The sequence below is a fragment of the Shewanella sp. BC20 genome (genome assembly GCF_003129585.1).
Classification (GTDB): Bacteria; Pseudomonadota; Gammaproteobacteria; order Enterobacterales; family Shewanellaceae; genus Shewanella; species Shewanella seohaensis.
In genome coordinates this window covers 57672-115342 of the sequence record NZ_NHRI01000017.1, presented here as the reverse complement: position 1 = coordinate 115342, position 57671 = coordinate 57672, and the positions used below count along the sequence as shown (strand labels likewise).

At 48.7% G+C, this 57671-nt stretch carries 48 protein-coding genes, 1 pseudogene and 1 other annotated feature (2 of these 50 cut by a window edge); of the genes and pseudogenes, 26 read left to right on the top strand and 23 right to left on the bottom strand.

The features are described 5' to 3' along the window. The 3 genes in view from CBX96_RS16855 to CBX96_RS16845 are tightly spaced (at most 41 nt apart) and all read left to right on the top strand, a layout consistent with a single transcriptional unit that may run on beyond the window. Positions 1–1489: the 3' portion of a flavocytochrome c gene (locus CBX96_RS16855; protein WP_109287468.1), read on the top strand. It extends 65 nt beyond the left edge of the window; the window shows 1489 of its 1554 coding nt (coding positions 66–1554); the start codon falls outside the window, past its left edge; the stop codon is at positions 1487–1489. A gap of 35 nt (positions 1490–1524) precedes the next feature. Next, complete coding sequence (gene hutH, locus CBX96_RS16850; protein ID WP_109287467.1) at positions 1525–3162, top strand: histidine ammonia-lyase; 1638 nt, start codon at positions 1525–1527, stop codon at positions 3160–3162. 41 nt (positions 3163–3203) lie between these two features. Further along, positions 3204–3587, top strand: coding sequence for a cytochrome c3 family protein (locus CBX96_RS16845; RefSeq protein ID WP_109287466.1), 384 nt, complete (start codon positions 3204–3206; stop codon positions 3585–3587). 221 nt (positions 3588–3808) lie between these two features. On the opposite strand, the gene CBX96_RS16840 is transcribed toward CBX96_RS16845, so the two are convergent. Then, positions 3809–5098 (bottom strand): alpha/beta fold hydrolase, encoded by a 1290-nt coding sequence (locus CBX96_RS16840; protein ID WP_109287465.1) that lies wholly within the window; start codon positions 5096–5098, stop codon positions 3809–3811. A 179-nt stretch (positions 5099–5277) separates the two neighbouring features. On the opposite strand from CBX96_RS16840, the gene CBX96_RS16835 reads away from it, so the two are divergent. From CBX96_RS16835 to CBX96_RS16785, 11 genes are all read left to right on the top strand, one after another. Beyond that, entirely contained in the window at positions 5278–5922 is a 645-nt protein-coding gene (locus tag CBX96_RS16835; RefSeq protein ID WP_109287464.1) for an MBL fold metallo-hydrolase, read from the top strand. A 350-nt stretch (positions 5923–6272) separates the two neighbouring features. Next, positions 6273–8012: a methyl-accepting chemotaxis protein gene (locus CBX96_RS16830; protein WP_109287463.1), complete on the top strand. Its 1740-nt coding sequence runs from the start codon at positions 6273–6275 to the stop codon at positions 8010–8012. Between the two features lie 229 nt (positions 8013–8241). Continuing rightward, complete coding sequence (locus CBX96_RS16825) at positions 8242–9255, top strand: XdhC family protein (protein WP_109287462.1); 1014 nt, start codon at positions 8242–8244, stop codon at positions 9253–9255. Continuing rightward, complete coding sequence (locus CBX96_RS16820; protein ID WP_109287461.1) at positions 9255–9941, top strand: NTP transferase domain-containing protein; 687 nt, start codon at positions 9255–9257, stop codon at positions 9939–9941. Before CBX96_RS16825 ends, CBX96_RS16820 begins: the two co-directional genes overlap by 1 nt. A gap of 3 nt (positions 9942–9944) precedes the next feature. After that, the gene (locus tag CBX96_RS16815) at positions 9945–10442 is read left to right on the top strand and encodes a (2Fe-2S)-binding protein (RefSeq protein ID WP_011625802.1); all 498 of its coding nucleotides are present in this window, start codon (positions 9945–9947) and stop codon (positions 10440–10442) included. 1 nt (position 10443) lies between these two features. Continuing rightward, on the top strand, positions 10444–12690 hold the full coding sequence (locus CBX96_RS16810) for a molybdopterin cofactor-binding domain-containing protein (protein WP_109287460.1): 2247 nt from the start codon (positions 10444–10446) through the stop codon (positions 12688–12690). 370 nt (positions 12691–13060) lie between these two features. Then, the gene (locus CBX96_RS16805; RefSeq protein ID WP_109287459.1) at positions 13061–13552 is read left to right on the top strand and encodes a DUF1097 domain-containing protein; all 492 of its coding nucleotides are present in this window, start codon (positions 13061–13063) and stop codon (positions 13550–13552) included. A gap of 113 nt (positions 13553–13665) precedes the next feature. Continuing rightward, positions 13666–15120: a methyl-accepting chemotaxis protein gene (locus CBX96_RS16800; protein ID WP_109287458.1), complete on the top strand. Its 1455-nt coding sequence runs from the start codon at positions 13666–13668 to the stop codon at positions 15118–15120. Positions 15121–15538: 418 nt separating this feature from the next. Further along, positions 15539–15946: a hypothetical protein gene (locus CBX96_RS16795; protein ID WP_109287457.1), complete on the top strand. Its 408-nt coding sequence runs from the start codon at positions 15539–15541 to the stop codon at positions 15944–15946. Positions 15947–16161: 215 nt separating this feature from the next. Continuing rightward, entirely contained in the window at positions 16162–16719 is a 558-nt protein-coding gene (locus tag CBX96_RS16790) for a GNAT family N-acetyltransferase (protein ID WP_109287456.1), read from the top strand. Between the two features lie 111 nt (positions 16720–16830). Next, positions 16831–17262, top strand: coding sequence for a nuclear transport factor 2 family protein (locus CBX96_RS16785; protein WP_109287455.1), 432 nt, complete (start codon positions 16831–16833; stop codon positions 17260–17262). Positions 17263–17498: 236 nt separating this feature from the next. Here the strand turns inward: CBX96_RS16785 and CBX96_RS16780 are convergent. After that, positions 17499–17645: pseudogene (locus tag CBX96_RS16780) on the bottom strand (exodeoxyribonuclease III); the annotation flags it as partial. A 247-nt stretch (positions 17646–17892) separates the two neighbouring features. Here CBX96_RS16780 and CBX96_RS16775 point away from each other — a divergent pair. Then, the gene (locus tag CBX96_RS16775) at positions 17893–18546 is read left to right on the top strand and encodes a hypothetical protein (RefSeq protein WP_109287454.1); all 654 of its coding nucleotides are present in this window, start codon (positions 17893–17895) and stop codon (positions 18544–18546) included. Between the two features lie 698 nt (positions 18547–19244). Here CBX96_RS16775 and xthA read toward each other — a convergent pair. The 16 genes from xthA to CBX96_RS16690 all read right to left on the bottom strand — a co-directional run bounded on the left by xthA (position 19245) and on the right by CBX96_RS16690 (position 37304). Further along, entirely contained in the window at positions 19245–20057 is an 813-nt protein-coding gene (gene xthA, locus CBX96_RS16765; protein WP_109287452.1) for an exodeoxyribonuclease III, read from the bottom strand. Beyond that, positions 20057–20356: a YciI family protein gene (locus tag CBX96_RS16760; protein ID WP_011072939.1), complete on the bottom strand. Its 300-nt coding sequence runs from the start codon at positions 20354–20356 to the stop codon at positions 20057–20059. The genes xthA and CBX96_RS16760 overlap by 1 nt, the downstream gene beginning before the upstream one ends. Beyond that, entirely contained in the window at positions 20356–20901 is a 546-nt protein-coding gene (locus tag CBX96_RS16755; protein ID WP_011716559.1) for a septation protein A, read from the bottom strand. The genes CBX96_RS16760 and CBX96_RS16755 overlap by 1 nt, the downstream gene beginning before the upstream one ends. Positions 20902–21062: 161 nt before the next feature. Next, positions 21063–22088, bottom strand: a complete 1026-nt coding sequence (gene fhuF, locus CBX96_RS16750) for a siderophore-iron reductase FhuF (RefSeq protein WP_109287451.1) — start codon at positions 22086–22088, stop codon at positions 21063–21065. A 91-nt stretch (positions 22089–22179) separates the two neighbouring features. Beyond that, positions 22180–24393: a TonB-dependent siderophore receptor gene (locus tag CBX96_RS16745; protein WP_181382227.1), complete on the bottom strand. Its 2214-nt coding sequence runs from the start codon at positions 24391–24393 to the stop codon at positions 22180–22182. Positions 24394–24478: 85 nt separating this feature from the next. Continuing rightward, positions 24479–26368, bottom strand: coding sequence for an IucA/IucC family siderophore biosynthesis protein (locus CBX96_RS16740; protein ID WP_109287450.1), 1890 nt, complete (start codon positions 26366–26368; stop codon positions 24479–24481). After that, entirely contained in the window at positions 26365–27048 is a 684-nt protein-coding gene (locus tag CBX96_RS16735) for a GNAT family N-acetyltransferase (RefSeq protein WP_109287449.1), read from the bottom strand. Before CBX96_RS16735 ends, CBX96_RS16740 begins: the two co-directional genes overlap by 4 nt. Next, positions 27048–28535, bottom strand: coding sequence for a lysine N(6)-hydroxylase/L-ornithine N(5)-oxygenase family protein (locus tag CBX96_RS16730; protein ID WP_109287448.1), 1488 nt, complete (start codon positions 28533–28535; stop codon positions 27048–27050). Before CBX96_RS16730 ends, CBX96_RS16735 begins: the two co-directional genes overlap by 1 nt. 580 nt (positions 28536–29115) lie before the next feature. Further along, positions 29116–29400, bottom strand: a complete 285-nt coding sequence (locus CBX96_RS16725; RefSeq protein ID WP_109287447.1) for a DUF2798 domain-containing protein — start codon at positions 29398–29400, stop codon at positions 29116–29118. 253 nt (positions 29401–29653) lie between these two features. Further along, on the bottom strand, positions 29654–30079 hold the full coding sequence (locus CBX96_RS16720) for a glycerate kinase (protein ID WP_109287446.1): 426 nt from the start codon (positions 30077–30079) through the stop codon (positions 29654–29656). 225 nt (positions 30080–30304) lie between these two features. After that, the gene (gene trpA, locus CBX96_RS16715; protein WP_109287445.1) at positions 30305–31141 is read right to left on the bottom strand and encodes a tryptophan synthase subunit alpha; all 837 of its coding nucleotides are present in this window, start codon (positions 31139–31141) and stop codon (positions 30305–30307) included. A 5-nt stretch (positions 31142–31146) separates the two neighbouring features. After that, positions 31147–32337, bottom strand: coding sequence for a tryptophan synthase subunit beta (gene trpB / locus CBX96_RS16710; protein ID WP_011622240.1), 1191 nt, complete (start codon positions 32335–32337; stop codon positions 31147–31149). 108 nt (positions 32338–32445) lie between these two features. Next, the gene (gene trpCF, locus CBX96_RS16705) at positions 32446–33855 is read right to left on the bottom strand and encodes a bifunctional indole-3-glycerol-phosphate synthase TrpC/phosphoribosylanthranilate isomerase TrpF (RefSeq protein WP_258294836.1); all 1410 of its coding nucleotides are present in this window, start codon (positions 33853–33855) and stop codon (positions 32446–32448) included. A 77-nt stretch (positions 33856–33932) separates the two neighbouring features. Next, a complete protein-coding gene (gene trpD / locus CBX96_RS16700; RefSeq protein WP_109287443.1) occupies positions 33933–34976 on the bottom strand; it encodes an anthranilate phosphoribosyltransferase in 1044 nt (347 codons plus the stop codon). Next, complete coding sequence (locus CBX96_RS16695) at positions 34976–35584, bottom strand: aminodeoxychorismate/anthranilate synthase component II (RefSeq protein WP_109287442.1); 609 nt, start codon at positions 35582–35584, stop codon at positions 34976–34978. Before CBX96_RS16695 ends, trpD begins: the two co-directional genes overlap by 1 nt. A 10-nt stretch (positions 35585–35594) precedes the next feature. Beyond that, entirely contained in the window at positions 35595–37304 is a 1710-nt protein-coding gene (locus tag CBX96_RS16690) for an anthranilate synthase component 1 (RefSeq protein ID WP_109287441.1), read from the bottom strand. A gap of 51 nt (positions 37305–37355) precedes the next feature. After that, positions 37356–37463: a sequence feature (Trp leader region), on the bottom strand. A 210-nt stretch (positions 37464–37673) separates the two neighbouring features. Here CBX96_RS16690 and CBX96_RS16685 point away from each other — a divergent pair. From CBX96_RS16685 to rluB, 5 genes are all read left to right on the top strand, one after another. Further along, on the top strand, positions 37674–38534 hold the full coding sequence (locus CBX96_RS16685) for a PHP domain-containing protein (RefSeq protein WP_086904496.1): 861 nt from the start codon (positions 37674–37676) through the stop codon (positions 38532–38534). Further along, positions 38531–39151 carry an L-threonylcarbamoyladenylate synthase gene (locus CBX96_RS16680; RefSeq protein ID WP_011622246.1) on the top strand — a complete coding sequence of 207 codons (621 nt, stop codon included), beginning with the start codon at positions 38531–38533 and terminating at the stop codon, positions 39149–39151. The genes CBX96_RS16685 and CBX96_RS16680 overlap by 4 nt, the downstream gene beginning before the upstream one ends. A 189-nt stretch (positions 39152–39340) precedes the next feature. Further along, entirely contained in the window at positions 39341–40129 is a 789-nt protein-coding gene (locus CBX96_RS16675; RefSeq protein ID WP_011622247.1) for a ScpA family protein, read from the top strand. A 3-nt stretch (positions 40130–40132) separates the two neighbouring features. Further along, the gene (gene scpB / locus CBX96_RS16670; RefSeq protein ID WP_011622248.1) at positions 40133–40729 is read left to right on the top strand and encodes an SMC-Scp complex subunit ScpB; all 597 of its coding nucleotides are present in this window, start codon (positions 40133–40135) and stop codon (positions 40727–40729) included. Then, a complete protein-coding gene (rluB, locus tag CBX96_RS16665; protein ID WP_109287440.1) occupies positions 40722–41597 on the top strand; it encodes a 23S rRNA pseudouridine(2605) synthase RluB in 876 nt (291 codons plus the stop codon). The genes scpB and rluB overlap by 8 nt, the downstream gene beginning before the upstream one ends. A gap of 134 nt (positions 41598–41731) precedes the next feature. On the opposite strand, the gene CBX96_RS16660 is transcribed toward rluB, so the two are convergent. Then, the gene (locus tag CBX96_RS16660; protein WP_109287439.1) at positions 41732–42469 is read right to left on the bottom strand and encodes a YciK family oxidoreductase; all 738 of its coding nucleotides are present in this window, start codon (positions 42467–42469) and stop codon (positions 41732–41734) included. A 261-nt stretch (positions 42470–42730) separates the two neighbouring features. Between CBX96_RS16660 and CBX96_RS16655 the strand changes: the two genes are divergently transcribed. The 3 genes from CBX96_RS16655 to CBX96_RS16645 all read left to right on the top strand — a co-directional run bounded on the left by CBX96_RS16655 (position 42731) and on the right by CBX96_RS16645 (position 47640). Next, complete coding sequence (locus CBX96_RS16655; protein ID WP_109287438.1) at positions 42731–45298, top strand: VolA/Pla-1 family phospholipase; 2568 nt, start codon at positions 42731–42733, stop codon at positions 45296–45298. A 112-nt stretch (positions 45299–45410) separates the two neighbouring features. After that, a complete protein-coding gene (gene sohB / locus CBX96_RS16650; RefSeq protein ID WP_109287437.1) occupies positions 45411–46427 on the top strand; it encodes a protease SohB in 1017 nt (338 codons plus the stop codon). 193 nt (positions 46428–46620) lie between these two features. Continuing rightward, on the top strand, positions 46621–47640 hold the full coding sequence (locus CBX96_RS16645; protein WP_109287436.1) for an AraC family transcriptional regulator: 1020 nt from the start codon (positions 46621–46623) through the stop codon (positions 47638–47640). A 153-nt stretch (positions 47641–47793) separates the two neighbouring features. Here the strand turns inward: CBX96_RS16645 and CBX96_RS16640 are convergent, their stop codons facing one another. Next, positions 47794–48978: an SO2930 family diheme c-type cytochrome gene (locus CBX96_RS16640; protein WP_109287435.1), complete on the bottom strand. Its 1185-nt coding sequence runs from the start codon at positions 48976–48978 to the stop codon at positions 47794–47796. A 138-nt stretch (positions 48979–49116) separates the two neighbouring features. Continuing rightward, complete coding sequence (locus CBX96_RS16635; protein ID WP_109287434.1) at positions 49117–51852, bottom strand: SO2930 family diheme c-type cytochrome; 2736 nt, start codon at positions 51850–51852, stop codon at positions 49117–49119. Between the two features lie 438 nt (positions 51853–52290). Between CBX96_RS16635 and mprF the strand changes: the two genes are divergently transcribed. Together mprF and CBX96_RS16625 are read left to right on the top strand one after the other, a co-directional pair. Continuing rightward, on the top strand, positions 52291–54843 hold the full coding sequence (gene mprF / locus CBX96_RS16630) for a bifunctional lysylphosphatidylglycerol flippase/synthetase MprF (RefSeq protein ID WP_109287433.1): 2553 nt from the start codon (positions 52291–52293) through the stop codon (positions 54841–54843). 7 nt (positions 54844–54850) lie between these two features. After that, a complete protein-coding gene (locus CBX96_RS16625) occupies positions 54851–55582 on the top strand; it encodes an AcvB/VirJ family lysyl-phosphatidylglycerol hydrolase (protein ID WP_109287432.1) in 732 nt (243 codons plus the stop codon). Between the two features lie 101 nt (positions 55583–55683). Here CBX96_RS16625 and CBX96_RS16620 read toward each other — a convergent pair whose 3' ends face one another. Together CBX96_RS16620 and CBX96_RS16615 are read right to left on the bottom strand one after the other, a co-directional pair. Then, positions 55684–56751, bottom strand: a complete 1068-nt coding sequence (locus CBX96_RS16620) for a DUF3083 family protein (RefSeq protein ID WP_109287431.1) — start codon at positions 56749–56751, stop codon at positions 55684–55686. 144 nt (positions 56752–56895) lie between these two features. Next, positions 56896–57495 (bottom strand): arylesterase, encoded by a 600-nt coding sequence (locus CBX96_RS16615; protein ID WP_109287430.1) that lies wholly within the window; start codon positions 57493–57495, stop codon positions 56896–56898. A 52-nt stretch (positions 57496–57547) separates the two neighbouring features. On the opposite strand from CBX96_RS16615, the gene CBX96_RS16610 reads away from it, so the two are divergent. Further along, positions 57548–57671: the 5' portion of an ABC transporter ATP-binding protein gene (locus tag CBX96_RS16610; RefSeq protein WP_109287429.1), read on the top strand. The gene runs 626 nt beyond the window's last position; the window shows 124 of its 750 coding nt (coding positions 1–124); it begins with the start codon at positions 57548–57550; the stop codon falls past the right edge of the window.

Genomic DNA, 57671 nt, shown 5'->3' with positions numbered 1-57671 from the left:
CGCGGGACTCGGGGCGAGTATTGCACTGCCTACTACTGCCAGCTGTGACTCTGCGCCTATCAACTTCGATGAAATCGTAGATGTGCTCGTGGTCGGCAGCGGTTTTGCTGGCATGTCTGCGGCGTTGCAGGCCAGAGAAGCCGGCGTGAGTGTGATGGTTATCGATAAGATGCCCGTGTTTGGTGGTAACTCTACCATCAACGGCGGCGCCATGGCGGTAGCCGGTTCTGCGCTACAGAAACAGGCCGGGATTAAAGACTCGGTCGATGCCATGGTGGCTGACATGCTGCGGGCTGGGCGCGGCATGAACGATGTGGAAATGCTTAAACTGGTGTGTAACGGCACCGCAGAATCCTGCCAATGGTTGATTGATTACGGCGTGAACTGGAAGCCTTTTGTGCAACACTTTGGCGGCCACTCGGTACAACGAGTGTTGCAAACGGTTGAAAGTTCAGGCGCTGGCATTATTCGTCCCCTAATTAAAGCCGCCCGAGACAAGGGCGTCATCATGAAAAATCAGACCAAGCTCGAAGGCTTTGTACAAGATGAGGCCGGACGGGTGATCGGTGTCGAAGTTCGCGAAGGTTTTTATTTTCCTAATGAGCGCACGGGTAAAATACGTCGTATCGGCGCGCGCCGTGGCGTGATTATGGCGACCGGTGGTTTTGGTCGCGATATTGAATATCGCATGATGCAATTGCCTGAGTTAAATAGTGATTTAGATTCAACCAACCATGCAGGTGCCACCTCAGAGGCGCTCAAACAGATGATGCTCATTGGGGCTAATCCTATTCATTTAGACCAAATTCAGCTCGGCCCATGGGCATCCCCCGACGAGAAGGGCTTTGGCACGGCTTCCCAGTTCAACACTATCGCTACCTATCCCCACGGCATTGTTGTGGATGTGCGTACTGGCGAGCGTTTCTTCAATGAATTAGCCGACCGTAAAGCGCGTGCCGACGCCATCATGACCAGACGGGATGAGCAGGGGCAGCCTGTCTATCCCATTGGTTTTACTAATGCCGCCGGTGCCAGCAAGGCACAGACTTTAGATTGGGGCCTGAAATACAAGGTCATCAGCAAGGCCGAGACCTTAGACGAACTGGCCGCTATTTACGGCATGCCCGCCAAGGCATTAAAGGCGCAGGTCGCGCGTTGGAACGAAGCGGTGAAGACGGGTGTAGATAAAGAGTTCGACCGTCCCATGCAGGAGGCAATAGTGCTCGACAAAGGGCCTTGGTATGCGGTGCGCATGTGGCCGAAGGTGCATTACTGCATGGGTGGCGTGAAGGTGAATACCCAATCCGAAGTGCTGCATTTGGTCAGCAATAAAGCCATCCCCGGGCTATATGCCGCAGGCGAAGCCACGGGCGGTATCCATGGCGCCAGCCGCTTAGGGGCCTGTGCCGTGGCCGAAGGGGTGGTCACTGGGCGTAATGCCGGCCGCAACTGCGCCGCAGCGAACGCTGTGACGTTCAAGCAAGCTTAGATTTTATTAAATATAACAAAATGTTGGAGATGATAATGAATAAATCCATGTTGATGGCCTCACTCACCTTGAGTCTACTTTCAGGCAGCGCATTCGCGATGGAGCAAGTGGTGCTCGACGGTAAACATTTAACCCAAGATCAAGCCTGGGCGATTGCCGATGGCGCTAAAGTAAAGATTGCGCCGCAAGCCAAGACGCAACTCGTGAAAGCAAACGCGCTACTGATGGAAGCGGCGCGTCTGGGCAAACCTGTGTATGGCTTAACCGTGGGGGTTGGGCTAAATAAAGACCACAAGCTGTTCGATGCCAACGGCAAGCTGAGTGATGCGGTGCTCGACGCCTCTCGAAGCTTTAACCTCAGCACCCTGCGTGCCCACAGTGCTGGTGTCGGTGAAGCTGCGCCGATACAACTCACTCGTCTAGCCTTAGCCGTGCGGTTAAATACCATGTTAGCCGGACAAACCGGTGTGCAACCTGTGGTTGCCGAGCTTTATGAAGCCTATCTTAACCAAGGGCTGACCCCTGTGATCCCAGCTAAAGGCACAGTCGGTGAGGCGGATATTCTGCTGTCATCCCATGTCGGTTTGGCCATGATTGGTGAGTGGGAAGTGTTCTACAAAGGTCAACGTGTGAGCAGTAAAGAGGCGATGGCCGATGCGGGGATCACACCATTGGCGCCTATGGGGAAAGATGCGCTATCGATTCTGTCTAACAATGCCTTTGCCGTGGCGTATGCCATGCAAGGTTACCGTGAAGCGAAGCAATTGTTGTCTGTATCACCCACCGTCTTTGGCTTAAGCCTTGAGGGATTAAACGGTAACGTGGCGCCATTCTTGCCGCAAACCAACGACATCCGTCCGTTCCCTTACATTAAATCGGCCACCAGTGACATTCTCAAGCAGCTCGATGGTAGCTATTTATGGCAGCTAAACGATGAGCGTCCATTACAGGATCCGTTAAGCTTTAGAACCACGGCTTACACCTTTGCAGGCGCCGAGCAGGCCCTAGCTTCATTAGATGAAGTGATCAATATCCAAATCAACCATTCGGACGATAACCCAGCTGTGATTGTGGGCGCGTCGAACCAATATGCCGAGTTCCCACAAGTGGCTAAATATTTGGTCGAAGGGCAGGGCGGTGTGTTCCCTACCACTAACTTTGAGCCGCTGCCTGTGGCACTCGCAGTGCAAAACCTGAGTGTGGCCCTGACCCATGTGTCCCATAACAGTGTGATGCGTACTATTCATCTGTCCGATGATCACTTTACTAAGCTGACGCGCTTCCTGAGTGCGCCAGAAAACCAAGGCCATGCCTTCGGTGCGATTCAAAAGGCCTTTGTGGATATGCAAGTGCGTAACAAGCAGTTAGCCACGCCAGTATCCTTCGATGGGATCTCTATCGCCGGTGGGATTGAAGATACCTTCACCAACCTTAAGTTGGCGTCGGATAACCTGATCCAAATCGTGGATAACACCCGAGTCATCTACGGTTTAGAACTGCTGCACTCAACTCAAGCGATTGATTTACGTAAGCAAGCTAATCCTGATCTACAACTGGGTAAGGCAACACAAGCCATGTACAAGGCCTACCGTGAAAAAGTGCCTTTTGTCGCCAAGGACCGTCCGTTTACACCCGATATCCAAGCGTCAACTGACTTTATTGCAAACTATTAATCTACGATGCGGGGCATTATGCCCCGCCTAGGAAGACTCTGATGTTAAAACCCGTATTTATTCTATTACTCGGTGTCATGCTGGCAATGCCTATGGCCGCTAATGCATTGAATATCAAGGACTACCATAAAGAGGTGATGACAGGAGCCGATGGTAAAGTCGATTGCGCGGCATGCCACGGTGATGCAAAACGTAAAACGGTTCCGGATGCAGCGACTTGCAGTAGCTGCCACGGTTCACCCGAGGAGGTGGCTAAGCTGACTGAGCGCCCAGCGGATGCGGGCCATTCGGTTGAGCCAAATCCCCATGACAGTCTGCACTATGGTACTGATCTGCCTTGTACTTACTGCCATCAGGAACACAAAGAAAGTAAAGTTTATTGCAATCAATGCCATGAATTTACTTATCCTCAGATGAAACGTTAATTTCATCTCGGTTAGAAACTCGCTCCCCTGCTTTTTTTGACTATGTTTGTCATGCACTCAACCCGGTTGAGTGCATTTTTTTAGGTAAAAAAAAGAGTAAGCCAATACGGATTACTCTTACGGAAAATTGGTCGTTGAATGTTGTAGCCAAAATCACTCATATGGATGAGGAGCCAGCACACAATGACAGCTTTTACTTAATTAACCCTTAAAATTAACATTTATCTTAAGCTGTCACCGCGGTTGAGACTGATGAGCTTATCTAAGATCCGCTCGCCATCCATTCGAATGCCATTGTGCTCATATTCCGAGGTTAACCAATACGTTAGGTGTGCTACCTGTTTGGCAGTTTCGAGGCTGTAGTCCATCTCGACATACATATCTTCGCTGTAAATCGCGGCCGCAACTGGGACGCGGTTTTGGCTGAGCTGCTCAAGATTGTATAACGCCGGCCAGTCCGTTTTATGGGCAAGGAGATTGGCCGCGGCTTGGAGTGGGGCTAAATGGCTAAATTGCTCAAACATCCAAGGGTAAATCATCTCGCCAGTAAACAGGAAAGGCTTACCGACGTGATAGTTAAAGGCCGGATACTGCTCACGCACCCTATGGGCAGACCACTGTGACGCACTGTGTTGGCAGTAGATGGCTTCGTGTAACAGGGCGAAAATCGGGTTGGTGTTATAGTCGAGCAATTGACAGAAATGATTTAAAAACAGCGGGTTGACATAATCACCTTGGGGCGAGTGCACCAGCGCCTGTTCAAGTAAATAGTAAACCGACTCTGGGCCTTGCTCCATGCCTAAGTTAATGCCGAGCAGTTGCAGCATTTCAACCGTGAGGCGCTCGCCGGTGGCTAAATGCACTGGGTGCTCGAGTAAATGTTTGGCGAGGCGTGTCACTAGATGCTGCGCATCGTGGAAGCGCTGGAAGAAGTCCTTATTCTTAGCGAGTACGCGCTGATAGGTGGCCTGATAGACTTCATCACTGCTGCGTGTGAGGGAAGGAATGCCGCCAGTGATATAGGCTTCACTCACGCCCTGCGGGGCGGCGCTTAAATAATGCAGCACGCAGAAACCACCAAAGCTTTGACCTAGAATTGCCCACTTGTCGGCGGGGCAGAGCTTGGCGCGAATTGATTCGGCATCGCGGACGATATTGTCGGCCCTAAAATGGCTTAAATATTCGGCCTGTTGTTCAGGCGTTAAGTGACCAAGGCTTTGGTAATTTATCGGGCTAGAAAGCCCAGTGCCCCGTTGGTCGAGCAATAATACTCTAAACTCTTTGAGTGCGCGGCGGATCCAACCGCTATTATTCGCGGGGCGCATGGCAGCAAAGCCGGGGCCTCCCTGAAAAAAAACGATATATGGCAGTTTTTTATCTTTATTTTCAATGGCGCAGAGTTCCCGCGCGAACACACTGATCTGTTCACCAATTGGCTGTTGGTAATTGAGTGGCAGGTTGAATGTGTGTTTTTTGGCGAGGACACCGGCGAGCATCATATCGGGTTTCATCAATTAACCTTAAGAGTAGGGCTTGTTGTTTAGGGCAGATTGTATACAAAAGCCCTGTTGTCGCAAGTTGGGATTATTTGGTTAGCCTTTGGTTAAGATCAATTTTTATTGTAAAAATTTGAGCCATGATAAGCCTCTTAGCGTAATCTATCGGCTATGGATAACACGAGATTGAAGCTATGAAGTATCAAATTATTCCTGTGACACCTTTCCAGCAGAATTGCAGCTTGATCTGGTGTGAAAAAACGAAGCGTGCCGCGGTTGTCGATCCGGGAGGGAATGTCGACCGTATTTTAGGCGAAGTGGACAAGTTGAGACTGACCCTTGAAAAAGTCCTGCTGACCCACGGCCATATCGACCATGTGGGCGGTGCTAAGCTGTTGGCGCAGCAAACGAATGTACCTATTATTGGCCCCCATGTAGCGGATAAATTTTGGATTGATAACCTGCCAAAACAGAGCCAAAACTTTGGTTTTCCCCACTGCGAAGCCTTCGAGCCCGAGCAATATTTGCAGGATGGTGATGTAGTTACCGTGGGGGAACAAAGTTTAAGCGTGTTGCATTGCCCCGGGCATACTCCGGGCCACGTGGCATTTTATTCCGCTGACGCTCATCTGGCTTGGGTGGGCGATATTCTGTTTCGAAGCTCGATTGGTCGTACGGATTTTCCGCAATCGAATCATCAGGATTTAATCCACTCCATCACCACTAAACTTTGGCCTTTAGGGGCGGATGTAGAATTTATTCCCGGCCACGGACCTATGTCGACCTTCGGTGAAGAGCGCGAACATAACCCCTTTGTGGCCGATCAGTTACTGTTGTAAGCCTTAAGGTTTTCTCTGACCGATAACTCACTGCAATTCCCTCGAGAATTTGGCACACAAGCGAGCTTGTGTGCCCCGAGGCTTGTTCGTCATTTCGCATACACTGGATGTGAGCCATGTGACCTTGGTGGATAAAAATCATCCAGTAAGTGTTCCGTTTTCCTATCTTGTTTATTTATATCAATATCAACTGAGTATAAGCAAAGTCGCAGCTGCTTTATGCTTTGCCTGCAACTGATAATCGTTCGTAACTCACTATATTATTTAATTTTAATCCTGTCTTTTACCTTTGAGTGACCCATTCCCAACTAGACTTTAAGTTGCAGTGATATCTGTCTATCGGGGTTACTATGAACACAAAAACAATGATGAGTGTTGTCTTTTCCACCATAGTCGCCAGTGCGGTGATTACGGCGGTGTTGAGTTTTAATGTTAAATCTAAGATTGAACTCTTTAACGAGGCGGCAAACGTGCGTTATCAGTCCTATCAAATTGCCGATGAGCTGCGGCAAAGCTCCGATGATTTGACTAGGCTCGCCCGAACCTATGCGGTCACTGGCGATGAAAAATACGAAAAAATGTATATGGATATTCTGGCTATACGTAACGGCGAAAAGCCGAGACCAGAGAAATATCACCAGATTTATTGGGACTTGGTGCTGAGTTACGGCGATAAACCTAAGCCAGATGGTGCTAGAGTCGCCATCAAAAGCCAAATGAAGGCCTTGGGATTTTCCGATGAGGAATTCCATTATCTCGAGCAGGCGCAGCAAAATTCTGATGCCTTAGTCGCCCTTGAGGTCAAGGCGATGAATGCGGTCAAAGGGATTTTTATGGATCCCAATACCCAAACCTACAGCATTAAAGGTGAACCAAACCTCGCGATGGCGCGAGAACTGCTGCACAGCGATCAATACCACAGGGAAAAAGCCAAGATTATGGAGCCCATTGATGAGTTTTTTACCGCCTTGGATAAGCGTACCGAGGGCGAGGTGAACAACCGATTGGACTCCTTGAGTATGGCGCTCAATGCCTCGCAATTTGTATTGTTTCTGGTGATTTTAGTCGCCGTTGGTGGTTTTGTGATTGTGAAGAGCCGCATTGTGACACCGATTGTGCAAACTTGCCGCGAATTACTCGACATTCAACGCTCTAAAAACTTAGCGCGGCGGATCTCTGTCTCGGCACAGGGCGAGATTGGTGAAATCGTTAATCAAATTAATTTGTTTATTTCTTCCCTCGCCAGCTCTCTTGCGACTACAGACGGGATTGCCAAAGAGGTCGCCGATTTAGCGAAGCAGACCAAGGCCTCGATTCAAGTGTCGAGGGAAAGTTCGAATCGCGTTGCCAAAGAGCTTGATGCCAGTGCGAGTGCAATGGAAGAGATGACCACAACCTTAGTGCATGTGAGTGAGAGTACCTCGAACGCTGAAATTCGTGCGGCTGAAAATGAAACCCATGTGGGTGTCGGTCAAGACACGGTTTCTGAGGCGCTCAATGCTATGGCTGTACTGGAAAGTGAGTTCTCCACCACTCAAGATTCGATGCAGCATTTAGTGAATGAAAGTACTCAAGTGAGTAATGTGCTGAGCGTCATTAAGGCGATTGCCGAGCAAACCAACCTGTTGGCACTCAATGCGGCGATTGAAGCTGCGAGGGCAGGCGAACAGGGCCGAGGCTTTGCTGTGGTGGCTGATGAAGTGCGTTCACTCGCTCAGCGGACACAGGATTCGACTAAAGAAATCGATGATATTGTCGCCAGTTTGCAGAATCGGACCAATCAGGTGGGCAGTTCAGTCACTCAAGCGGCGAGTTTGATGCAAAAAGCCTCGAATGAATTGCAACGGATAGTGACTGTTTTTGATGATATTCGCCATAGCACGGCGGCCATCCATGGGATCAATACGCAGGTTGCGGCCTCAACCGAGGAGCAATCTTTGGTTTCTAAGGACATTGCCACTAGTCTTGTGGTGATCCGCGATAACTCCCGCGAGGTGTCGCAAATTATCGAGCAAATTGAGTCCACCTCCATCAGTTTGGATAATCAATCCCAAGCGCTACGCACCAAAGCGGGGGAATATCAGTTTTAAGTGTTAACTCTCACCTTCCTGCTATGGAACTGGCACAGATGACAGGGATGTCAATATTTTCGGTTTATCCCATCAGTATTTCCGCTTATTTCCCCTTTTAAATTCGAGCTGCCTTTGTTAGCTTGATCTACATTCGGTAAAAATAATGCTTATAAATAAGCCGCTAATCGATGATTGCGCCCACCAAGTGTATGCATCGATGCGTGAATGAGAGACGGAGCTTAGGTCGATGGAGCAGCAAATCGAAGGCTTGTTAGAGCATTGGTTGCCTTTAGCCGATGATGCGTGGGTGCTGGCGGTGATTACCCATATCCAAGGCTCGTCCTACCGAAAGCCCGGCGCCATGATGTTATTCCACGAGTTTGGCCAAGGCGCGGGGATCTTAAGTGGCGGCTGTTTAGAGGCGGATCTTCGCCGTCATGCGCAGCAAGCCATGCAATCGCAGCAGATTGCTTGTGTCACCTACGATGCGACCGATGAATCCGATGCCAGCTACCGCCTCGGTTGCGGCGGTAAAGTTGATATCATGTTGATCCCTCTGCTTAAAGAAAATCATGATCTTGGCCTAGTGGACATAGTGCAAGCGTTTCGTAAGGGGCAGTCGGGATACTATCAATTACCTCTCGCACCCGCGGGCAGTGATGCTCGCAGTTACGCCGCGCAGTTTTATCCAGCCAAGAGAGCCCCATTTCCGACGGCGGATTTTCCAAAGGCGGGCATACTCAGTCAGCCTGAAGGAGAGGCGCTTATCATCCCGCTCAGACCGCGATTTCATTTAGGGATTTTTGGTGGGGGCATCGATGCTAAACCCGTGGCGGCGATTGCCCATAGTTTAGGTTGGCAGGTGAGCGTGTTTGATACGCGCACCGCCTACGCGAGAAGTGCCGATTTTCCCCATGCCCATATCGTCAAGCAAAGTGCTAATGAGGCGAGCGCCCTTGTTGCATCCTTAGATTGTGCAGTGGTCATGCACCATAACCTGAACTTAGATGCGGCGGCGCTCAAAGCCATTCAACCCTTTGAGCTTAAATATGTTGCGCTCTTAGGGCCTGCCCATCGGCGGGATAAAGTGCTGGAAATGGCCGAACTCAGTACCGATTCGTTTAGTGGCTTTTTCTCGGCGCCCGCAGGGCTTGCGCTCGGTGGTGAGTTACCGAGCGCCATTGCCTTGAGTATTTTGGCCCAATGCCATGGGGTGCTACACGGCGCGCCATGTTCGATTCTCGATGGGATCATGCCCTAATGCAGAGTCGCCAACGCTTGTTAATTGCCGTGCTGGCCGCGGGTGAGAGCCGGCGATTTCAGGGGATTAAACTGGCGCAGCCATTATCAACGCCCTCAAGTGTAAATAGCGGGCAAAGCATCTTACAACGCCATATCGACTGTTTGGCTCGTTTCACCTCGGCACCATTGGCAATGGAGTCATCCAATCAAGTCAGCGCTTCGCTGCTGGTGGTGCTCGGTGCCCATGCCCACGAACTTCGCCCCCAACTAGAGGCTTTTGGGGCGAATCAATTCACGCTACTGCATAATGCCGACTGGCAGACAGGGTTGTCATCGTCGCTGCGAGTTGCGGTGGACTTTGCAAAAGCGCAGCAGTTTGATGGCATGTTACTCACCTTAGCGGATCAGGTCGCGCTGACATTTGAAGACTATCGGCAGTTGATTGAGACCTGGCAAACGAGTCAGCAATCTGTGGCCGCACTTTATCATCACGCAGCAGGGAAGTTGGATGAATTAGGTGCCCCTGCTATTTTTAATGCCTCAATACTCGATTTATTAACGGATTTGACTGGCGATCACGGCGCAAAATCCATCTTAAAACAACTGGCAAATGTGGGTGAGTTAGTGGCTGTATCCTTACCCAATGCCGCGATTGATATTGATACTAAAGCCGATCTTGCGTCGTGGTTGGCACTTAAGGAGTGAGTTATGGCAATACCATCCTCGGAGGCGGCAAAGGACCAGAGTCTTGCGATGCCTTCCCAAAACCTGACCATTAATGGCAGATCTTTTACCTTAAATGCGGATCCTAATATGCCCATCCTCTGGGCGTTACGGGATATTTTAGGCTTAACGGGCACTAAATATGGCTGCGGCGCCGGACTCTGCGGCGCTTGTACCGTGCATTTAGATGGTCAGCCTGTGCGCGCCTGTTTAACTAGCGTATCCCAGGCGCAGGGCAAACAACTGACCACGATTGAAGGGCTGGATAATCAAAAGCTTAAAAATGCTTGGGCCGAACACAATGTACCTCAGTGTGGTTATTGTCAGGCGGGGCAATTAATGTCCGCAGCGGCTTTAGTCACTCAGCATCCAAAACCGTCGGCGGAGCAAATTGATGCTGCCATGTCGGGTAATTTGTGTCGCTGCGGTACCTATCCTCGGATAAAAGCGGCGCTGCAAAGCTATGCCAAACAGGAGGGCTAAGATGAGTACATTCACCGCAGTTGAAAATATCAGTCGCCGCGATGTGTTAAAACTCTTCGGCGCCGTCGGGGGCGGTCTCGCACTCGGGGCAAGTGGCCTCAGTTGGAGTCCAATGGCATTGGCGCAGGACCAACAGGCGCGGCTCAATCTGTTTATCGCCATCGGTGAGGATGACAAGGTTTATTTGACCTGCCACCGCTCCGAAATGGGTCAGGGGATCCGCACGGGGATTTTACAAATCTTGGCCGAAGAACTGGAGGCCGATTGGGATAAAATTGTGCCTATTCAAGGGCTCGCCGATAAACGTTACGCCAGCCAAAATACTGATGGTAGCCGCAGTATCCGCGAAAACTATGACCGCATGCGTGAGATGGGCGCGATGGCTCGAACCATGCTTGAGCAAGCCGCAGCAGCTCGCTGGAAAGTCCCCGTGAGTGAAGTGCAGGCTAAAGATCATCAAGTGCTGCATGCCAAATCTGGCCGTGCTGCGCGCTTTGGTGAATTAGCCCTCGATGCGGCGGGATTACCATTACCTGCAGCCGATTCACTGCGATTAAAGGCGGTTAAGGATTTCAAGCAAATTGGTGCTTCGCGTCAGATAGTCGATATGCAGGCCATGCTCACGGGCAAGGCCATCTATGGCTATGATATCCAAGTGGATAACATGCTTTATGCCAGCATTATGCGCCCACCCGTATTGGGGAGCGATGTGGCAAGTCTTGACGATAGTGCGGCGCGCAAAGTAGCGGGCGTGGTCGATGTCTACCGTTTGCCAACGTCCAAGGGCGCTCCCGCTTTTCAAGCCTTAGGCGGCGTAGCTGTGGTGGCGACAAACACTTGGAGTGCGCTGCAGGGACGTAAAGCTTTACAAGTAAGTTGGACTCCGTCTGCCAACAGTAGCCACGATTCTAAAACCTACCTTAAAGAGCTGGTGGATAAGGTACAAGCCCCTAGCAAGGTGGTGCGTCAAGTTGGCGATGAGGTCAAAACCTGGCCGAAGGATGATACCCTTAAGGCGATTTATACCGTGCCTTATCTTATCCATTCCTCCATCGAGCCGCCCGTGGCCACCGCCAATGTGACCGATAAGGGCTGTGAAATTTGGGCATCGACACAAACACCGCAGAGTACCCAGCAAAATGTGGCAGCGGCCTTAGGTATTGCCGAAGATGCGGTGAAAGTGAATGTGACGCTATTGGGCGGCGGCTTTGGGCGCAAGTCCAAACCGGATTTCAGTGTGGAGGCGGCGCTACTCTCCAAGCAATTTAAACGGCCGGTGAAGGTGAGTTGGAGCCGTGAGGATGAGATCCAAAACGGTTATTACCATGCCATCAGCGCCCAGTGTTATCAGGCCTTGTTCGATGCCAATAACCAGCCAACGGCGCTGCTGGCGCGTACGGGCTTCCCGTCGATCAGCTCCACCTTTGCCGAGGGCGTTGAGTATCCATCCGGCGGTGAGTTGGACTTAGGTTTTGTCGATGTGCCCTTTGCCCTGGCAAATTTACGCTACGAGGCCGTTAAGGCCACAGCCCATAGCCGTATCGGTTGGATGCGCTCGGTATGTAACATTCAACATGGGTTTGGCGTGGGCAGTTTTGTCGATGAAATGGCCCATAAAGCCAAGTTATCTTGTCCCGATATGTGGCGCAGCTTACTAGGTCAAGCAAGGCGAGAGACCTTTGAGAACCAAGGCTTTAAATATGGCAACTATGGCGAAGACTTAACTCGTCACCCCGTTGATGTCGGCCGTTACCTCAAGGTGATTGAGGCGGTTGAACAAGCTCAGGCCAAGGCGCCTAAAGCGGGTAAGAATCAAGGTTGGGGCTTTGCGGTGCACCGCAGTTTTGTGAGTGTGGTGGCGGTGGCAATGCGGGTAGAAGTCGGCGAGGACAAACAGCTTAAAGTGCTGAATGCCATTGCTGCGATTGATGCCGGTACTGTAGTTAACCCCGACAGGGTGAAAGCGCAGACCGAAGGCTCGATAGTCTTTGGCTTAAGCTTGGCGCTTATGGGGGAGATCAGTTACCAACAGGGTAAGGTGATGCAGTCTAACTTCCATGATTATCCGCTTCTACGTTTACCCCAAGTGCCAGAGATGGAGATCATCATTATCGACTCGGATGCACCGCCTGCGGGAGTGGGGGAGCCAGGCGTACCGCCTGTGGCACCTAGCCTGACCAATGCGATATTTGCCGCAACAGGCCTTAGGATCCGAGATCTGCCAGTTAATAAACAGTTAAAGGTGTGATGCTGTAAACCACACCTGAGTGAGCAAAAAAGCGCCTAATAAGCGCTTTTTTCGTTTTTTTACCACAAATAAATTGCTTGTTTGTAAATTTACGGGCATTAATGCCGAAAATTAGCAATAGATCAGGTTTTTGTTACCAGAATAGAGGTAATTTAACCAATATGTTTACTCAAGTGACCTAAGGTATGCGGACTCGCGTACACATTCATTTGAATCGGTTCCTAGTCGGCCTGTGAGTCAATTTTCGATTGCAGATCCCTACTAAAAATTGATCGACACGGAAGTGAAGGGCGCTATAACACCATAATACAGCCGCACCTTAAGCGCATTTGAGTATTAACTTCCGTGAAAACAATACAAAGGGGTCATCATGGAAAATCGTTGGCAAGTCGCTATTTCGGCGGGGCTATTAGCCTCTGTCTGGTGTGGTATCGCAGATGCCTTTCATCTCGTTACTTGGATTGGCTTTTTAGGTTGTAGCACGTTTTTTGCTCAGCCTAAGGCGGGTTTTCAAGGCATGATGATGGCGTGGTGCACCAATCTCTCCGGTGTGTTTTGGGCTTGGCTCATTATCAGCTGTAGCAGTTTCTTTGTATCGCCTGTGGCGGGTTATCTGTTTACGGGTATCGCGACCTCGGCAATGTGCCTACAAGCCAGTTATCAAAAACTCAGTTTTATTCCCGGTGCCTTTATTGGCTGTTGTATTACCTTTGCCATGGCAGGGGATGTCGCCAATATTGTGCCGCCTTTAGTATTGGGCGCCCTGTTAGGTTTTTGTATGAGCTTATTGACGGCGCAGTTAATCACCCTTCGTCAAAAATGGTCAGCATCTACAGGTTCTGAAATCGCCAGTGCCGATTAATTTTCTTTCACTGTCATGTGCGGATGTGTCTGTGTGGTAATAAAGTGATGGAATAGATGAGCTATAATGCTGATTTAGTACCCGATAGCCTTTAGATCTTAGGAAATATCAAGATGAAACAAATCCAGTTTCGTACCATTGATGCCATATTGATCAAATTCAGTCTCAACGGAAAATTTTGGATTGTCTGTTCTATGGTGGCGTTAATCACGGCTACCATTGCACTTATCAATTACCAACATGCTCACCGCAACCTCGAAACCGCCTCTTTGGCTCGAGTTCAGGCGACTGTTGATGCCTTTGCCCAAGTCGCGAATGCTCAAAAATTGCAGGGTGATGCCCTGTCACAGTTTGCCCGTGACAATGGTTTAAGTGTTGTCACTCGCCAAGCAGAGGCGCAGCGCCAAAGGGATAATGTGACCGCCAGTGCCAGCGTGGGTTCAAGCGGCGCACTTGAGCTGTCGCAAAATGTTGCCCAATGGGAAAGCGAAGGGCGCAGCGATGCTAACTTAATGTTTTGGCTCGCGTTAATCGGTTTATTGCCCTTATTCCAACTCAGCTATTGGATTTCAACTTCCCTCGGCGGTGGTCTGTGGGATATGTACATGGCCATCAAACGCTTAGCCGATGGCGACTTAAGTTTCAGATTAAACTTTTTCGGCACCGATGACTTCAGTTTAATCGCCCGCGAAATTGACCGCTGCGCCGATAACATGAGTGAAATGGTAAGTGCTATTCGCAGTAATGCGCAGACGCTCTCCCTTGCCGCCGATGAGTTTAATCAACAGGCCAAAAGCAGTGGCGAGTTAATTGGTGCCCAGCATCAATTTTTAGACTCTGTGGCCGTGGCCATGGCGCAAATGACCTCGGCGATTGAAGAAGTGTCGGTCAATGCCAGTAATACCTCGCTCCAGACCAAAGATAACGCCAGCCAAATGAGTGCCAGCCAAGGACGTATTAGCCATACGGTGGACAGTATTGGGCAACTCTCAACCAAGATTGGCGCGGCATTTTCATCGGTAGAACAGTTATCTAAGGATGCGGCTGGTATTGATGCCGTGGTGACGACCATCAACAGTATTTCCGAGCAGACCAATTTGCTGGCGCTGAATGCGGCCATCGAAGCTGCCCGTGCGGGTGAGCAAGGCCGCGGTTTTGCGGTGGTTGCCGATGAAGTGCGTACCTTAGCGGGACGTACTCAACAAGCGACAGTTGAGATCCAAGCGATGATCGAAGGATTGCAATCGGGCACTCGTCAGCTCTCCAATATCACCACCGAGATTGTGGATCGCGCCGATGAAGGCCGCAGTGCCATTATTGCCGTGGGCGAAGATGTCGAAGGGATGGCGCAATCGGTTAATGCCGTATTTGATATGAGCAGCCAGATTGCTGCATCGGCGGAAGAGCAGAGCGTGGCCGCTCGCGATATTGCTGGCCAGCTCAATGAGATCCGCCATCAATCCGATACCATTAAACAAACGGCGCAGCGCAGTGTCACCCTAGCACATGATTTGCAACATGCCTCGGTTGAACTCGAAGGGATCCTTAAACAGTACCGCACTAGCTAAGCCGCAGCTTTTAGTGAGTGAGGTCGATTGGCTCTCATTAGTACAAAAGCGAAAGAGTGGTTCACTGGCGAGGCTTATCGCTAAATTCAAATAGCTAAATCCAAATAGCCAAATCCAAATGGCGGTTGCATCTAATGCAGCCGCCATTTTTTATGCCATTTATATCTGTCATCGTTATTGCTTTGGCTGAGACACGCCAAAGTGAACCAAAACCTTACAGACTTTATTTACCCTTACTGCACTGAAATTATAGTTTAGTTCTAATTCAAGTCATTGTTAATAAAAGGTAAAAATTTAATCAGTCTAAAGCGTGACTTTGGTTTTATCATCAAAATACCGTTGGAGAGGTGCTGAAACTGGGGTAGGTTATCAGCCCTATATGCCCCTGTTATTAGGGACGAAGGGATGAGAGTGACATATGCAAAGGGTTGAGAAAGCAGCCTACGTGGTTAAAAACACACTTGATGGCTACCGAGAGGAATTTGATGGCTTGGTGAGAGAATATGCGAATTTCTCCTATACCCAAGGGGAGGCTTACTGCGATTTTTTTGTTGATATAGCATCTATGATGAATGGTTCATGGTTATTAACGGCCGAGCTTGAGTCTGACATGATTGCTAATTTTAAATCGTTCGACTGGTACCGTATCTTGGCCATTGATGAAGCGCATACGCCAGAAGATGAATTGATCACATTATTACAGACGGCCTATAAAATCGGCTATCTCTGGTTAATAGAACGGTTGTCATTACTAAAACAGCAAATAGAGATAATTGAAATTCGGCTGTATCACAATGGCAGTCTTGATTATCAAGTTTTGAATTAGCGGAATGAGGTTGATTTGCCAAGCTCAATATCTGCCTTATAAAAGTGATTTAGTTATGTCCCCTACAATCGAATATTGCCTGCTGCCGCAAGAGTCCGATAGCGTAATTGCATAATCTGGTTTTTGTTTATCTCATTGATAAAAAATGGAAATAAATCGGTCCATATGTAGTGGCTCATAGTGCACTCAAAATAAACAGTGAATGGATAGTTTTAATGTTAGGAATAAAAATTGAAACAGAACGTTTAGTTCTTAAAGCATTTCATGAAGATGACTCGCAAGCATTATTTGACATTTTTTCCGATCCAGAGGTGATGAGATATTGGAATACTCCTCCTTGGCGATCATTAGATGATGCCGCTGCATTTATAAATAATAGTTCCGACTCCATGTGTGATTCCCGCGGAATGACATTAGGAGTTTATAAAAAACATAGTGGCGAACTGCTAGGTAAAGTGATGCTCTTTAATTATGACAAAGAGTCAAAGCGAGCTGAAATTGGATTTGGAATAAGCCAAAGATATTGGGGAAAAGGTATCGTTTCCGAGGCTGGGACTGCATTAATTAAATTTGCATTTAATACATTGGGTTTGCGTCGCATTGAAGCGGAGATTGACCCTGAGAATGTTTCTTCTGCCAACGTGTTGGAGCGTATGGGGTTTATCAAAGAAGGTCTTTTAAGGCAACGCTGGGAGGTGAGTAGCGTTATCTCTGACTCTGCTCTTTATGGGTTACTTGTAGAAGATTTAAAAGCCAGAGAGCAACAGATTTAAGTAAGTGGTTAATGTCTGGGATACCCGTGCTTTGGTTCTAGTTAGTTATGGACTCTTTAGTGCCTCTCTAGATGACATTCTGTTTAAAAATCAGTATAGATAGGAAAAATGATGAAAAAAGATGCATTAGTTAAGCTTGCCATTGAATACTTTAAGAAAGTCGATGCGGGTGATGTGAGTTACTTAGATTTATTTAGCGAAGAGGTAGACTTTTTCTTCCCCAAATTTGGATGCACTACGGGCAAGGACAGTTTAGTTGAGTTTGGCAATCGCATCGGTAGTTCACTTAGTCGTATTTGGCATGATATCGACGGTTTTAACATCACAGTTTCTGGCAATACCGTTATCGTTGAAGGGCAAGAAGGTGGGACCATGAGTGATGGCACCGTTTGGCCTGACAACAAGATTTCAACTGGCCGTTTTTGCAGTGTATTTGAGTTTACTGACCATTTTATTAGCCGCATGTATGTGTACGTCGACCCTGACTTTCCAAGCCTAGATGTAGAGAGGATCTCTGTATTATCAGATCAACATCAGGCCTAATGAGTTGTATTGTGTAAGTGATAAGTAGGTTAAACCTCTATTGAAAACAAGTCTTAGTAATGGATATCTCGGTGACAACGAAAACGGAATTAATCAATACATTAAACGTGTTATCGGCGGCAGATCCAGATCATTATCCGGCAGTGACATTAGATGGGTACTTTACTGAACTCTATAACAAAAACATCGGCCTAGGCCGATGTTTTTCTATCTATTAAAGTAGTCACTCAATCGAGTTAGGCTTCTTTAAGGGGGCTCCAAATTGGCGCGTGATCTGAGGATTTATCGATACCGCGCAGATCGTAATCGACGTCGGATTCGACTAAACGTGTGGCTAGTGACGGCTTGGCTAAGATCACATCGATGGGTAGGCCGCAGTTATCGAACCCAGAAAAGGATTTTAATGGGTAGTAAGTTTATAAACCCGATGGGACGATATAGCTCGTCTGAAATCCTCCATTTCTTAAGGAATTAGCGTAATTTATTGCCTCAGATGCTGTCCCTGCGACTTTGATGGTTCTTTTTTAAACAAAGTTAACTTTTACAAGTTGTAGGTAAACGGGAAGTGCATTATGTTGTTGCTCTAAATTGGGTGGCTGAATTTATTCTTTTATGAGGATATAGAAAGTAATGGATGAAAAATATTTTTGGCCATTATTTGGCGTTTTTTTGGGATGGGTGCTTACCGCTGCTAGTGCGAAAATCAAAGAAAATTCCGATAAAAAAAGGAAAATTGGCAATCTACTTACCAAGCTTATTAAAGTTAATCGTCAAATGGACCTCTTAATATCTTCAGCTGAAGGGTTGAAAGACGTCGCTGATAGTTGGGAGGGTTACGAGCCGATTCGGAAAGGGGTTGTAGACAGACATTTTTTGGAGCCTCCTCATGTTATAGATGATTTGAAAAATGCAATTGATGAGGTTTCCCCTATATATCCTATTTTGGCCATCGAGTTGGAGGATTTGCTTGGCTTAGTCCTAAAAAACAAAGCTGCCTCTCTTGCATCTTCATCATCCAATTCTGAAGCTTATGTCTGGATGCTATCAACGTATGAAGTGGGTTTAGATTTCTGTAATAGGGAAATAAAAAGAGTTTCATATAAGCTGGCGTTTAAGCACGGATATCTGACATTTATTAGGCTGTTTTTTGAAAATAAACGGCGTAGTAACAACAAAAATAAAACTTCAGAGTTTTCGCATAATTTGATGGCAGAAATAAGGGATCATCTTAAAAATCCTCATAACAAATCAAAGCCGCAAGGGCCTTCGGCTGGGACGCGCTAACGCGCGCCCCTGTTTGAAGCGTTATCTCCATATAAATTTTTATCCGAAATTCACCTGATGCAGCCGATGTCCTGACACGCTTTTGTCCCTTAGCTTTTTACGTACATATCGCAAATGGGTAGTTAAAATTGGCATTGGGGCACCAGTGACCGTTGGCGACATGGATGTCGCCGTCGAGCCTATAGGGATATATTCACGGCGAGTCACTGGGGAAACAATGACAATAAACTCCATAAATAGATAAAAAGATTAATCGCTTTGCTCCCAAAGCATGCTACGTATTTCTTTAAAACAAACAGGCTTCGCTGATGCTAAACAGGTGAGCCATGGCAATTAGCGAGACGACCGTCCGCCCCATGGCCGCTCTTTGGCATCCACGCTATCGCGGCATTCGTGAATCCATTCTCATCAGACGGGGCGACCCTGCATCCATGGATGGACTTGAACAACATCCGTGTTTAACGGCCATTTCGCCATCTGATAGGCAGGACGCCTGAATGTCGTGCAATGCAGGGACGCATGAGAAAGACCATGGCTCTCGTTCATAAGCTTAGAAACCCTAGGTGTCTATTCACCGTGTCGTCGAATGAATATCATGGCTCGCCTATGAAGCCTGCGCTTAAAGTACTCACTCTCAAACAAAAACATCGGCCTAGGCCGATGTTTTTTATATCGATTAAAGTAGTCACTCAATCGAGTTAGGCTTCTTTAAAGGTGCTCCAAATTGGCGCGTGATCTGAGGGTTTATCGATGCCGCGTAGATCGTAATCGACGTCGGATTCGATTAAACGTGCGGCCAGTGACGGCGTGGCTAAGATCACATCGATGCGTAGGCCGCGGTTATCATCGAAGCCTTTGCTGCGGTAATCGAACCATGAATAACGCTCGCTGCGCTCGGGGTGGAGTTGACGGAAGGTGTCCACCAATCCCCAATCTTGCAGGGTTTTCAGCCATTCACGCTCTTCGGGTTGGAAACTGCATTTACCGGTTTTTAGCCAACGTTTGCGGTTGACTTCACCGATGCCAATATCCAAATCGATGGGCGAAATATTGATGTCCCCAATGATGGCGATATCTTCATCGTTGCTATGATTAGCGTGCAAATGTGTCATTAAGTCCTGATAAAACTTACGCTTAGCAGGATACTTTGTCGGATGGTCAATGCTTTCGCCCTGAGGGAAATAACCATTCAACACAGTTAACGGGCGGCCATTTGCCTGAGCAAAGGTGCCGATAATCATGCGGCGCTGCGCATCTTCTTCATCGGTTGCAAAACCCTTTTGCACCTTAAGTGGTGCGGCTTTGGAGAGCATGGCTACGCCATAGTGTGCCTTGCCACCGTGGTAATGCACGTGATAGCCCATGGCCTCAACTTCGGCGAGCGGGAAGGCTTCATCGTGCACTTTGGTTTCTTGCAGGCCGATAATATCGGGCTGATGGCTGTCGATTAACGCTTGCAATTGATGCAGACGAGAACGCAATCCATTGATATTGAAAGAAACGATTTTCATTAAGGGAGAACTCGTTTGAAGGGTTTTACCACAACGCTTTGATATACGCCCGCCGCGAAGTAAGGATCGGCATCTGCCCAGGCTTGAGCCGTGGCTAACGAATCGAAATCCGCCACCACTAACGAGCCGCTAAAACCCGCATCGCCAGGGTTTTCGCTATCGATAGCAGGGTGTGGACCCGCAACCAGCAAACGACCTTCATCGGCCAGTTCCTGTAAGCGAGCTAAATGCGCAGGACGCGCCGCTAAACGTTTTTCTAAGCTGTTCTCAACATCTTGAGCTGAAATCATATACCACATTATTTGAGTTCCTTGCGTTGATCTTCGGGAAGATGTTTATAAAGGTAAAAGACGGTGATAACGGTATTAATCAGGGTTAAGGCGGTGAGGCCAAACACTTTAAAGTTCACCCAAGTTTCTAACGGCAGTCTAAAGGCGACATAGATATTGACTAGGCCACAGATGGCAAAAAAGCTTACCCAGTACCAAGTTACGTGTGCCCAAATCTTATCGGCCACCTTCATCTCTTTACCCAACATGGACTTTAAAATCGACTTGTTGAGTAGCTGGCTCACACCAAGCGCTAGGGCAAATAAAGCATAAATAATAGTGACTTTCCACTTGATAAAGGCATCGTCATGGAACACTAAGGTGAGGGTGCCAAACACTGTCACCATAGCGAAGGTAATTAGGTGCATCTTCTCCAATTTTTTGTACAGCGCATAGGTCACGACTAATTGCAGTGCGGTGGCTGCGATTAAGGCGCCACTGGCGATATAAATATCGAAAAATTTATAGACGGCAAAAAAGATAATGAGGGGCAGAAAATCAAGCAGTTGTTTCATAAATAATCGTGTTAAGAAGACGTGGGCTTGAGTGTAGCACGGGGGGCTAGAGGGAAAAAGCCGTGAAAGGTGACCGATTGCTAACTGTTGCATGAAAGCGGCGGCAAGGTCTGTTGCAATCCATGTTGTCCTTACCACTAAGTGGGCTGTGACCGATAAGGCTAAGCTTGCGCGGCACGTTTGGCTTGGGCGCGCGTGGCTAACGGGCAATCGTCGCAGCGATGACTATTGGCAAGTTGATACCTTAAGCAACAGACGCGGCGAATATTGTCTGAGTGAGCTGCTGAGGTGGGCAGCAGATTAATGCTGTTGTAGAGTGGATTATCCTCGCCATCTTCAAAGGATTTAGTATTAAACAGCAGCGTCTTAAGCTGTTCAAACTCAATTTCTGGCAATACCATTTCGCCCAAATACCAGTGAATAAGGTAGCCCAAATGGCTCCAATACAGTTTTGCGGGGGTTGGGCTTAGACCGGTTAATCGCTCAACGCTAGGGATTAGATGGCTTTGAATCCACTTTATAAGTCGTCGCTCGCGTGGTGGCGTTAAGACAGTGGATTTAACTATGCCGGTTTTTACTATGGCGACTTTATCCCGAGGAGTGGGAGTTAATTGAAACTCAAAACCTGCGACTCTGCCCGAATCGTGGGGCCGAAGATAAAAATGCTCAGGTGCTATATCAAGCTGCTCAATTTGCTCAATCGTGCTCGCGAGCGAGTGCGGCGCGTTAATAATCCATTCCAACATAGGCGGCACTAACAGACCGAAATACCACTGTCCCCAGAGCGAGTGCAGGGCTTTGGAATTATGGCTATGGCTGAGCAAAATCTGCTCGGGTATATTTTCTAACGGGATAGATGAAGTGGTTTTTGCCAAAGGTGGATAGGCCTTGGCAAAGTCCAGTAATAGCTGCCGATAAACGGCTGGCTGACTCCAAGTATCAAAACTGAGTCCTTGGGGTTTAGTGGTTGCCACAAAATGCTGGGCATAAAAAGGGGCGCGCAGCGCCAGTCGTTGATTAAACGCTTTGGCGACTTTAGTTAAATCCGCAGGGCTTAGCGCTGTTAGGTCGGTTGTTTGCGCGTCGACCGTAGGCGAGCATTTGCTATGGCTGTGCTCGGTATGATCAGGTTGAGTTCCTCTGGAAAGCTTGGCTAAGGTCGGTACCGTTTCCCTTTGGCGCGCCATAATCACTCCTTAGGCTTGAATTGATTAAACTGCGGTGAACGCTAAACTCACCGCAGTTTTTATTGATTAACAGCTGGTTATCATCAGTCTGTTAGAAGCGATAATCTACATTCACGCTCACGCTGCGCGGGGTACCATATTGGTACTGACTAAATTGCCCCACTTGGCTGTAGTAGGTTTTATCCAAGGCGTTGTGCACATTGGCGCTTAGCTTTAGCTGCTCGGTAAAGGCATAACTTGCCATTAGGCTGGCCAATGCATAGGAGCCTTGCTCTACCTCGACTCTGCCTAAGGGTGAGTTCACGGTTTGATAGACTCTGCTTTGCCAATTAACCCCAGCGCCTAGCTGCAACTTGTTCCAATCACCGCTAAAGGTATAAGTGGTAAAGAGTTTTAGCTGCTGGCGAGGTGACGTGGTGTTGATGCGATTGCCCTTAGGATCATCGGTACTGAATTGGGTGTAGCCGAAGTAGATATTCCAGTCATCGGTGATTTTGCCTGTGGATTCAAACTCAAAACCTTGGGTCTTAGTGCCATTAACCTCTCGATACACTGGGATAGTGGTGCCTGGCAGCACATCGCCGGTGCGTTCACCAACATTGTCTTGGCGAATTTCAAATACCGACAACGACATATCTAAGCTTTCATCCATTAAGCTGGCCTTAATGCCCGCCTCGTAGTTTTTGCCTTTGACGGGGTCTATGTAGCTGGCATCGATGCGCTGCAAGGTTTGCGGCGCGAAAATATCCGTATAACTGGCGTAAAGCGAGTATTGCTCGCTCAGTGCGTAGGTCAGGCCAAAATAGGTGGTGAGCTCATTGTCGACCTTAAAATCATACATACTGCCAAAGTTATCTTGGTCGGTTTGCCACTGGTTAAGGCGCAGGCCCGCGAGCAATGCCAGGGCATCGGTCAGATTAAGCTGCGTGGCAACATAGGCGGCGCTTTGCTCGGTTTCGCCGAAGGAGCCCGTGGTGTGAGTCTCTTTCCACTGAGGTTTTGGATACTGGAAGTTGGGATCGCGAAAATCTCCCAAGGGCGGCACGGCGGCCGTAGGATAATAGTAAGGGTTGGCAAACTCTTGGCGCTGACCCGTCCAGCCAAAGGTCAGCTGATGCTCTTGGCCAAACAGGGCAAAAATCCCTTGCGCCCGTAAGTCGAGGTTATGTTGGGTACGACTCCCATCGACATAGGCTATTGAGCCTGCGGTGGCACCTAGATTAGTCACGGGGTTCGGGTAACCTGTAGCCCACAGCACATCGTATTTCAGCGAGTTATCGCCATAGCTGTAGGTGCCTTTTAGTTCCCAACCGTTATCAAAACGATGTTCAAGGCTGGCGAAGGTATTGAGTCCTTGGGTATGCGCCGAGGCCCAATCGGGGGCGGTGGAAGTGGCGCGATCGTAATCTGTACGGCTGCCATCACTGTGGAACAGAGGCAGACCGCCGGACATAGTGGCTTCGGGTGTGGTGTCTTGATAATCCACGCCTAAGGTCAGCAGTGTGCTGTCGGTAATATCGGTTTCAACAATGCCATAGAGGGTGGTGCGTTGCTGCTCGTATCTGTCTTGGAAGGATTCTTTATCCTGATAGGCGGCGACAACCCGGCCACGAATACTGCCACTGTCATTTAAGCCGCTGGATAAATCGACCATGCCGCGCAGATTGTTCCATGAGCCGACACTCACTGAGGTGCTGCCCATAAATTCTTGTGTCGGGCGTTTACGAATAAGGTTAATCGCGGCCGAGGGATTACCCGCACCCGTCATTAATCCTGTGGCGCCACGGACAATTTCCACCCGCTCGTAGATGGCGGTATCGATTAGGTTATCGCCGTAGTTAAAACGGGTGTCATAGGTGGTGGGCACGCCATCGTAAAGAATACTAGTGACCGCAATCCCTCGCGAGCTGATGCTGTATCTGTCGTTGTCCATCGGCCGAGCATTGATGCCGGCCACGCTGGTCATGGCTTCAATGACGCTGTTGAGTTGTTGGTCATGCATCATTTGGCTTGTAACAGAGGTGACGGATTGCGGCGTCTCTAAATAGGACAAATCTAAGCCCGTTGCCGTGTTCATCGCCTGAGTTTTGTAACGATTATCGTGGAGATCCTTAGCACCAACGACATTAATGATTTCAATGTCTTTGGTGGATTTTTTCTGGGTATCGCTGGCATCGGCATAAGCATAGGGCATGCTGAGTATGGCAGAGCAGAGGATAAGCTCAGGGCGTGTGATGGCGAGTTGGCAGTGCGCCGCGAGACGGTTGAGGGGAAAGGTTTTCATAATAATGATCTTAAATTCCATTTAGGCTGTTTGATTGACTAGGTTGTTTTTGGGCACAGACGGGTGCCCAGAGTGGGCGTAAGGCCCACTCAAGGTTAAAAGTGATTTAGGGTTTGGGTTTAAGCTTCTGATTTTCAAAGGCATGGCTTTGCCTAAAGGCCGCCAGCGGATTATCTATTCCGCCCGCAAAGCGCAGATTTTTTTCCCTGTCGGCAAGGTCAATCATCTGCTGGTTGTTATTGAGCTGAATGCGATTCAGGCAAGTGCGGACGAAGCTGTCTTTAAAGAGATCGTATTGTGCAAATTTGTCCGCCAACTGCGGATGCTGCGCTTGATAGTCGCGCACATTGTCAGCCACAAGTGCCCAAAATTGCGCTTCGCTGACCTCGGTGTGCTTATCCAGAATTGGCGCTAAATAACGGAAAATACAGTCAAAAATATCGAGCAAGATATAGTTGAGCTTCATCTCTTCCTCAAGCTCGACCGCAAGGCGCTGCACTTCTTGCGGCAGTGGCTCGCTGCCGTTGAGGACTGCGACTTCTTCGCCGATATCCTTCATCAATATTTTGACCGGGATGCCAGCATCGAGCACTAAAATCAGGTTCTCGCCATGGGGCATAAACACCAGATCGTAGGCAAAGAAGGCGTGCAGTAATGGCGATAAGTAGAGGTTGAGATAGCGCTTGACCCACTCCTTGGCGCTTAAGCCCGAGTACGTGATTAAGGCGGCAAGCAGGGCTTGCTCCTGATGATCGACGTGTAATAGTGCCGCCATGGTCATCAGGGTTTGCTGCGGCTCAATGTGCGGCAGCGGACTCTCGCGCCACAGCGCCGACAGCATTTTCTTATAGGCGCTATCTTGGGTGAGTGCCTCTTCGTAATATCTGTGGTGATAACCAATTGCAGCGATTTCCTTGAGGATCACAAAACCTTGCTCGGCAAAATAGCTGTCGCTTTCGATAAGCTTGGTCACCCAAGCGTTGATCTGCGGGGTACAGCTCATATACAGCGGCGAAAGCCCGCGCATAAAGCCCATGTTTAAGATAGAAAGCGCGGTTTTTACGTAGCATTTTTGCGGCGCACTCAAGTTAAAGAAGGTGCGGATCGATTGCTGAACTTGATAGCAATCTTGGCTTTCGCCGAGATAAATGATGTCGCCACGGGCGATTTCGCCGGCAAAGGTGCGGGCAATCTTTTCGCGCCACTGCCAAGGATGAACGGGCATAAAATAAAAGCTATCGGTCGCTTGCCCCAGTGCGCTTAAGTGTTGTTGAAACTCGGTGAACTGTTCGCCAAGCTCCTGTTTTAACAAGCTATCATGGTCTAATCCTTCGAGAGAGGAGAAGGTGGTTTTGTCCTTACGCACCGCAATCCACACTAGCCGAAGCGCGCAGGCACTCTCGGGGGCAAATTGGTAATAGTCCTGCATATCAAAACCAATGCGGCCATTGTTGGCGATAAACACCGGATGCCCCTCGGTCATGCCAGCCTCAATCGTTTGATAATCGGCCTTAGCGAGTGTAGCGGCGGGGATGGCTTGATGGGCCAACTTGTAGGCCTTGCTGTAGAGGGTGCTAGTGATTTCCTCAAGGTAAGTGGGCAGCAGGGTTTCACTCATGCCCAAGGCATCTTTCAGTTGGATAATCAAACTCATGGCATCGAGTGGCTTGTCTTGGCCCGCGCTGCTGACTCGAATCGACCCAGCTTCTATTTCAAGGTGGTCGAGCTGATAATGGCGCGCACTGAAGTAATAGGTGCAGTCTTTGAGCCTCAGTTCATAGTGATTGATGCCTGCCGCTTGGCGATAAATTTGTGGGGTGATTATCTTCTCATGGGTAAATTCGCAGAGGATTTTTTTCACTAAATGGCGATTGGCCGCCTGCCAATATTCCGGCATTAAGTGGGCGGGGACGTGCGGGTGGGCAGCGGCCTCCAGCGTGGGGAATTCGGCTTGAGTGAATGGCTTGAGTAATGCGCGGTTAGTGGCTAAGTTCATCGGTTTACCTGCAAAATGATAGGGTTAACAGCGGTTGCGTGGGTCGCATGAGTTGCTTGAGTTGCTTTAGTCGCTAGGGGTGCAGTGTGCTGCATAAAAAGTGTGCTGGTCTTTTGCGCTAATTGGCGACTCTCGGCGCTACAAAAACCGAGGAATGCGGCTTTGCTACGCAGTTGAATGGCTTTTTGGTAGCGGATCCCAATTTGGCTATTTAAGCGGTGGATTTTGTGGTTTTGCTGATCCGGCTCGACCACCATTCGTTTAAAGGCGAGCTTGTCGAGAATAAGCTCGGCAATAGCCTGCATCACTTGGCCGGACAAGCCAGGAACAGGCTTGCCCTCAAGCGGCGCGAGGATGAGGTGCATACCGCAATCGAGCCGCTCCACAGCATAATGCTCATCCACTTCATCGTGGGCGGGATCGTATAACTCCACCATAAACAGCGGTTTGGCTTGCCATTCACCGATCAGCGCGAGCTTGTGCTCGCTTGGCGCCATCGCCTGAGCAAGTGCATCGAGACTCATCCCCTGCATCCCCCAAAAGCGGGCATAGTCTTGATTAAACCAGCGCTGCAACATAGACAGGTGTTGCGGGAGATTGAGTGGTTTAAACACAAACTCATCAATCACAATGGGTTTTGAGAGCGAGGCCGCACAGTGGCGACTCCATTGGCTGGCCATTACTGCGCCTCCTTGTTCGGCGCCATCAATACCGACACACTGCCGCCTGAAGGACTTATCCGCAGTGCGGGCTGTGGCTCAGAATTACTATTTTTTGTAGGTTGCGCCGCCGAAGATACAGGCTTGCTTGGTATGGCTTTTGTTGCCGAATAGGTGCTCGTGGGCTGGTTTTGCCGTGCGCGGATCTTGGTTGGATCGAAGGTTTGGAAGGCGATACTGTCTTCAATCGAATAGGGCGCGTAACCTAAAACTGCTTGCAGAATCGTCGCATTGCGATAGCAGCCCATGCCCAGATCCGGTGAGCTGATACCATGGGTATGCAGACCCGCATTTTGGATAAAAATATCGCCCCTGACATCGATGCCATAATCCCGTTGAATGGCGAGTTGGCCGCGATCATCAAATTCAATTTGTGATTTAATGCCTTGAATAAATTCGGGTAAACGATATTGATAGCCAGTGCCTAACACGACGGCGCCCGTCTGTTGCTCTAGAGCATATTCCTGTTCGAGGTGGTTGAACTTGAGTGTCAGCGTGTCGCCCGAGGTCTCAATCTTATCGAGCGCCACGTTGGTCAGCAGTTGGCATTGGATATCGCTGACTAAACGTTTTTGGTAAAGCAGGTCATAAATATCGTTGATTAACTCGGCATTGATCCCCTTGTAGAGGGATTTTTGATTCGCAATCAGGCGACTGCGTTTTTCTGGCGACAGTTCGTGGAAGTAATCCACATAATCTGGCGAAGTCATTTCTAGGGTGAGTTTGGTGTATTCCAGCGGATAAAAGCGTGGCGAGCGGGTCATCCAATTTAATTGATAACCATAGGTATCAATATCTTGCAGAAGATCGTAAAAGATTTCCGCGGCGCTTTGACCACTGCCGATCACGGTAATGGCGCTTTGGCTCTGCAGGTAGGTTTTTTGCTGCATATAGCTGGCGCTATGCATCACACGGGGGTCGTGTAGCGGGCAATTGTCTGGCACATAGGGCGTGGTGCCCGTGCCGAGCACCAGTTTGCGGCACAAATAGGTTTTGGGCTGGCCGCTGCGTCTATCTACACCCGTAACATGGTAGATACCTTCACCGGCGTTGTAATCGAGTTGGGTGACTTTAAAACCAAATTTCAGGTTGGAGAGTTGTTTGCTAACCCATTGACAATACTGGTTATACTCATTCCGTGGTAGGAAAAAGTTTTCGCGGATATAAAAGGGATACAGTCTGCCAGTTTGCTTGGCAAAATTGAGGTAACTATAGCGACTGGTGGGATCGGCCATGGTCACTAAGTCGGACATAAACGGTGTTTGCAGCCGAGAAGCGCTGAGCAGCATGCCTGGATGCCAATCAAACTCGGTTTTGGCATCAAGAAACAAACAGCTAAAGCCATCGATAGGTTCACTCAGGGCGGCCAATCCGAGATTGAATGGACCTATGCCGATACCGAGTAGATCGAAAATCCTGCGATCGTTTTCCTTTTTTGGGGTAGTCACTTACGCCTCCTTAAGTTTCAGCTGCCAACCGAAACTGTGATTGTCATCATCGGCTGATGGGCAAGTTGGAGTGGTTCGCTCTATCTTCGCCGAGTGAGTCATTCCCTTATCTTGCGGATCAGGATCGGTTCCATGTGTTGCGCATAAACTGAGGATGAGTGCATCAGTTTATGCGCAACGGCGAATAAATTAGCATTCGAAAAATTACAAATGCAAACCATTCTCATTTGCGAGTTGTCGGAGGTGTCGTACTTTTGACTGGGAAATAAAGGGCTGAAATACGGTTTGTCAGCGAGGGAGCTGCTATAGCATAAAATGATTAAAACACTTCTTTAATAATATCTTTTAAGAAATATTCAAAACAAAAACAGTGGATTACATTTAAGTTAACGTCGGATTTATTTCGGAGTGCCAGCATTGTGGAACGCAGGCTTAAGCAACGAAAGTGTGAGTCAATCTTGAGTGTAAATCGACTGTAAATCCGAGTCTTTGACTGAGTTATTAGGCGGAATTTAGGGCAACGCGGGGAAGGAAGGCATAAAAGCCATTTGGGAAAATGGCTTTAAACGCGAAGATGAACCTAAGGTAATTGCACAAACGCGGCGGTTAACTTTCGCACTAAGGGTAATACCATCAGTAGGGTTGGGAAGGCCACTGCCCATGAGATCCCCCACGCACTCAGCCAAAGCTCAACAAATTGCGCCGATGCACCGACACCGTTAAAAGTACTGATCCCTGACACGATGCAGCTCATTAAAATCGAAAGAAAAAATGGCATCACAACCGTAGCATATTTAGCGGGTAGCTTAGGCGTACCAAAAATCGTGCGGTGCTTGGGAGTCGGGACTGAGTTTATGCTAGACATTAAAACCTCAATAGGTGTCGCTTTTGTAAAAGCTGCTTAGGTCAGCAGATTAGGTGAAAGCATTTTTTGGCGAAAGACGTTAGGGATTGCGCCGTAGGCATTGAGCTTATCAACCTTAAGCGCAATCGGTTCGCCATTTTAGGGGCAAAATCGCCTAAAAGCTATTTGCTCTTAGCCTCGATTGAGTGTCTGGCCATTGCTTTGGAAAGCCTGCGCTGAAAACGCGAGCACTGCGTTAATATTGAATCCAGCCTTAATCTTGCCAGTTAGTCACCCATAATTCCCCAGTAACATTGACCCAATGACCACGGGAAATCGGTGAGGTGCCCAGTTCGTTATCGAAGGGAAGGGGGAGGCTCGATTGCAGTAAATACACAGTATCATCGGGCGTTTGGGTGATCTCAACGATTTGCCCTGATGCCTCAAAGTGACAATTATGTTTAGGGAATTGCAGACTCTGGCGGTGTTCAATGATGTCGGTCTGTAGGTTTGCCTTGGCTAAGCGGCCGAAGAGTTCAACCTTAACCCACTGATCCACCGGAAAACGTTGTTTAGCCTGTTGATCGCTACCCTGATAATAAAACCATACTGGGGCGCCATTATCACATTGGGCGGCGACTTCACCTTGAAAACCACAGCCCCAAGGCGTGACGTCGAGAATATAGATTTGATACTGCATAAAAAGTCCATTTACCATAACAAAACTGCCGATGTTACCGGCGTTATATTAACATCTCTTTCGCTAAGACATGAGACTCAGCGCCCAATATAAGCCTTGGGTTTGACAGTTTTAAGATGCAGTTGGTTCTTAGCTCGACATGGTTTTTGCCGTGGTACTTAATACAATAAAAAAGGCCAAATCCGCAGATTTAGCCCTGAATACTGTGTCACTCCGATGAGGCGATTAGGTTGCCGCTTTCATTGCGCGGGTAAATTCGCCTAAAGTGGACAGCAGTTTTGCTTCATCCTGTTGATGAGCTTCGATAATTTTAACCACGGCCGAGCCAGAAATTGCGCCCACGGCGCCCGCTTGAATGGCGGCGCTCACTTGAGCTGGCTCGGCAATCCCAAAGCCTAATAGCGGTGGCGGCGCATTAAATGCTTGCAGCTTAGCTAAAATTTCTTCAACGGGCGTTCCTGCCTTAGTGTCTGTGCCTGTTACACCGGCGCGGGACAATAGATAGGTATAGCCTTCACCACTTTTGCTCACGTTTTCAAGGGTGTCGCTATCGGCATTGGGCGGTGCGATAAAAATCGGCGCGATACCGTGGGCCTTAGCGGCTTGGATAAAAGGCGCAGCTTCTTCCACTGGCACATCGGCGATAAGTACTGAGTCCACGCCCGCTTGCTGCGCTTTAGCATAAAAAGCATCGATGCCATTGGCGAATACGAGGTTCGCGTACAGTAATAACCCAATTGGCAGCTCTGGATATTTAGCGCGAATTTGCGCTAATAAGTTGAAACACTGCGTTGGCGTCGTACCCGCAGCGAGGGCTCTGAGGTTCGCGCCTTGGATAACAGGGCCGTCTGCCAGCGGATCGGAGAAGGGAAAGCCTAATTCCAGTGCATCGGCACCATTTTGCACTAAGGTGTCGATAATTTTCAGTGACAGCTCAGGGCTTGGATCGCCCAAAGTAACAAAGGGTACAAAGGCGCCGCGGCCTTCGGCTTTTAAACGGCTAAAAGCGGCGTGATAACGGCCAGCTTGATGAGGGATAGTTTGATTTGAAATGCTGCTCATCTTAGTTATTCCTCTTTACCATTTAAAATGTCTGACACAGTGAAAATATCCTTATCGCCTCGGCCCGAGAGGTTAACGACCAAAATGGTCTCTTTGGTGCACTCTTTCGCTAGGCGCAGGGCGTAAGCGAGGGCGTGGGCCGATTCGAGCGCGGGGATAATCCCTTCGCTGCGAGCCAATAATTGGAAGGCTTCTAGGGCTTCATCATCGGTGGCCGATTCGTAGCGCGCACGGCCTATCGCGTTCAAATGGGCGTGTTGTGGGCCGACGGATGGGAAGTCAAGGCCCGCCGAAATCGAATAGGACTCTTCGATTTGGCCTTCACTGTCCTGCATCAAGGGCGCCTTCATACCAAAGAAAATCCCGGTTTTGCCATGTTTGAGTGGCGCGCCGTGCATATGGGTATCGATGCCTTTACCTGCGGGTTCGACCCCAATCAGCTCGACACTGGTTTCATCAATAAAGTCGGCAAACATACCAATGGCATTAGAGCCTCCGCCGACACAGGCGATCACCGCATCGGGCAGACGACCTTCGCGCTCCAGCATTTGCTTCTTGGTTTCTTCGCCGATCATACGTTGGAACTCACGCACTATGGTCGGGAAGGGATGTGGCCCTGCGGCTGTGCCTAAGAGATAGTGGGCTTTTTCGTAGCTGCCAGACCAGTCGCGCATCGCCTCGTTACAGGCATCTTTTAAGGTGGCAGAGCCTGAGGTGACAGGAATGACTTCTGCGCCCATCAAACGCATTCTAAATACGTTAGGTGATTGGCGGGCAACGTCTTTCGCGCCCATATACACTTTGCATTTTAATCCCAGTAGCGCACAGGCAAGGGCGGTGGCAACACCGTGCTGGCCAGCGCCGGTTTCTGCAATAATCTCTTTTTTTCCCATGCGTTTAGCCAGTAATGCTTGGCCTAATACTTGGTTGGTTTTATGGGCGCCGCCGTGGAGTAAATCTTCCCGCTTGAGGTAGATTTTCACCATAGGGTTAGGGCTTAAATTGCGGGTTAGTGTCAGTGCCGTTGGGCGACCCGCGTAGTTTTTCAGCAGGTCGGTAAACTCGGCTTGAAAGGATTCATCGGCCTGCGCTTCGACAAAAGCGTTTTCGAGTTGCTTGAGGGCGGGGACTAAAATCTGCGGCACATACATACCGCCGTATTCGCCGAAATAAGGGTTAAGCTTTAACTGTGACATACCTTGTTCCTTATCCTATTCATTTGTTTCGATGGCTATATCGGTTAACGCCATCGAGTTTCAATTCTTGCTAGCCTGTACTTTGCACAGGTTTTTATAAAAGTGGGTCTAGAGTCGTAATTGACTAAATGCCGCTTGGATTTTTTCTGCCGACTTAATACCAGGAGCCGTTTCGAGGCCAGAGTTAAAATCTAAACCGTAAAATCCTTGGGCATTGGCACGGGCCGCATTGTCAGCATTGAGGCCGCCCGCGAGCATGGCCTCGGCTTTATGGGCAATAGGTAATTGCCAATCAAAGGCTTGCCCAGTACCACCAAAACCTGCGTCATTTTTGCTATCGAAGAGATAACGCTGCACCCCTCTTGGCATAGCAGCAAGTTCGCTGCTTTGAGCATCGACACTGACCGCCTTCCAAATTTGGGTCTTCAGTCCGGCCTGTTGCAGTAATTGGCTTAGCTCGGCAATTTCCAGCTCAGTTTCGCTGCCGTGCAGTTGCAGCGCGGCTAAGCCACATTCTTGGGCGATACTCACCATGAACTCAGGCGTGCTATTCACACATACGCCAACAAACTCAATGGCGGGCAAATTAGCGGCGCGGTATTGCTGCACTAACTGTTTGGCGGCATCTTTGCTGAGTGCGCGTGGCGATTTTTCAGCAAAAATGAGCCCAGCATAAACAGCGCCCGCATTGGCCGCCGCTTCAATATCCTCAAGGCGGGTGAGGCCGCAGACTTTATTGTGACCGAAGATCAATTTACGACAGGCTAAATCAATATCTTCTTCGGCCATAATCGAGCTGCCGACCAAGAAGCCATCGACCAGTGGACTTAAGCGGCGCACTTGCTCGTTAGTGTAAATGCCTGATTCGCTGATCACCACGCGATCGCTACCGATGTGTGGCGCAAGGGCTTCGGTGGTGGCCAAATCGGTACTTAAATCCCGTAAGTTGCGGTTATTAATGCCAATAATCGGTGCATTTAAGACGATGGCGCGTTTCAGTTCCTCTTCATTGCTGACTTCGGTCAGCACATCGAGTTGATACTTGGCCGCCTCACTGGCAAGTTGCTGATATCGCTCATCATCGAGCACAGAAAGCATCAACAGAATCGCATCGGCGCCCTGATGAGCGGCCAACTTGATTTGATATTCGTCAACAAAAAAATCTTTACAAAGAATCGGTTGGCTCACTTTTGCCCGTACTTTCGGGATGTAGTCCATGTCCCCTTGGAAAAATTGCTCGTCGGTTAATACCGAAATCCCCGCAGCATACTTGGTATAAATCGAGGCGATGGCTTCGACATCAAAGTCTTTACGGATTAAGCCTTTGGATGGACTGGCTTTTTTGCACTCTAGAATATAACCCGCCTTCGGGGCTTTTAAGGCGGCAAATAGACTACGGTCCGAAATCTTGGGGGTTAAGCTGTCTTCAGGAAAACGCAACTTAAGGGCGGCAATATGGGCGGCCTTTGTATCGACGATACGGGTTAAAACGTTGGCTTTTGCGGTGCTGGTTTGCATGCTACCCCTTACATCCTGCGATGCTTGATTATCTTCCGAGCGATGCGCGTCGGGTTGTTGAACCTGTGCCATGGTCATTATTCCTGTGCTTCGCTGCTGACTTTAGCGAGTTGATTCAGTAATTCAAAGGCTTTGCCACTTTTTATGGTATTGAGCGCAAGGGCGGTGCCGGCTTTCACTGAGTCCGATAGGCCACACAGATATAAGGCACAACCCGCATTGATGGCAACCGCATGGGTGTGGGCATCGCTGCCTTGTCCTTGCAAAATAGATTGAGTGATTTGGGCGTTTTGCGCAGGCTCGCCCCCTTCAAGCTCACTAATTTGGGCCTGCGGCACACCAAAATCCGCAGGCGTTAATTGATATTCAATAATCTCACCATCTTTGAGTTCGGCGACTTGGGTGCTGCCATGAAGCGCCACTTCATCTAAACCACTGCCGTGCACCACCATGGCTCTTTGCGTGCCAAGGGCTTGCAGTACGCGGGCGATGGGCGTCACCAGCTCTGGGCTATAGACCCCAAGCAACATAAATTCTGGGCGCGCTGGGTTAATTAATGGCCCTAACACATTGAATAAGGTGCGAGTTTTCAGCGCTTGGCGCACAGGCACCGCATGTTTGACACCACCATGGTAGTGGGGCGCAAACAGGAAACACAGATTGAGTGATTCGAGACAGCGGCTCGCCAGCTCGGGGGACATGGTTAAATCGATGCCAAATTGGGCGAGTAAATCTGAAGAGCCCGATTTGCTCGAGACGGAGCGATTACCGTGTTTTGCAACCTTGGCGCCAGCGGCTGCGGCGACAAAGGCAGCAGTGGTGGAAATATTGATGGTATTAAAACCATCGCCACCCGTGCCGACGATATCGATAATCCCTTCAGTCCGCTTAGATGAGGGATAAGGGAAAGGCTTTGCCGCGGCGCGCATCGCATCGGCGGCGCCGCTGATTTCAGCAATGGTTTCACCGCGAATTTTAAGGGCCATTAACATGCCCGCCATCACGGCTTCATTCATTTCACCTTGGATAAGGGTGCTAAAGAGGCTGGCGGTTTGCTCACGCGTTAGTGCCTGACCCTGAAACAAGATATCGAGCAGGGGCTGAATCGATGTTGCGCTCATTATTGGGCTCCTGCGGTATTGTGGGCGATGTCTTGAGTCAAAAAGCGTAGGGTTTGAGTTAACAAGGTGCTGCCCAAGGTGGTTAAGATGGATTCTGGGTGAAATTGAAAACCTACCGCCCTGTGCTCGGCGTGCAAAATCGCCATTGGCATATCATCGGTAGTGGCAATCACTTCAAGACAATCAGGTACTTTTGTGGCGACTAAACTGTGATAACGGGCGACAGGTAAGGGCGAAGGCAAGTTAGCAAACACACCTGTACCATTATGGAAGGTGGGGCTGGCTTTACCGTGCACCACAAAAGGCGCACGCTCCACTTTACCGCCGTAATATTCCACCATAGCTTGATGACCCAGACAGATCCCAAGCATAGGCACTTTGCCCGCGACTTTGTCTATTAGCGCCATCATGGAGCCCGCTTCATGGGGCGCACCTGGGCCTGGCGATAAGACTAAGGCGCTAGGCTCGGTTTCCGCTAACAGCTTGTCGGCAATATAGTCGGCGGCAACATCGTTACGGTAGATCACCACTTCACAGCCAAGGCTTCTAAATTGGTCGACTAAGTTGTAGGTAAAGGAGTCGAAGTTATCGAGTAAATAGAGTTTCATCTTAGGCTCCTTATCTTGGTTGTTCAGTCGAAGTGGTTGCTGTTGCTTGATGGCTTTCATCCAAGCCTGCGCCCATCTTGATGGCAGAAATCACCGCCTGCGCCTTTTGGCGCGTTTCATCGGCTTCACTCTGGGGATCGGAATCAAAGACCACGCCAGCTCCTGCTTGGATATGGGCCACGCCGTTTTTCACAAAGGCGGAGCGGATAACGATACAAGTGTCCATATCCCCAAGGGCATTGAGGTAACCCACTGCGCCACCATAGCTGCCTCGGCGGGTCTTTTCCGCCTGACGTACCAATTGCGAGGCGCGCACTTTCGGGGCACCAACTAGCGTGCCCATATTCATGCAGGCCTGGTAGGCATGGAGTGCATCTAAGTCTTGGCGTAGTTGACCTGTGACGCGGCTGACTAAATGCATCACGTGGGAATAACGGTCGACTTTAAGTAACTCGGCCACTTTGCGACTGCCGCTTTGGCTGATACGGGCGATATCGTTACGGGCTAAATCGACCAACATTAAGTGTTCGGAGAGCTCTTTTTTATCCAAACGCAATTCGAGTTCGATACGGCTATCGAGGTCGAAATCAATCTCGCCGCTGGCGGTTTTGCCGCGCTTACGGGTGCCTGCAATCGGGTAGACTTCGACTTGATTGTTGCTGGCTTCATATTTCAGCGCACTCTCGGGCGAGGCGCCAAACAGGGTGAAATCATGGCCCCTGAAATAAAACATATAGGGGCTGGGGTTGGTTAATCGCAGCGCGCGGTAAGCGCCTAAGGTATTGGGGCAGGGCAGGCTAAAGCTGCGTGAAGGCACGACTTGGAAGATGTCGCCAGCAATAATGTGTTCTTTTAAATCGATAACGGTTTGTTTGAAGTCCTCATCACTGACATTGACTTGCTCTGTGGCCGTTATGCCAACGAGGGCGGGCGCAGGTGTTGCACTTTTGGCTAAGGCTTCACATTGGGCGCGGATGTTCTCTGCTCGCTCGGCTAAGGCTTGGGTCACAACGGAATGCTTTTCAGTGCCTTCACTGAAGTTGTGGGTGATTAGCTCGGCGTGCTTTTGCTTGTGATCGATAAGAATTAAGGTTTCGGCGAGATAAAATAAATAATCAGGACAATCATTTGCACCATTTGGTGCTTCTGGCAGTGGCTCGACGGTATCAATCAAATCGTAGGCGAGCACGCCACCTAAAAATAAGTCTTCGAACGCTGGCTTGGATTGGCTGTCAGTAAGAGCGCCGCAGTCGATATGCTTTACAAACAAGCGCAAACCATCGAGGGGCGAGGTGGATTTTAAGCGCGCATCTTCATCCTTAAGCTCAGTATCTTTTTGTAGCGTGACCACTAGGTTGTTGCCATCGCGTTGACATTGAGTTTGGCTTGCGCGAGCAGTAAAAAATTGCTCGATGGGGGCGAGTAAACTGGCGCCATTGTCACTCAGGGCGCTAAAGCGTAAACGATAACCGTCGCAGCGGATCATCAGCGCCGCATGGGTCATCACCATGCTCTTAAGATTTTCCTTGCTGTCGATTTCCGCCGATTCTAACAACATGGTATGGGGCGCATCTTGAGTGATGTGCTGGTACAGACGCAGTGGGTCGCTATGGTATGCCAGCGTCGCCTTGAGCGTATGTGAACGTGCGAATGTCTGTTGAGACGAGGCAAAATGCGCGCCATCAACTTGGTTAACTTGATTAAATGTCTTTAGGGTCATGCTTATCTCGCTTTTTATCCGTTTACCGCGTTGCAGACATTTTTCGCACCAACAAAAAAGCCCGCATTTCTGCGGGCTTTTTTGTTGATTCTGTTACTTTCAAATGAGCACAGAGCTTCACACCACCCGCTAAGTTGGGAAGTGCCACCACCAAATGATGTTGAAAGAAGCGTTAATCTGAGTCATTCAAAAGGGTCTCAATAATCCGTTAGTTGAGCTATAGAAAACATGAGCCTGAGGCGAAAGTCAATTGAATATTTTTCAAAATGATGGATTAACGTTGCTAAATCACTGTACCGAATGCCATTCCTGCTCGATAAAGTGTGAGATAAATGCACATTTCATCTTAAATTCACGTACAATAACGGCATGAATACTCAAAGCATATTGGCTGACTTGCACAGCCACACGACCGCATCCGACGGTCATCTCACGCCGTCCGAGCTGGTCGCCAGAGCCCTTGAAAAGGGCGTGCAGTTATTTGCGATTACCGATCACGATACGGTTGCAGGCTTAAGTGAAGCCCGCGCCTTCAATCAAGCGCAGGCCGAACCGTTAAAACTGATTTCTGGAGTTGAGATCTCAACTCGCTGGAATAGTTACGATATTCACATTGTGGCGCTCAACTTTGATGAGACCCATGCCGAGTTATTACGTTTTTTAGCACATCAGCGTGAGTTGCGTGAGCAGCGCGCCGAAGAAATCGGCCATCGCTTAGCTAAAGCGGGGATTGAAGGCGCCTATGAGGGCGCTAAAAAACTCGCTGCAGGCGCTGCCTTAAGCCGTGGTCACTATGCACGCTGGCTTGCCGATAATGGCCATGCGGTGGATATGCCAAGTGTATTCAAACGCTATTTAGCTCGCGGTAAAACCGGCTATGTGCCCAACAATTGGGGCGATATGGCCAGCGCAATTGAGGTGATCCACAACGCGGGCGGCCTCGCGGTATTGGCCCATCCGAGCGGTTATAAGCTGTCAGCCAAATGGTTAAAGCGTTTAGTGCGAGAATTTAAAGAAGCCGGCGGGGATGCCATGGAAGTGGTGCTCGGCCAACAAACGGTGGATGACAGGGCCAATTTAGTGGCGCTGAGTGTCCAAAATCAGTTGCTTGCATCGATAGGGAGTGATTTTCACTTTCCAAGCAATTGGATTGAACTAGGTAAAAATCTCTACCAGCCCCAAGGTATTGATTGGGTCTGGCAGTCGGGATCTTGGGTGGAACGACCATGAGTCAGTTTTTTTATGTACACGAAGTAAATCCGCAGGTACGCCTGATCAGTCAAGCCGTGGCTGTGCTGAAGTCCGGCGGTGTGATTGTATATCCAACCGATTCGGGCTATGCCCTCGGTTGCATGATCGGTGAGAAAGACGCGATGACGCGCATTACCCGCATTCGTCAAATCGAACACGATCATAATTTCTCGTTAATGTGCCGTGACTTATCTGAGCTTTCGACCTACGCCAAGGTAGATAATCAGGCCTACCGTATCTTAAAAAGCTGCACGCCTGGACCTTACACTTTCATCTTTAAAGCGAGCAAGGAAGTGCCCCGTCGTCTGCAAAACGACAAAAAGAAAACCATAGGTATCCGCGTGCCAGACAATGTGATTGCCTTGGCGCTGCTCGAGGCGTTAGATGCGCCGCTGATGTCGACCAGTTTGGTGATGCCAAATAGTGATTTTGCAGAATCGGATCCTGAGCACATTCGCGATCTGTTAGAGCATCAAGTGGATGTGATCCTGCACGGTGGCTACTTAGGTGAGAAACCGACCACAGTCATTGATATGTCGGAAGATGGTTTCGAAGTGCTGCGTGAAGGCGCGGGTGATGTTACCCCATTTCTCTAACCGCGATTTACCGTAAGAGATTGAGGCGATAAAACCATCATTTGACAGTGTTATCGCCGCTCAATTGCGGGTATAATCGCGCGTTTGGCGTAGGGGAGCTTGATTAGCGAGCTTAAGCCGCGCTCAGTACGGGTTCGAGTCAGTCATCTACAGCCGTTTAAAAACGATTGTTTTACATGGGGATAGCGGATGCAGGGCACCCAACAAAGTTTACCCTTAGCCGTTGTTCGCGGTCAGGCGATGACCGAAATGCCACAGGATTTGTTTATTCCACCTGAGGCGTTAGAAGTGTTTTTAGAGTCCTTCGAAGGGCCGCTCGACTTACTTTTGTATCTGATCCGTAAGCAAAAATTAGATGTTGTCGATTTACCCATTTCGCAGATCACCGCGCAATATTTAGAATATATCGCGATGCTCACTCAGGCGCGTATCGAACTGGCCTCGGATTATTTGGTCATGGCGGCAACACTGGCTGAGATTAAATCCCGTCTGCTGCTGCCGCGTATGGTGGCGGAAGATGAAGTGGAGGAAGATCCACGGGCACAGTTGATCCGTCAATTGAAGGCCTATGAGGTAATCAAAGAAGCCTCGCAAAAAATTGATGATTTACCTCGGCTTGAACGCGATGTGTTTCAAGCAACCGCGGCACCTTCACCGAATATCAAACCTTTGGTGATCCCGCCTGATGTATCGTTATTTGAAATCGCCCGCGCCTTTGGCGAAGTGCTCAAACGTATTGATGCCAACGAAGATCATCATGTTAAGCGTGAACAGTTATCGACCCGTGAGCGCATGAGCCAAATTTTAGCCATGCTTAATAGCGAGACGTTTACGCCCTTTGAGCGTTTATTCAGTGTCGAAGAAGGCCGCGCCGGTGTGGTGGTGACCTTTTTAGCACTGATGGAATTGGTCAAAGAATTATTAGTGGAATTGTACCAAACAGAGCCGTTTTCAACTATTTACGTAAAGGCTTATTAATTGATGCAGATAAATCCAATTCAATTAAAACAGCTTATTGAAGCGAGTCTGTTTGTATTGGGGAAACCCTTGTCGGTGAAAATGTTGAAAGAAACCGTGTTGGCTGATTTCAGCGTTTCCAGAGACAAAATCAAAGCCGCATTGGAAGAGTTGCAGCAGGATTATCAGGAACGGGGTGTTCAACTTGTGAAAGTGGCTGGGGGTTATCGCTTCCAGACCTTGGAAGTCCTGAGTCCTTTTTTGCAGCCCCTGTGGCAGGAAAAAGCACCTAAGTATTCGCGGGCAACATTAGAGACCTTGGCGGTGATCGCCTATCGTCAACCCGTGACCCGTGGCGATATTGAGCAGGTGCGTGGTGTGGCCATTAGTAGCCATATCATTAAAAGTTTGTCAGATAGACATTGGATTAAAGTCGTTGGTCACAAAGAAGTCCCGGGGAGACCCGCACTCTACGCCACGACCTTAGAATTTTTAGCCTATTTTGGCTTAGATACCCTAGCGGATTTACCTGCGCTTACGGATACTGAGTCATTGCAGGCGGTATTTTCAGGTTTGAAAGTAACGCCTGAACAGTCAGAAGAGCAAGATACTAATGAGTGAAAAATTGCAGAAAGTCTTGGCCCGTGCAGGCCATGGCTCCCGTCGTGAGATGGAGGCATGGATTGCTGCAGGCCGAGTTAGTATTGATGGCGTGATTGCCAATCTTGGCGACCGTATCGAAGCCGATGCGAAGGTTCGCATCGATGGTAGAGCCGTATCGCTTAAGTCCGCCGACGATGTGATTTGCCGCGTACTCGCCTATCACAAACCCGAAGGTGAGATTTGTAGCCGTAAAGACCCTGAAGGTCGTCCAACCGTGTTTGACCGTTTGCCGAAGGTGCGTGATTCGCGTTGGGTTGCGGTAGGCCGTCTGGATATCAACACTTCAGGCTTATTGCTGTTTACCTCAGATGGTGAACTCGCTAACCGCTTGATGCACCCTTCTAACGAAGTTGAACGTGAATACGCGGTACGTACCTTTGGCGAAGTACCAGAGGCTGCGGTACAACGTCTGCGTACCGGCGTGATGTTAGAAGACGGTATGGCACAGTTCGATGCCATTAAAGCCGCGGGCGGCGAGGGCATGAACCAATGGTGGCACGTATGTTTACGTGAAGGCCGTAACCGCGAAGTGCGTCGTTTATGGGAATCCCAAGAGGTGCAAGTCAGCCGTCTTATCCGTGTGCGTTACGGTATGGTGGAATTGCCTAAATCTCTGCCTCGTGGTGGCTGGGTTGAATTGCCTATTGAGCAAGTTAACTACCTGCGCCAATTAGCGGGTCTTGAACCTGAAACTCGCACTATGCTGGCCGCCGATAAACACAGTGTGGCCCGTGCTCAGGTGAAGAGTGCTAAAATTCGCCGCGCCGTACGCAAGCATAAAGTGACAGCGGCGCCTAAGGCTAAGCCAACACGTCAGCGCAGTTAATATCATTCGAGTGATGTTAAGTCTCTCAGTAAAAAGGCCGCTTGCGGCCTTTTTTGCTTTCTGCAACTGATAAAAATAAAGGGAGCGTTGGACTCCCTTTCTTTATATCTATTAGTACATTAGAGCAGCATTGCTTATTGAGCGTTAAATTGCTGACCGTTAATTTCGCTAGAATCTTGCCCCATTAAATAGAGGTAAGTTGGCATGATTTCTTCGGCCGTTTTTAAATCTAATGGATTTTCGGCAGGGTATGCTTTAGCACGCATTTCGGTGCGAGTCGCACCTGGGTTAATGCTATTAACGCGAACAGACGTGCCATCACATTCATGGGCGAGTACTTGCATCATGCCTTCGGTAGCAAATTTAGAGAAGGCATAGGGACCCCAGTAGGCGCGGCCCTGACGGCCAACACTGCTTGAGGTAAAGATAATCGAGGCAGTGGGTGCTTGGCGCATAATAGGCAACAGGGCCTTAGTCAGCATGACCTGTGAGGTAACGTTGACTTTAAGTACATCTTCGAGTGATGGAATATCGATGTGTTCAAACGGGCCTAAAGCGCCGAGTAAACTGGCGTTGTGCAGCAAACCATCTAAGTGACCAAACTGCTCGCCAATGGTTTCGGCCATATCGCGGTAGTTTTGTTCGGTCGCACCTTTTAAATCCAACGGCACGATCGCAGGAGTTGGGTAACCCGCTTGTTCGATAACGTCGTATACAGCTTCGAGTTTTTTGACGGTTTTACCGAGTAAAATCACGGTGGCACCGTGTTTGGCAAATTCAATGGCCGCCGCGCGACCGATACCTGCGCCAGCGCCTGTCACCAGTATGGTTTTACCTTTGAGTAAATCTTTTGCTGCTTGATATTCCAACATGAGCCTTTTATTCCTCTTGGCGAAAATGCCCGCCACTTCTAGAGTCGCCGAATTGCTAAACGCATGTTTCAAACAAATGAATGAAACTTTGTTGCAAATAGCTAAAATGTTTGTGACAAACTTGTGGCTAACTCAATATTTTTACGTTAACTTGAAACGAGTTAGGGGCTAACATAAGCCCTATTAGTCATAGCTTTTGCGCTATTGTGACTAATTTCTTGGGGAAAACAAAACTATTACAACAAGATTTGGGGAAAAAAAATGAAAAGACTCATTTTGTGTGTTGCGATTGCATCAGCACTGGGCCTCACAGGATGTGGCGAGGACAGTTATAACGAACTCAAGGATAAGACAGAGCCGCTCATCCCTGAATCCCATATGGTGTTTGACCCCGCGAATGCTAAAGTGCCTTTGCCTAATGATTTGTTGTTTAGCGGCACTACAGACGGCACCTTATCAATCCCGGGGGAAAGTTCGGGGAACTATGTCGATCCGCAAATTGCTCTTGGTGCCTTAGATGGATGGTCAACCACATCTCCCATTTCAATCGATCTCGAACTCGCTAAAGATCACGATGGCACACAACTGACCCTGATGGCCGCATCGGTTGCCCAACCGGGCGCAGTGAGAATGTTTGAGGCCACAGTGGGTGGTCCATTGTCATCGGATCCTGAATGTACCACTAAACCGTCAGTATCTGCCTGTAAAGTCGGCGATGAATTGCAATTTGGTGTCGATTTTGTGTCGATGGCATCGGGTAACAAAGTCGTTATCGTGCCACTCAAACCGCTAAAAGCCGGCCAGTCTTATATTTATGCGACAACCAAGTTAATCCAAGATTCAGAGGGACGAGGTATTGCCCCTTCAACGACCTATGGTACGTTGAAGATGGATATCAACACCTTACCCCTAGAAACGCCTGATCAATTGATGCTGCAAACCTTGATCAACAGTTATGAAAAGGGCATGGCTGCGGCACATAATGTCGATACCTCAACCATTACCTATTCAGGCTTGTTTACCACTCAATCGGTAGCAAACGTCTATGAAACCACAAAACTCTTGATGGCACAGGGCGCGCCTTATGCGCCAAGTTTTGCGCAAATGCCCACCCCTGCGGGTTACACTGTGGCGCAGGCTGCAGGTTTAACTCCAGCAGATGGCGCGGCGTATGTGGTGTCTAACTTAGCCGATGTCTATACCGCAAAAATTAAGTTACCTCTATATGGTGAATGCAGTATTACAAATTGCTTTGAACGAGATAGTGAAGGTAAGCTAGTTCTTGTAAACAAACTCGATGCTGATGGTAAGCCAGTATTAGATAATGACGGAAATCCAGTGCTTGTACCTGTTCCATTAATCAATGGCCGCTGGAAAGCCCAAGGTGATAGCCCTGTTTCGGTATTATTAGCGTTGCAAGCGGGTACCTTAAGTCAAACCAACTTTGGTATGCAGGCAGTAGCAAATGGGATTGCAAACCCTGCCGATGCCCTAGCGAATCCTTCTTTGATGGCGGGTAAAACCTGGTTGTTAGATGATGGAACCGCAGTGGATAAAACCAAGCATTTAACCAAATTTAACCCCATCCCTGCGATTAAAGGTTATGAAACGGTACCTGTACTGATTTCTATGCCAAATGCGACTAAACTCGCGGCCTTCTATCAGCAACAAGGGTTAACCTTTACCCCACCGACTGCTGGCTGGCCAACGACGATTGCGCTACATGGTTTAGGCGGCGGTAAGGAAATGTCATTAGCCTATGCGGGCAGTTATGCCGCCATGGGCGTGGCAACGGTGGCCATCGATATGCCTTTACATGGTGCCCGCTCGTTCGATGCCAATGGCGATGGGATTTACGAAGTATCGGCAACCGATCCTTCCTTTGGTAACGTGATTGGTACACCCGATGCCTTTAAAAATGGTAATCCACTCGTCTTCGTGAATATCTCAAGCACGCTATCGGTGCGGGATAACTTCCGTCAGGCCACCATGGATCACCTTGGCGTGCGTTTAGCCTTAACAGGTTTAGCGCAGGGGCTTGCACAGGCGGGTCAACCACAGGTATTCGATATTTCCAAGATTAGTGCGCAGGGCTTAAGTTTAGGTGCGATTGTCGGTACCGACTTTGCGACTTATGCCAGCACGGGCATGAAAAATCCAAGCACGGGCGAAGCGCTACCTAACCCTTATGCCATCAATGCGGTCTCTCTGGCGGCACCAGCGGGTGGTTTAGCGGGCGCGTTTGCCGGTTCTGCGACCTTTGGCCCAGTGCTGTTTAGCAATGTGACTGCCTCTGCAACGTTCCAAGCATTAGTGGATAAAGCCAATACTGCGGGATACGAGCCAGGCAGCCCAGAATATGCGGCATTAGTACAAGGGGTTTACGCGCAGTTTATTCCAACCTTTGCCTTTGCGGTGCAAACGGCGGTGGATTCAGCGGATCCGGTTAACCATGCAGGTATGTTGAAAACAACGGGATTACCCGTGCACTTAATCGAAATCGCGGGTGATGGTAACGGCAACTTACCTGACCAAGTATTACCAAATCGCGTCGATAATTTCCCGCTCTCAGGCACTGAGCCGTTGATTTCGGCAATCGGTCTGCCTTGTGTGGATGCAACCACCAAAGGTTCTGGTGCGGTGCGTTTTGCTAAGGGTCACCATAGCTCAATTGTTGACCCAAGTGAGAAGAGTTCAACGGATGGTATGGCTGCCGCAGCGACGGTTGAGATGCAGACGCAAGTGGCGACCTATGCTTCTACCGCAGGTAAAGGTGAAGCGACAATTTTTGTTACCGATCCAAGCGTGATTGCGACCTGTTCTAACTAGTCGCGAGTAAAATCCTAAAAACCCAGCCTTTGCTGGGTTTTTTTATGGCGCTTTAGGCTGTTAGAATAGCGCGCACTAAACCGGATCACCTTAGGCCCCAACGGAGAGTACTTTGGAATTTCTATACGAATATGGCATGTTTTTAGCGAAAGCCGTGACGATTGTGGTTGCGCTTGTTGCTGTGATTATTGTGGTGCTCGCGTCCACGGTGAAGCACAAATCGGATAAAGGTGAACTGAGGATCACTAATCTTTCAGAAGAACTTGAAGAGCTTAAACACAGCTTGAAGGAAGAACTGCTGTCGAAGAAGCAGTTTAAAGCCTACGAAAAACAGCTGAAAGCGGACGAAAAGGCGAAGGAAAAAGCGGCCGAAGAAGACAGCAAAGGCAAAGTTTTTGTTATTGATTTTAAAGGCAGTATTGATGCTGCCGAAGTGGCTTCTTTGCGGGAAGAAATCAGCGCGATTTTAACCATTGCCGAAAAGGGCGACGAAGTGGTGGTGAATGTCGAAAGTGGCGGTGGCATGGTGCATGGCTACGGTCTGGCCTCTAGCCAGCTTGACCGTCTGCGTCAGGCCGAAATCCCATTAACGATTTGCGTGGATAAGGTCGCTGCCAGCGGTGGTTATATGATGGCCTGTGTGGCAAACAAAGTGTATGCCGCACCATTCGCCATCGTAGGTTCAATCGGTGTCGTTGCCCAGTTGCCTAACTTCAACCGTTTATTGAAGAAACATGAAATCGACTACGAGCAGCACACGGCCGGTGATTTTAAGCGCACCTTAACTGTGTTTGGCGAAAATACTGACGAAGGCAGACAGAAGTTCCAACAGGAGCTGGAAGAAACCCATGTGTTGTTTAAAGCTTTCGTGAGCAAGTATCGTCCCCAGCTCGATTTGGCTAAGGTGGCCACAGGCGAACATTGGTACGGTCAACAGGCGATTGAATTAGGTCTTATCGATGCGATTTCAACCAGTGATGATGTGTTAATGCAGTTAGCTGGCGAACGTACCGTGTACAAGTTGCGCTACCAAGTCCGTAAGAAACTGGCAGATAAAATCGCCCATGGTGCGTCTTTATCGGTAAATGCGATTTTTAATCGATTAGTTGAGAAAAATCGTCCCATGTAAGCCGACGAGTTAACTCAATCCTGAAGAAAACGCCTGCGAATATGCAGGCGTTTTTGTTTTGTCCGAGTGCGAAATAAAATAATACATTTTTTTAACATTAAGTTTGGTTTAAGACTATTCAAAATAAGCGAGATCTTATACAACTAATCACCTAGGGAATTAAAAGCTGAACAAATCATATTAAGGATTTTCCATGTTACAGCGCGTCGACTACAAGACGAACCTGATGGTAGGTGATCAAACCTATCCCGCATTTGAGCTACGTAATATTCTCGATTTTATTGCCTCTCAGTTAGGCGAAAACGCCTTACAGCAAGTCTGTGAGCATATCGGCGTTGGCCAAGCAGAGCTCAATCATTGCCAGTTTGTGTTTGTGTGGCAGGTAGAGTATGCGATGGAGTTTTTACGTTTGCAGGGCGGCGACCCCGATATTGGCACTAAATTAGGCCTAAGCTATCGGGTGAGTAGTTTAGATGTGCTCTTGCCCCATCTTGCGCAGTTGACTTCTCTACAGGCCTGCTTGCAGTTTGTGGTCAATCATCCCCAACTAGTTGGTAGTTTTACCGATACCTTAGTGCGCCTCGAAGAAGACTGTGTTTGCATTCGTTGGCTCAATACTGGCCGTATCGACAAAGCACAATATGGATTTCAATTTCTGCACAGCATAGGTTCGTTGTTAGGGCTGGCTAGAGAGCTCACGGGGGAGGCGATAACGCTTAGGCAAATTCATTTGGCAGAACCTATCCGCGATGAGCGTTTTTTAACTCAGGTAACGGGGGCTAGGGTGCTGTTTAATTGCGAATATTATGAATGGAGCATTTCCCTCACCCATCTCGCGCTTGCCATCCAGTATCCTTTCCCTGCCTACGCCGAAAAGACCGCTTCGGTATCAACCACATCCTTTATCGAAACCGTGCTGGCGGCAATCAATGAACATTTTCCCCAAGTGCTCCATTTAGATGACATGGCGACGCAACTGCATATGAGCGATCGCAGCTTTCGGCGTAAGCTGGCACAGCTTGGCTCGAGTTACCAACGTTTAGTCGATCAGGTGCGTTGCCAAAGGGCGGTCGAGTTGATTTTAGCTAACGAGTTGGATATTGAGGCGATTGCCGAGACCTTAGGCTACAGCGATGTCAGCCATTTCCGTCAATCCTTTAAGCATTGGATTGGCCATCCACCTGGGTATTTTAGCCGGCTAAATGCGGGTTAACGGGCTGACTAAATAAGGCAATTGACTGAACCTTGCCGTTAAAGCCGCAATTTTGCCGTTAAAGACATAGTTAAATCATTTGGTGCATAAGTAGAGATACAGCCATATTGCCTGTATCTCTTTCCTAAGCGTTGATAAGTGCTAGTCATCCATCTAAGTACAATTCCCTAAACTTGGTGCCAGTGAATCTATCCATTGACGAATTAATTCCACGCCTTCTTGGTGCTCAAGGTTGCGACCAATGGGCGGCATGCGATCTTTAGGTTCTGACAGCGTTTGGCGATAGAGCAAAATCGAGTGGTCAGCATTGCCGGGAACGATATCGTAATCGAGTCCTTTAGGGCCACCATCCCACCCCGGTGGTTGTTTGCAGATCCCATATTGATAACTGGTATGGTCGATATAAAACCCAAGGCGTAAGCCGGAGATGCTGGCATAGCCTTTGGCGCTGTGGCAATGGGCGCAGTTAACATCTAAATAGCCCTTAGCACGGCTGGTTAAATCGGCTTGGAGGTTGTCTATGGCATAGGTTTTAGCGACTTGGCTTAACTCGGGTAACTGCTCAAGCTTGCCTTGTTTGGCCCAGAGGCTGAGTTGATTGACGCTTTGCCCTTGGTCGATGATATCGCGATTCAAGAGATGGGCTTTAAGGCCAATCGGAATGATTAGACTGCTGTTATCTTGATTGATCTGGTGGCAAATTTTGCACTCGGCGCGGCTCGGTATGTTGTAATCAAAGCTTTGGCTTTGGCCTTGATTAATCAGGGAATGGTGCACGCTTGCGCCCGCGGTAAGCAGCTTTGCTTCACCTTGTTGCCATTGATAAACCAGACTAGTCCAGCCTTGGGAGCGTTTTATCAATAGCCTCGTTTCAATAAGGGTTTCGTTGGCTATGCCTGTGATAGCCGTATCCTGTGGCAGAGCAAAGGTTTTGACTAGCACGGCGCCAGTTGGAAACTCGAATGCCTCCTGCGCTTGGTATTGCATGCTGCTGCCTGCGGGTAAATAGATAAAGCGGTATTTACTGGCGTAATTAGAAAACAGCTGCGTGGCGAGCTGATAACCAAATCCCGGCGCTTGCGGCTGCGCGGTGGGGTTTGCGGGGTCGATAAAGAGCCCATATTGACTTAATTCTGGGCAGTCCTCTGCCATTAAGGCGGGCCAGTTAACTTGCCCAGTTGTATTCACACACAAACTAGTGGGCGTTGTCGGTACAGTTGGTGTCGTCGGCGGAGTCGGCGTTTGGCCATTATCGCTGCTTTGGCTGTCACCGCCGCCACAGGCTGTTACTAACATCGTTAGGCTGAAGATTGCGATGAGTGTTAGGCGGTTTTTCATTGGATTATCCGCTCTTTAAGCTGTTGCTTGAAATAAGAAGGCCTAAGTCGGCCTTCTCTGTCAGGGTGTCGCTCAGTCTTGGAGTGGTAAGCAAGTGGGTGATTGCAAGCCTGCTTTCACCCATTGTTACCGTTAACGCTAGTGCGAGCAGCTTGCTGCAGGCAGGCGTTTAATCCATTCGCTGATCAGCGCCACGCCTTCATCATGGGATAGGCTGCGACCGATTTCAGGCATACGATCGCCCGGGGTCGTACTTTGCATTCTAAAGTGCATGATGGACTCAGCGGCATTGCCAGGCACTACGTCGAAACCTAAGTTTCCACCGCCATAGGCGACCGGCGATTTACAGGTACCGTGGGAGAAACCCGCATCATCGCTATAGCCACGCCAGTATTCGAGTTTAAGACCTGTGTTAGAGGCGTTGCCCTCGGGTCTATGGCAATGGGCGCAGTTGATGTCGAGATAACCTTTAGCCGTTTGCATTAATGCGGTATCGCTTAAGCTTGCGACTGTGGCTTCATCACCATCATGGTAGGCGGGCACTTGTGGTACTTGGCTCAGATTCGGTAATCCCTGCAAAATCCCTAGGCTTTCCCATTTCAGCAGTTGGTTCATGGTGCCATCTTGATAGCTGTAATTGCGGTTTAAATGGCGCGCCTTAGGACCAATAGGCACAAACACGGCGTTGCTGTTGTCATCGGCCTTAAACTGGTGACACTGCTTACATTGGTTCATGCTCGGGACCATGTAATTAAAGGTGAGGCTTTCTCCTTTATAGCTTAAGGTTTGACTGCTAATTGCACCGGCTTTCGCCAGCGTCGCATCTGTCTTATCGGCATTCCACACATAGGGCAGGGCGCTCCAACCCGTTGGACGATGGATCAGCAAACGGGTTTCAATCAAACTCTCGTTACTGATCCCACGCTTACTGGTATCGCTTGGCAAGGCAAAGGTTTTGACGATAACGCTACCCACTGGGAAATCAAACGCTTCGTTTTCGGAGTAACTGGCTTTTTGTCCCGAAGGCAAATACACAAAGCGGTATTTACTGGCGTAGTCGGTAAAGAGCTGAGTGTTAAGATCGTAAGGGACACCGCCCGAGTTAGGCCCTGCCGTGGGATTTTTGGCATCGCTGAACAGATTGTAGTCCGACAGTTTAGGGCAGTTTGCTTTTAGCAGCGCATCCCAACTGACGTTTGAACCCGTCGCCTGACAAAGACTTTGGTCACCATCACCCACTAAACCACCTTCGCCTTCACCGATAGTGCCTCCGCCGCCAACGAGCACGCCGCCATCACAACCCGCGGTATTATCGTCAACCCCGCAGCCAAACACTTGGCCCGCGAAGGTGACTGTGTGCACGGGTAGGCTCACCTGGGTACATTTCAGCAGGTTGTTCTGGGTCTTCTCGTATTGCACATCGGCGATGCTGATGTCGGTGTTGCTGTTGGCATAGAGTCTGCCGTAGGACACATCACCGTTATCACTGGCGCAGACATTATCGCTGCCATCTGTGGCAAAGGGGGCCTCTTTTAAACCGAGGTAAGCGGCGGTGCCGTTATTGGCAAGCATTTCCCCTAAGCCGTCGTAGAGCACGCCGGGCAAGGTGCCGTGACTGATGACATACGCACGGATAATGTCTTGAATTAAATAACCTTTAGGTTTGCTACCATAGTCAGTGATCACGTTATCGTGCAAGTAGATATTGCGCGGCACTGGGCGCCAGCCATCTTCAATGGCTTGACCTGGTTGGCCATAGTTGCCGACAAAGGAGGTCATATCGGGTTCTGCAATAAAGAAGCTGCTGACAGTCACCCCTAAGGTGTCGTGGTGGGTAATTTCGTTATTGAAGATTTCCACATCGGCGGTCGACAGCACAATCACCCCTGTGCCTGGCGGCACTATATGCACCCCTGCGGGGTTGGCCGAGGCGTTGGCGAAGTTAGGCGTGTTGTTGTCATACACTTTGTTGTTGAAAATCCGCACGCTAGAGCCGTATCTGTGGTTATTGATTGGCAAGTCGAACACTAAAATCCCGCCAGTATTGCCCATGGCTTCGTTGTCATACACATCGGCATACTTAGAGTTTTCGACTTCAATCCCAGCAACGTTTTCCTTGGCGATATTGCGGCGCACCACAATATATTGGGATTGGCCTACATAAATGCCCGCATCGGCACTGCCTCGGACATAGCTGTCTTCAATCAAAATGTTTTCACACTCAACGGGATACAGACCATAGGCGCCGTTATCTTTGTCGAGCTCACCTTCCCACACCGCCCCCACGCGGCGCAGTATGATGCCATTGGTATTTTTAAGCTTGATACCGTTGTTTTTGGCTTCATTGACTGACAGATCTTGAATGGTAATGTTCAGCGCATTTTGCACGAAAATCCCATCCCCCGAGTTGGCTTGGGCGAAATTGAGGATAGTGTCCTTCATCCCGTAGCCCATGATAGTGACGTTTTTGGCATAACTGCCATCCCCATCCACGTCGCCATCGAACAGTAATGTCGAATCGATATTAAAGGTGCCCTTTGGAAGCACAATCACAGCGCCACTTTGCGCGTTGATTAAGGCTTCTTGAATACGGGTAGTGAGATTATCCCCCGGCAGGATTTTGATGGCGCCTTCGGGGAAGGTGGGGCCCGTTTCAGGGGGCTGCACCACGGGTGGCGTGACGACCTCTGGTGCTGGATCATCGTCAGAAAAACAACCCGTGAGATTAAAAGCCATCAGTAGGGCGACCCCAGTTGGCATTAGCCAATTCGCCTTACTTTGAGCTTTATTCCTGTGGGAGTTACTTGGCCAAAGGTGGCGTGGTGTCGCCTTAACGCCCTTCTTCACCAGTGGGTGTGTCGTCTTGTTGAACATAGATGCTCCTGCTTTTTGTTATTATTTCGTTAACAGAATGCGCTAGGGGCAGCAAAAGGCAATGTGAAATATGGCCAAAATGGTGCAAGTCATCGCGGCGGCCAGGGGAGATATTTTTACGTGACTCGATTTAAGCTCAATATTCTTATCCCAAAATATGGGTAAGTGGTTGGGGGGAACTGAATACCCTTACGGGTGTTTTTATGTTCAGATAAGGCGGTTGGATATTATTAATGCAAATTAAAACATACTTGTTACAAGATGAATAAAACATCATCTAGTTAACGCTTAATTTGATTGCCACTCAAAAATCACTATGTTAAAAATCTTTCGCTAAAACAGCGCTTAATAATAAATTAAAGTTAATTCAGATTTAATGCTTTATCCATAATGGTCATTAACCTTGATTTACCCCCTTAACAATATGTGGAGATGAAAATGGGGAGACGCATCCGGGTGATTATTAGCTTACTAATATTCACAGTCTCGTTATTGCTTTTGTATAACCTTGAGCAGGATTATCAATTAAATGATATTTTGGCTGAGGTTAAATTATTTTCATTTTCACAGCTTGCGCTTGCCGTTGCATTGACTGTGACAAGCTACTTAATGTTGACCTTGTATGATTATCTTGCGATTAAACAACTTGGCTCATCATTAAGCTATCAAAAGGTCGCTCCCGTTTCATTTTTAGCCTTTACCTTTTCCAATACCATAGGATTTTCATTACTCACAGGCACTTCGATACGCTATAAGTTTTATTCAGAGTTAGGGTTAAGCGGAAATCAAATAACTCAAATAGTGCTCGCCTGCTCGGTGACTTTTTTCCTCGGGTTATTCTTCATTTGTGGTATCGCGCTGATTAACTTCCCCGCGCAGCAACTGGCTGATTTGCCGTTGCCGACGTGGTTGTTTTCCTTAAGCCGCGTGTTTGGTGTTCTGATGCTGCTCGGTGTCGTAGGCTATTTTCTGTTTAGTCTATGGCGTAAAAAAACGATTTATTTTCGTGGGTTTGAGTTTGCGCCTCCCGTACTGTCTCAGTCGTTAAAGCAGTTTGTGGTTTCGACACTCGATTGGTTAGTGGTGGGAACATTATTCTATTCCCTGCTGCCTGCGGTGGATGGCTTAAGTTACCTTCAAGTGCTCAGTATTTTCTTTGTGGCAAATGCCATCGGGGTGCTTGCCCATGTGCCTGGAGGGATTGGTGTTTTTGAATCTGTGGTTACAGTGACCTTATCCCAGTATTTACCCGTTGAGCAAATACTGGGCTCGGTGATTGTGTATCGGGTCATTTATTATATTGTGCCTTTTATGCTGGCCCTGATTTATTTTGTGGCGGGTTTAGTATTAAGTAATAAGGATAAATTATCTAAGATAAATATTGATTTACATATTGTCAGGCAGTTATTACCACCACTATTAAGCATTAGTGTGTTTTCCGTCGGTTTAGTTTTATTGCTGTCAGTGGTTAATCCTTCCATTGTGCACAAATATCATTGGCTAGGGGAGATAGTGCCACTGCCGATAGTCGAATTGTCGAGCTTAATATTGAGTGCCAGTGGTATTTTGTTGCTGTTATTATCCCATGGCTTGTTTAAGCGTTATCAAAAAGCCTTTGTACTCACCCAAAAGCTGTTATTAGTAGCTATTGTTTTTATTGTGCTTAAGGGTGCAGAGTGGCAGATTTCTCTGGCACTCGGTCTTATCTATTTATTAATGCTGCCCTGTGAACAGGTGTTTTATCGCCAAGGTTCGATTGTGGGCGTTAAATATTCCTTCGGCTGGTTATTATCCCTCGCCGCGGCATTATTTTTGATGGTGTGGGTGTTGTTTTTTGCCTACCAAGATGTGGATTATGACCATTCGCTCTGGTTAACCTTCTCGCAGGATAGCCATGTGTCCCGTGCGTTACGGGGCGGTGCGATAGCTCTCGCGATTCTACTCGGCTTTGCCATTCGCTATGTGCTTGCGGTGCGAAAACCCCATACAAGTCGCCTAGATAGCTCGGCCTTGAACTGCGCCATGGAGATTGTTGCTGATGCGCCGAGTAGCCACGGTTATCTTGCCTTAGTACAAGATAAATCGCTGTTATTTAATGAAGATAAAGATGCCTTCTTAATGTATGCCCGCGCCGGACATTGCTGGGTGGTGATGGGCGATCCTATCGGTAATCCAGATAAATTTGATGATCTCCTGTGGCAGTTTCGCGAGCTGTGTGACGCCTACGATGGTTGGCCAGTGTTTTATCAAGTGACGCAAAAGTATTTACCCCACTTTTTAGAGCAAGGGTTGAGCCTGTATAAACTCGGCGAAGAGGCCATAGTGTCCTTGGCGGAATTTGAATTACAGTCGAGTAAGTATCGCAGCTTGCGGCAGAGTCATGCCAAGGCATTAAGGGAAGGCTTGAGCTTTAAGGTTGTCGATGCAAGTGAAGTGCAGAGTCTATTGCCAATATTAGAGGCTATTTCAACCAGTTGGCTTAAGGCTAAGCAGGGGCGAGAAAAGGGGTTTTCGGTTGGTTATTTCTCCGCCGCTTACCTGTGCGCCACACCAATGGCCTTAGTGTATTTGAATGGCGAGCTGGTGGCTTTTTCCAATGTGTGGGCCAGTGCCGCCAAAATGGAGTTCTCCGTTGATTTGATGCGTTATCTGCCGAATTTATCGGGTAGTAATATAATGGACTTTTTGTTTACTGAGCTATTGCTTTGGGGCAAACAGCAAGAATATCAACAGTTTAATCTTGGCATGGCGCCCATGTCTGGATTAACCGATAGAGCCTTGGTGCCGTTTTGGACCAAGCTTGCCAAAACGGTTTATAAGAAGGGAAATAAATTTTACAACTTTCAGGGACTTAGAAGGTATAAGGATAAGTTTAATCCAAGATGGGAAGCTAAGTATTTGATTTGTTATGGCGGGCTATCTTTACCCGTAGTGGTGGGTAGTTTGGTGACCTTAACGAGTCGTGGTGCAACTGGCGTATTTAAAAAGTAGGTGCGAGATGACGAAATCCTTAATCAAGATACTGAGCGTTTTACTTTTATGTTCAACTGCTAACGCCTTTGCCGATGAGTTTGCCGATAATCTGGGGCTAACCTTGTTGCCTGTCGAACCATCAACACAGGTAAACGCTGCCTCATCCCACACCAAACCACCGCTGGTGATTTTTTTGAGTGGCGATGGCGGTTGGGCGACGCTTGATAAAGCCGTTGGGGGTATTTTACAGCAGCAGGGCTGGCCAGTGGTCGGCTGGAGTTCGCTGAAATACTATTGGAAACAAAAAGATCCCAAAGATGTCACCCAAGATACCTTAGCCATAATCGACAAGTACCAGGCGGAATTTGGCACGCAAAAAGTGATTTTGATTGGTTATTCCTTTGGGGCCGAAGTTATCCCCTTTGTGCTAAATGAGATGCCCGCGCGGTATCGGAAGAATGTCTTGGGGGCTGTGCTACTCTCTCCTTCACAATCTTCGGATTTTGAAATCCATGTGAGCGAGATTGTCACCTCGGATAATCAATCGGCTCGTTACTTAACCTTGCCCGAAGTGAACAAACAAACCACTGTGCCTATGCTTTGCCTCTACGGTAAAGAGGACGATGCGCCGCTGCATTTATGCCCTGAGGTCAAGCAGCCCAATGTCACTGTGATGGAGTTAAGCGGTGGCCACAGTTTTGACGATGATTACGATAAAGTGGTCAAGTTGATAAAAGGTTGGCTAAAGCCAAGTTAGCGCGCTTTAGTGCATGGCGTCATATAAGCCTAATGCTTTGGAATAAAACATAAAAAGGGCGCAGATGCGCCCTTTGTTTTAGGTTGTGCTACAGCGAATGACTAGAGCTGGTAGCTAATGTGCTGGTGGAAGCGCACGACGAGATCTTCACGTTCTGGATCTAGCCCAATCTCGGCGGCAAAGGTTTTCAGCGCGGCTTCGACGTTATTCATAAAACGGCCATAGCCGGAGTCATCACAGTCCTTGGCGCCCGCGACGATTGTAAAATGCGCGGCTTCGACTAAGTTGTCGGCATCCCAGCGGCGGATCACTTGTTGCTCGGTTGCGTTTGGGTCAAAACCGATCATTTGTACTTCGGCCTTGCTGTCGAGTTTCTCAAACTTACTGTTACGCACTAAGGGAGTTAAGCCGTTGGCTATCATAGCCAATCGCGTTAATTGCTTATTAGTCGCCGCCTTGAGGAAGTTATCTTCAAGATGTTGATATAACGGGCTAAAGTCCGTTGCGGAGTCCGGTAGTAAACCTTGTTTGAGTTTACGACTCAGCGGCAGGCTGACGGTGACATAGGTGAGTGAGCTAACATTTTCTGGCAGGTCACATTTTCTAGCCTTGTATCTTGGTGCAATGGCTCTGAGTTTATAGCCGTAGGTTTCTTTATTACCTTTTGATTTAGCGAATAAATCATAGGATAAATGCTGATGGTCGCGGATCTTCACTTTAAGATCTTTAATCGGCAGCTTAGGCATTAATTCGTTTAGGAGTTCTCGTACTCGGGTATGGAAATTGGCCGAGTTGCTGCGGATCTCATCGCCTGTCGCTAAGAACACAATACGCAGTTTGCGGGCACGGTAGTTGTCCTCGGTGAACAGGTTTTGTGCCTCGTGATAGGCGGGATTGTAAAAAAACAGAATTTGTTCAGCGGTTTGGAAACAATAGGCTTCGGTGTGGTAACGCACGACTGGCAGTTTATCGTTAGTGATCACATGAACGTTACGGAGATCGTGTTGTTCTGCCAAGTTAAAAATAATGCGGCTTAAGGTTTGATAACAGCTATGGTAATCGGGGTATTGCGCCAGTAATTCATCCGTGACTTTAATTTCGGCGGTGATGTACTGGTTGGTACGAGCTTCCTTGGGTATGTACACTTTTTGCTGATGGCTAAGGGACATATTGACTCCTTGTTGGGTTAACCATTTGCTAACACGAATTTTACTGTTTATCTCAGGCGTTAATGTTGCGTTGGAGCATGTTTTTATCGCTTAAATGCAACTTTACATCAGCAAGCTGTTTATTAGCTTAAAATTGCAGCGATTTTATTGAGTTATTGCTTTTTCAATCCAAGGTTGCATCCAAGTGGCGATCTTCTCTTGGGCCTTTTCACTGGGATGAATTCCGTCCCTTTGCATCAACTCAGGATGGGGAGCAATGTCCTGCATAAAGAAGGGGATTAATGCAATCTCCTCGTCTTTAGCAATCTCTTGATACACTTGGGTGAACTTTTGGGTATAGCGAGGGCCATAGTTAGGCGGTACCATAATTTCGGTCAGTAGCACTTTAGCACCGCTATTTTTAGCTAGGGTAATGATTTGGATTAGGTTATTTTTGAGTTGCGTCGGGGGGAATCCACGTAAACCATCGTTACCACCGAGTTCGACCACCACCAAATCGGGGGCTACGGAATCGAGCAGCGCAGGCAAACGACGCAAACCGCCCGCTGTGGTTTCACCGCTTACCGAACCATTGGTAAATTCATGCTCGGGTAAATTTTTTTGCAGCAGCGCCACCCAGCCTACTTGTTCCGACATGCCATAGCTGGCACCTAAGCTATCGCCGAGGATCAACACTTTCGCCGCCTGAACTGGCGTGGTTATAAACAGACTTAACAGGATGCAGGTGCTCACGGCCTTTGCCATCGGCTTGCATCTAAGCGATTGACGCAAGAACGATTTGTATAAGAAGGATCCTATGTCTAACGTCGTTTCAAAAAACAGTGCCATCAATGTTGTTAACCTCGAAAAATCGGTGACTACTCAGGAAGGTTCGCTCACTATCCTCAAGGGCATTAACTTAGATGTCAAGCAGGGGGAAA

Bases quoted from the DNA above. Each gene is read 5' to 3' on its own strand.
- CBX96_RS16795 (WP_109287457.1), top strand. From the start codon at position 15,539: ATGCAAAGGGTTGAGAAAGCAGCCTACGTGGTTAAAAACACACTTGAT.
- CBX96_RS16785 (WP_109287455.1), top strand. From the start codon at position 16,831: ATGAAAAAAGATGCATTAGTTAAGCTTGCCATTGAATACTTTAAGAAA.
- CBX96_RS16625 (WP_109287432.1), top strand. From the start codon at position 54,851: ATGACGAAATCCTTAATCAAGATACTGAGCGTTTTACTTTTATGTTCA.
- CBX96_RS16655 (WP_109287438.1), top strand. From the start codon at position 42,731: ATGAAAAGACTCATTTTGTGTGTTGCGATTGCATCAGCACTGGGCCTC.
- CBX96_RS16690 (WP_109287441.1), bottom strand. From the start codon at position 37,304: ATGACCCTAAAGACATTTAATCAAGTTAACCAAGTTGATGGCGCGCAT.
- xthA (WP_109287452.1), bottom strand. From the start codon at position 20,057: ATGAAAATCGTTTCTTTCAATATCAATGGATTGCGTTCTCGTCTGCAT.
- trpB (WP_011622240.1), bottom strand. From the start codon at position 32,337: ATGTCACAGTTAAAGCTTAACCCTTATTTCGGCGAATACGGCGGTATG.
- CBX96_RS16645 (WP_109287436.1), top strand. From the start codon at position 46,621: ATGTTACAGCGCGTCGACTACAAGACGAACCTGATGGTAGGTGATCAA.
- CBX96_RS16675 (WP_011622247.1), top strand. From the start codon at position 39,341: ATGCAGGGCACCCAACAAAGTTTACCCTTAGCCGTTGTTCGCGGTCAG.
- CBX96_RS16685 (WP_086904496.1), top strand. From the start codon at position 37,674: ATGAATACTCAAAGCATATTGGCTGACTTGCACAGCCACACGACCGCA.
- CBX96_RS16620 (WP_109287431.1), bottom strand. From the start codon at position 56,751: ATGTCCCTTAGCCATCAGCAAAAAGTGTACATACCCAAGGAAGCTCGT.
- mprF (WP_109287433.1), top strand. From the start codon at position 52,291: ATGGGGAGACGCATCCGGGTGATTATTAGCTTACTAATATTCACAGTC.
- CBX96_RS16615 (WP_109287430.1), bottom strand. From the start codon at position 57,495: ATGGCAAAGGCCGTGAGCACCTGCATCCTGTTAAGTCTGTTTATAACC.
- trpA (WP_109287445.1), bottom strand. From the start codon at position 31,141: ATGAGCAGCATTTCAAATCAAACTATCCCTCATCAAGCTGGCCGTTAT.
- scpB (WP_011622248.1), top strand. From the start codon at position 40,133: ATGCAGATAAATCCAATTCAATTAAAACAGCTTATTGAAGCGAGTCTG.
- CBX96_RS16695 (WP_109287442.1), bottom strand. From the start codon at position 35,584: ATGAAACTCTATTTACTCGATAACTTCGACTCCTTTACCTACAACTTA.
- CBX96_RS16760 (WP_011072939.1), bottom strand. From the start codon at position 20,356: ATGTGGTATATGATTTCAGCTCAAGATGTTGAGAACAGCTTAGAAAAA.
- CBX96_RS16660 (WP_109287439.1), bottom strand. From the start codon at position 42,469: ATGTTGGAATATCAAGCAGCAAAAGATTTACTCAAAGGTAAAACCATA.
- CBX96_RS16840 (WP_109287465.1), bottom strand. From the start codon at position 5,098: ATGAAACCCGATATGATGCTCGCCGGTGTCCTCGCCAAAAAACACACA.
- CBX96_RS16755 (WP_011716559.1), bottom strand. From the start codon at position 20,901: ATGAAACAACTGCTTGATTTTCTGCCCCTCATTATCTTTTTTGCCGTC.
- CBX96_RS16740 (WP_109287450.1), bottom strand. From the start codon at position 26,368: ATGAACTTAGCCACTAACCGCGCATTACTCAAGCCATTCACTCAAGCC.
- CBX96_RS16830 (WP_109287463.1), top strand. From the start codon at position 6,273: ATGAACACAAAAACAATGATGAGTGTTGTCTTTTCCACCATAGTCGCC.
- CBX96_RS16640 (WP_109287435.1), bottom strand. From the start codon at position 48,978: ATGAAAAACCGCCTAACACTCATCGCAATCTTCAGCCTAACGATGTTA.
- CBX96_RS16745 (WP_181382227.1), bottom strand. From the start codon at position 24,393: ATGGAATTTAAGATCATTATTATGAAAACCTTTCCCCTCAACCGTCTC.
- CBX96_RS16725 (WP_109287447.1), bottom strand. From the start codon at position 29,400: ATGTCTAGCATAAACTCAGTCCCGACTCCCAAGCACCGCACGATTTTT.
- trpD (WP_109287443.1), bottom strand. From the start codon at position 34,976: ATGAGCGCAACATCGATTCAGCCCCTGCTCGATATCTTGTTTCAGGGT.
- CBX96_RS16835 (WP_109287464.1), top strand. From the start codon at position 5,278: ATGAAGTATCAAATTATTCCTGTGACACCTTTCCAGCAGAATTGCAGC.
- CBX96_RS16800 (WP_109287458.1), top strand. From the start codon at position 13,666: ATGAAACAAATCCAGTTTCGTACCATTGATGCCATATTGATCAAATTC.
- CBX96_RS16635 (WP_109287434.1), bottom strand. From the start codon at position 51,852: ATGTTCAACAAGACGACACACCCACTGGTGAAGAAGGGCGTTAAGGCG.
- rluB (WP_109287440.1), top strand. From the start codon at position 40,722: ATGAGTGAAAAATTGCAGAAAGTCTTGGCCCGTGCAGGCCATGGCTCC.
- CBX96_RS16720 (WP_109287446.1), bottom strand. From the start codon at position 30,079: ATGCAGTATCAAATCTATATTCTCGACGTCACGCCTTGGGGCTGTGGT.
- CBX96_RS16825 (WP_109287462.1), top strand. From the start codon at position 8,242: ATGGAGCAGCAAATCGAAGGCTTGTTAGAGCATTGGTTGCCTTTAGCC.
- CBX96_RS16820 (WP_109287461.1), top strand. From the start codon at position 9,255: ATGCAGAGTCGCCAACGCTTGTTAATTGCCGTGCTGGCCGCGGGTGAG.
- fhuF (WP_109287451.1), bottom strand. From the start codon at position 22,088: ATGGCGCGCCAAAGGGAAACGGTACCGACCTTAGCCAAGCTTTCCAGA.
- CBX96_RS16680 (WP_011622246.1), top strand. From the start codon at position 38,531: ATGAGTCAGTTTTTTTATGTACACGAAGTAAATCCGCAGGTACGCCTG.
- CBX96_RS16845 (WP_109287466.1), top strand. From the start codon at position 3,204: ATGTTAAAACCCGTATTTATTCTATTACTCGGTGTCATGCTGGCAATG.
- CBX96_RS16790 (WP_109287456.1), top strand. From the start codon at position 16,162: ATGTTAGGAATAAAAATTGAAACAGAACGTTTAGTTCTTAAAGCATTT.
- trpCF (WP_258294836.1), bottom strand. From the start codon at position 33,855: ATGCAAACCAGCACCGCAAAAGCCAACGTTTTAACCCGTATCGTCGAT.
- CBX96_RS16775 (WP_109287454.1), top strand. From the start codon at position 17,893: ATGGATGAAAAATATTTTTGGCCATTATTTGGCGTTTTTTTGGGATGG.
- CBX96_RS16810 (WP_109287460.1), top strand. From the start codon at position 10,444: ATGAGTACATTCACCGCAGTTGAAAATATCAGTCGCCGCGATGTGTTA.
- hutH (WP_109287467.1), top strand. From the start codon at position 1,525: ATGAATAAATCCATGTTGATGGCCTCACTCACCTTGAGTCTACTTTCA.
- CBX96_RS16735 (WP_109287449.1), bottom strand. From the start codon at position 27,048: ATGGCCAGCCAATGGAGTCGCCACTGTGCGGCCTCGCTCTCAAAACCC.
- CBX96_RS16815 (WP_011625802.1), top strand. From the start codon at position 9,945: ATGGCAATACCATCCTCGGAGGCGGCAAAGGACCAGAGTCTTGCGATG.
- CBX96_RS16805 (WP_109287459.1), top strand. From the start codon at position 13,061: ATGGAAAATCGTTGGCAAGTCGCTATTTCGGCGGGGCTATTAGCCTCT.